This is a genomic window from Legionella sheltonii (genome assembly GCF_026191355.1).
In the GTDB taxonomy this organism is placed as follows: Bacteria; Pseudomonadota; Gammaproteobacteria; order Legionellales; family Legionellaceae; genus Legionella; species Legionella sheltonii.
Genome location: NZ_JAPHOQ010000008.1, coordinates 57,672 through 115,342, shown reverse-complemented (window position 1 = coordinate 115,342; position 57,671 = coordinate 57,672). Strand labels below are relative to the sequence as shown.

The following is a 57,671-nucleotide window of genomic DNA, read 5'->3' as shown; positions in this document are numbered from 1 at the left end:
TAAACCATCAATCAATCCACCAGTTCCTACCGCTAAAAAGGCATAAAAACGATCCTCTGCACTCTGATATTCTATGCGATCTAAATAAGATTTACGCTCTAATGGTGCTAATGAAGTCAACTGCTGGATTTCAAGTAAAAGCTCTTTATTCTCATTCATTTGCTTTTTACGCCGCTCGACCATACTGCGTATCCAGAAGCGATTAGCGGCAGCAAACACACCCAATACCAAACCAACAGGAATGACCATATATTTAAGATCCATCCCGCTGATCATGCTTAACACTTGTACGGTACTTCGCCACCCTTTATACGCATTTTTTAAGCCCTTCATTACATCACGAAAATAGGGCCAAGCAGCTGCTATGAATTTTTTTACGGAATTATTTTCTTCTCCATCAAAAACACTAGCAAGAAAGGAAAAAGACACTAAAAACATTGCCTCTGCAGCAACTGCGGCAATGCCTTCAGGAGAGGTGAGTATCTTACGGATTAATTCTGCGTCACTCTTAGCAATAAATACTTCTAAAAAGTATTTAAACATACTGTAGGAAGAGCTTAGGGAATCCAGAACGGCATATGCATGATAAATGTAACGGTCTTTATCGAGTTTTTGCGCGAGGAGTCTACTTTGCGCGTCAATACGGCCGGCGATTGCCAAGAGGAAAACGAGTTCTTTAGAATTTAAAGATGAACCTTCTTCGCCCTTATTAGACATTCTTACACACAAAAATGACCGTAAGTTAGGATGGCGCGAATTATATGGATAATTGCGCTTGATGTCAATAATCGTTTCATCCTGAATTAAAAACACACAATTCAGTTGGCGGTTTATTAGGATATCATACTCAGTTCGTACAAAAAATATTTCTTTAAACCCAACTACGGGTTGTGACTTAAGAGGCAAAACCTGCTACGATATTGCACTAATATTAAAACAACTCAGGAAAGAGGATTAAATGAGATCAATACTTGCTCTCTTTATTTTTGCAGCACTAATGACTGGACCTGTTATGGCATCAAATGAAACACAAATTTACGGGTATGTTGAGAAAGTTACGTTTCCAGATAAAAATTTAACACTTTCAGCAAAACTGGATACCGGAGCTAAGTCAGCCTCATTAAATGCGACCAATATCACCGAAATTACTAAAAATGGCGTCCCTTATTTGCGTTTTACGGTTCCAACGAAAACCGGAGATTTTCAATTTGAGGCAGAATATAAAGGCCGCGTCAAAATAAAAGTTCGTGATGGAGAGCATGGTTCACAAATACTAGCACACGCCCCCATCAAACGTCCTGTTGTACTGCTTGCCATACAACTCGGAGATAAAGTTAGAACGATTAAAGTGAATTTAACGAATCGCAAACGCTTCCTCTACCCTTTGCTTTTAGGAAGAGATGCAATTATTGCTTTCAATGGTGCGGTAAATCCTGCACTGACATTTACGTTAAGAAATCAGAGTCTTAAGAAATAATGAAAAATAACGCGCGTCATGTTTATGGACTTATTTTGACTTTATTTATCCTAGGGACAGGGATTTTTTTATACCGACACTTTATACTTGATGTGCCACTGACTGACACTGAAACAATAAATAGTTGGACGGTTGAGTCGAATTTGCGTTTTGTTGCAGATCCGAATACACCAATTAAGGCGAGTTTTAATATACCCTATTTACCGACACATTTTGCGATTTTAGATGAGTATTTTGTGTCAAGGAGTTATGGGGTAACAACCAATTTAAATGGTGATAATCGGGAAACAGTATGGTCCATCAGACGCGCACATGGCCCACAATCCTTATATTACAGAGCAATTTTCCGGCAAACTGAGGGAAATGAATCTTCATTAGGAACCCCACCGGCAGTCAAAACACAGCCGCTTGAAGAAAGCCAAAAATCTGCAGTAGAAACGATTACTAACCAAGTAAGACAATCCTCGGCAGACATTAAAACTTTTGCCCAAAGTACAATTAAAGAACTGAATAAAAAGGATGGGAATGCTAAGTTATTGACCGGAAATGATTTTAGTGATGAACGTCTGATTAATGCAGCAATCCTTATTTTGAACCAGTCTAAAATTGCAGCGATTCCAGTAAAAGGAATTTATTTATCGCAAAAGAGCAAGGCGGAGCTCAGTTCATTTTTGGCCGTCTTTAATGGCAAAAATTGGGTGTATATCAATCCTAAAACAGGCAGCGCCGGATTGCCCAAAGATTTTCTTGTCTGGCAATATGGTAATGAACCTGTATTTAATGTAACTGGTGGTAAAAAAGCTCAATTTAGTTTAACGGTGTCTCCTACCCCCATAAATGCTTTAAGTATTGCCAAAACGAGAGGCTTACAATCAGACTCACAATTATTGCGCTTCTCGTTATTGCAACTACCCGTCAACGTACAGGCAACTTATAAAATTTTATTAACAGTACCCATAGGTGCTTTTATTATCTTGATTCTGCGGAACTTTATCGGGATTAAAACATTCGGTACTTTTATGCCCGTTTTGATTGCTTTAGCCTTTAGAGAAACTCATGTAATCTGGGGGATTTCCCTCTTTGTCATTATTGTATCTTTTGGCCTCCTAGCACGCTTTTATCTGGATCAATTAAGGTTGCTTTTGGTACCAAGGCTCGCGGCAATTCTGACTGTTGTCATTTTGCTGATGATCTTTATAAGCGTCATCAGTCAAAATCTTGGGTTAGATATAGGACTATCAGTTGCCTTATTCCCTATGGTCATTTTAACCATGACCATAGAACGTATGTGCATTACCTGGGATGAGCGAGGTGCCTCCGAAGCAATAAAATCGGGGATAGGCAGTCTAGTCGCGGCCGTAATTTCTTATTGGGCAATGAGCTATGAACCACTACAATACCTTGTCTTTGCGTTCCCCGAGCTTCTTTTAGTTCTGCTGGCTTTAATATTGTGGTTCGGACAATATCGAGGATACCGATTATTTGAGTTAAAGCGCTTTAAATCACTTGCGAGACATGTAGAATGATTACGCTGTTTCGTCGCTTAAAAAATCATGGGATATTAAGTATCAACCAGCGTAATACTGATTTTGTATTACGCTACAATCCAAGAAAATTATTCCCTCTTGTTGATGATAAATTAAAAACAAAAAAATTGGCTCTAAAGGCAGGAATCGCTGTTCCCCCTTTATACGATATTATTGAAACAGAACAACAAATTAAAACCATAGAAGAACGCTTAGAGCCTTACAACGATTTTGTGGTTAAACCCGCGCGGGGCTCAGGTGGTGATGGTATTTTAGTGTTTAAAGATAAAGTCTATGGACGTTATCGACAAATTAATGGAAAGTTAACCACTACTCAGGAGCTGAGCTATCATCTATCATGCCTGCTCTCAGGGGCGTACAGTCTTGGCGGCTCCTCAGATTATGCAATTATAGAGAAACGAGTAGTAGTTGATCCTGTATTTGCTGAAGTAAGCTACGAAGGCATTCCTGATATTCGAATTATCAGCTTACTGGGTTATCCTGCTATGGCCATGGTGAGGTTGCCAACACGTTTGTCTGGTGGGAAAGCCAATCTCCATCAAGGCGCAATTGGTGTTGGAGTAGATCTCGCTACGGGAAAAACCCTTGGTGGGGTATTTCATAATGACATCATTGATTATCATCCAGATACACTCAATCCTATTGTGGATATAGAAGTACCTTATTGGAACAAAATACTGGAGATTGCTTCCAGTTGCTATGACCTCACTGGCCTAGGTTATCTTGGGGTAGATATAGTTCTTGATAAAGACCAAGGACCTTTAATGCTCGAACTCAATGCTCGGCCTGGCTTAAATATCCAAATTGCGAATAGGGAGGGTGGTTTGAAACGTTATCGAGCAATCGAAGCGCACCACCAGGAACACCCTAACGAATCAGTAGCCGAAAAAGTAGCCTTTAGTCGTGAACACTTTGCCCGCTTAAAGTAGCACGTGTTGGTAATATGTTCCGCCTCTCGAGAGATAATGAGGGTATCTCTCTTCGAAAAACATGATGCTACAGCATGAGTTCCCTCACTACATTGGGTATGAGGTCGATCAAAAAAATCCTGAAGAACTTTATCAAATTCTGAGGAGTTTACGACGAAGGATCTCCTAATTTATGGCACATTTTCTATAGAGGGTAAATGCCACATTCAAGAGATCCCTGTGTTCGGGTTGAAGAAAATAGTCTTAAATAACCATTGTCTTACTTTCTTCATCTTCGCTGATTTCAGCAATCTTCCTTTTTTTGCTCGAATTATGTTCCCCAAATTGGAAGGTGGGACTCCAAGAAGTTAAGTTCGCTTTATGGCTGCTGTCATTCTCAGCACAATCTTCGACCACAAGTGGAGAAAATTCTTGCTCAAACGCATTGTAATCATAGCCAGGAGTTAGAATTCGCTCATTATCCTCAAACTCAAAATCAGATTGCGCAATCCACTCATTCGTTTGCTCTTCCTTAAATGGATTGCAAATGGGCTCCGCAGTTTCTTGTAAATTATAACCTGGAGTTTTGGGGATCACATACTCCATAGTCAGTTCGTTTTCACTCCAGGTCGCCTTGTAATAATATTGGGACTCATTAAAATCAGCGACAATTTGCGGTAAATAGGTCGGTAAGGCACCATAATCATAATCACTGTAATAGGCAAGAATTTCTTCGCCTGGTTGAATTTGGCCTGTCGTTACATAAGAATCCGATGCAAAATCAAAACGTACATTCATCCCACTTCGGTGTTGTGCCCCTTCTATGCAATAGGCCTCCGACGCTTGATTTTTAGTATAGAGATATCCTCCCCGGCCTGATTGCACTAGGTAATTTATGTCTAGATTACGTTGTTTCGCCCATGATTTCATCCCTTCTTCTGGCACATCATCCATTCTCTGGCCAACCAGTTGGCAGAGTCGTTTTTTTGCAGGGATTGTCTGGCCACTAAATAGAGAGTAACGGATTTCCCCATTCCCTCTTACCGTAGGAGCTATAAATAAATGGTAAGGTGAGTTTCTTTTTAGCTCCATTTTTTGATTTGTTTGAAAACGCGCCACCTCTTCTACTTTATCCAAATCATAAATTTTAGGATCTAAATTGCTGTCTAAATACATCTGCTTTTTATGTTCTCTTTTGCGCAGATCCGCTTTCTGCGTTAATAAATGAAAAAAGTCTCTTATTGCATCGGGTGTATGTATTTCTTCAGGATTAACTTCTTGCTCTTGTGTTTTAGCCAAATCCTGCAGAACTTCAATCAAAGTTTGTGGCTGGCGCCAGATTTGCGGACGATCTTTTGTAAAGTATTCATCTCCATAAGAAATAGTCAGCTCATCAGCAAAAGCAATTTTTTTGGCCGCGACATAATAGGCATGATAATCAAATTGAGTTGTACCAAACTCGTCTTTCCATCGACGACAAATGACCTGTACTTCTAAATTAGGCTTTCCCGCGTGATTAACCCAACGTGTATTAGAGCCTGCTTTCAACATATCAATGACTACGGCATATTCATCATTATCATCTAAATTTAATTTCCACACATAAGTAGAATCACCTTGATAGTCTTTGACTTCTCGATCTATTTTAGCGCTAGGCCTTATACCGAATAAATCTATGCCTTTGATTTCTCCGACGATTTCTCCTTTGACAAACGATTTAGCTGCATAGACTCCCAGTTGTTTGGAACCAAGACTGGGAATAGCCGCTATAATTACCCCTTGATCATAATCGGTGGATAAATAATCAAAGTCGGGTTGGTCGCATTTATCCTTCACGTAATTACATAGTCTTAATTGAGACTCTCCGCTCTCAGGAAAAAATAACAATTGTTCAGCTAACATTTCTTCTTGAGCTTGCAGCTGAACTCCTTTATTCAAAAATTTAACATTTTTTGGGGGCATATTGATTCTACGTCATTTTATTTGCCACGAATTTTAGTGAAAAAAAATAACCTGTCCAGCTATTTCCTGGATGAAAAATTAATCTTTATTCTCACCTGCCTCAATCGGAGGTGTTCTCCTTGATGTATGCCCATGAGCGTCACCCGAAAAGCCCAAGTCATATCGGTACAATTATCGTGAAGAATGCATTTGAACATCCACATGCGAGCGAAAGGCACGACCTAAGCCCATGTTTTTGGGGGCACGCCTACCTGCATGTAAAGTGCGTTAATAACAATTTGTGGACTTTTATTGGTGTGTGCCCTGTGCGTGTTGGATAAATAACCGTTTTATAGGGGACAATCCATTACATACATTTAAACCCAGACCACGCAGGGTAACAAGAGGCATAAAGGAATTACTGAATAAGCGCTTGAAGCCTTCCATTAACAAAATCGTTTGCCATACGGCATTTTTACGCTCGCGTTGATAAGCGCCTAATGCCTTTTTAGATACAAGTTTACCATGAGCAGCATTCAAACAATCCATCCAGGAATATACGTCAGCCAACCCTAAATTGAGGCCTAATCCCGCCAAAGGATGGATTGTATGGGCTGCATCCCCCAGAAGTAACCAACGATTTCCCACATAGTGTTTGACATGTCTCATTTGTAAAGGAAATTGATGACGTGTGCTTATGACTTCGACCTGACCTAGCTTTCTGGCAAAAGCTTCAGTTAAGGATGCATTAAACTCCGACACTGAAAGATTCATTAATCGTTCAACATGTGCGGGTTTAGTAGACCACACGATGGAGCATTGATGTGCATCCGCTAGAGGTAAAAATGCCAAAGGACCATCAGCGCGAAACACTTGATAGGCAGTCTGCTGATGCTCTTTCTCTACAGAAACGGTTGCAACGAGTGCATGTTGATCATAGGACCAGCTGTTTAAAGGCACCTTGAGTTGTTGACGGACTGGAGAATTGGCACCATCAGCCACCATTAACAATTGTCCTTCCCAAGTCTGCTGCTTACTGCATACTCGAACGCCAGCTTCTTCGCAAAAAACCTCTTCCACACGGCATTCAGGAAATAAATGAATTGAAGATTGGGTAGAAACCTGCTGCAGTAAAGCATGTTTTAAGACAGACTCTTCAATGATGCTCCCTAGATTCGATGCACCCACGTGACGTGAATCAAAATCAATATGTGCTTTACTTTCAGCATCCCAAACATACATGCGACGATAAGGAGAAACACGTGCACTCACCAAGTATTGCCAAGCATTTAATTGCTGCAAGAGAGCCTGTGACGCATGATTAATCGCATAGACTCGGGTATCTGATTGTGAATTTTCGACTTTTAATGAACCCGCATCAATGACTGCTACCGTGAAACCACGTTGAGCCATAGCTAAGGCCGCAGTTAAGCCCACGATACCACCACCAATGATTAATACATTAAATTGCAGACTCATTTCATTTCCTTCATAACTATTTTTGCAGCTTTGGCAAAGCAATTTCACAGACTAAATCAGGAATTACTCCCCCGAATCCACGTGCATATCGTGCTAAAAGATTCTTCAAAGCAGGGATATTATCCAGAGCAATCAATCCTAACCCACGCACAATTCCCAATCCAGGTAAACGGCTAGTAAACACTTGGATTAAACCATCGGTTAAATGAGTGATGGCCTTTTGGTCATGAGATCTTAATTGCACATAATGCTGGAGCATTTCTGCATTGAGTCCCCTCTCAGCGATGCATTGTGCAAGCATAGCTACGTCTCTAAGTCCAAGATTAAATCCTTGTCCTGCTACAGGATGCAAGGTGTGCGCCGCATTACCAACAAACACTACGGGCCATTTGGTTTGTATTGGCATTAAAACTTGTTGCAAAGGAAAGGAAAAACGTTTCCCTACTTTGGCAAAACGGCCTAAGCGATAACCAAATGCGCATTGTAACTCTCGTAAAAAATCAACCTCAGATAAAGACAACAAGCGTGCTGCTTCCTTGGGAGGCACAGCCCAAACCAAAGACATTCGATTTTCTTGCATCGGTAAAAGCGCCAAAGGACCATAACTGGTAAAGCGTTCGTAAGCACGATGTTGATGAGGCTTTTGCAAGCCCACGTTCGCTACAATTGCGTGTTGACTATAGAGTTTGGTTTTGGAAGGTAATGAGCAAAAACGACGGACTTCCGAATGCGCACCATCAGCAGCAACAATAAGACGTGCCTTAATTTTTATTTCACCCGAATCAGTGAGAACGGTCGCTGAATGGTTTTCATAATCCAACGCCTGTAAACTCGCTGGAGCAATCAACTGCTCATGAGGCAGCAGTTGATGCAAAGCCTGATTGATGTGCTGCATTTCAGCAACATAGCCCAAAGGAGAATCCAACTCGCCTTGCAGGCGTGATGTTCCAAAGTGATGTTGATCGGAAACATGAATCATGTCTATAGCAGTTACATGCTCTTTAAGAAGATCCCAAACGCCAAGCATCCTTAAAATACGTCGACTCGCGGGCGATAGTGCTAGGGAGCGTGCATCAAAATCAGGACTTATTTTATCACTAAAAGGCTTAGCTTCTACTAATAAAGTACTATACCCTAACCCTTGCAATGCAAGCATTAAAGTGGCACCTGTTAAGCCTCCTCCAATAATCAGTATATCAATCTCTTTATTAATCACGCATTAATGCCTCAATTTCATCTACATCCACAGGTAATGCTGCAGTTAATACTTCATGCCCTGTTTTCGTTACTGCCACATCATCCTCAATACGTACACCAATACCCCACCAACGCTTATCCACTCCCGGACTGTTTGAGCTAATGTATAAACCTGGCTCAACCGTTAAAACCATCCCGGGTTCTAAGGCACGCCATTCACCATTAATTTTATAAAGACCGCTATCATGAACATCCAATCCCAACCAATGTCCAGAATTATGCATGTAAAACGGTTTATATGCTTCTTGGGCAATCAATTCCTCTACATCTCCTTGTAAAATACCTAAGGCGCATAATCCTTCAGTGAGAATGCGGACCATGATTTGTTGTACCCCATTCCACAGCAGACCCGGCTTAATCGCCGCAATCCCCGCTTTTTGCGCTTTGAGCACCAATTCATAAATACTTTTTTGTTCAGGGCTGAATTTGCCATTGATAGGAAAGGTTCTGGTGATATCCGCAGCATAATTTTCAAACTCCCCTCCTGCATCAATAAGGACCAAGCTGCCTCGATGCAAAGGTTTGTTGTTTTCTGTGTAGTGCAAAATACACGCATTTTCACCACTGCCCACAATAGGATCATAAGCGACACTACGGCAACCATGACGACTGAATTCATAAACAAGCTCTGCTTCAAGCTGATATTCATGTTCCAAATGCTTGCAACGACGCATTGCGTGTTCATGTGCTTTCACGGAAATGCTGGCTGCTCGACGCATTAAATCGAGCTCCGCATCGCTTTTAAATAAGCGCATTTCACCTAATATAGGCTCCAAATCACACAACTGGTCTGGCACCTTAACTCCGCGTCGTACTTGACCTTTAAGGGCTTTTAATGACTGCATGATCGTTTTTTCCATCTCTGGATTTCGAGCCAGTGCGTAATAAATGGCTGACTTACCATTTAATAATTTAGGTAGCTCTTCTTCAACACTGTCTATAGGAAAAGCAGCGTGCATGCCCAACTCAGAAAGCGCCCCATCTTGTCCAAGACGTTTTCCTGTCCATTGTTCTTCCGCCGGATTACGTATACGATTAAATAAAATACTCTGAGTATTTGCTCCCGCAATAAGTACCAATAAAGCATCAGGTTCATTAAATCCGGTGAGATAATAAAAATTACTGTCCTGACGAAAGCGATAATGCGCGTCACCGTTACGTAATACTTCATGAGCCGCCGGGATAATGGCAATACTGCCTGCGGGCAATTTTTGCGCTAATTTATTTCTTCTTATTTGGTATTCTTGTTGGGAAATCATTGTAACTTCCTTTTTTAATGAGTTATTCCAGTATGACCACCACGTTCTCTTTCATTCATAATTAGATCACTATGCAAACGCAGAACTGCCATCCGTGCATATTCACTGACTTCCATTAATGCACGTTCATCTTCTTCGTCAACATCCAAGGTATCACAATCAAGTTCAGCAAATTCAATAAGATGTTGAAATGCATCCTGAGCCTCTTCTTCATGCAATTGGTTAAGACCTATACCAGCTAAAGTTAATGCTTGGGTAAACCCTTCGCACCACTCACTAAAGGCTTGTGCCCTTAACAATAATGATTCCTCTTCATCAGGAAGCATCATTTGAAATTTAAAATCCAAACTGTTAATTTGTTGCTGGCTTATAGAAAAAACAGCAAACATGGCTAAAACAGCATTGCGGCTGGCTTCATCCTTTTTATTATTTAATAAAGCACGTAAATAAGCTTCTCCTTGACTGTCAGCACCAGCACATAGGTAGCCGCACATCATCCCATGCAATAAGCTGGCTGATATATGCAGCATTAAAACAGAAATGGATGCAGAAAATTCATCATAATCAGGTAAATGCAAATGTTCTCTTTCTTCAGACATATTTAACTCATTTATAGAAAAAATACCCCATGATACCCGATTTAATGCAAGCGTTCATCCTACTAATTGCTGCTTGCGATCAAAATTGTTACTATTCATAACAGCTCTCTATGGAATTGCAAAGGTCTTATTATGACGCAGATGAAATCGTGTACTGTTAAATTACTCAATAAAACATATGAAATTAAATGCCCGGAAGGTGAAGAACCCAATTTATTGCTTGCGGTGCAAAAATTAAATCATCAAATCATGATGAATAAAAAGAAATCGAAACAGTTGGACAATTTCCAAGCCTTATTGCTCGCTGCACTTGATATTAGTCATGAATTGATACTATGTAAAAACAAACAAGCACAACAGCAACATCAGGTCACTCAATTTATTAACTCCCTGGAAAATAAAATCAATAAAATGGTGGGTGGAGAGATGATAGAACGAATTCCAGAAATGGATTAATTGATTTATTCTGGATTTGCAAAAAATGTTCCCGCCTCTTTCGCGGGAAAGCTAGCACACATGCTTCATCTCTTATCATGTGGGCTTTGTTGATTAGATAGTGTGGAAGAATAGAATAAGAACTAAGCTGTCTCTATCATTCCCCTGAGGAGAGAATCGATACATTAGGCATCATGCCCAATGGAGAATGGATTACCGCCTTCGCTGGAATGACCGGCGATTTGTTCAACAAAGTTTAATAAGAGGGACAATAGATCTTGATTAAAAGGACTTAAAAATGAGACGCCAATGGTATATAGGATTTGGAGTAGCCTTATTATTTACTCTTGCCCTCTTTGCGATGTTCCATAGCATCAAATGGTTTTTCGCTTTTCTCATTCCCCTTATTGTGATTTGGATCTACGATTTGATTCAAAAAGAACATACCATTCTGCGTAACTTTCCCGTCTTGGGGCATGTGCGCTACTTTTTAGAGTTTCTACGTCCAGAGATTCAACAATATTTTATTGCTACTGATGAAAGCGAACTTCCTTTTAATCGTGAAATACGTTCTCTCATTTATGAGCGCGCCAAAAATACTCGTGACACAGTCCCTTTTGGTACCGAGCGCGATATTTTAAGTGTTGGCTATACTTGGGCCCTACATTCTTTAGCTCCAAAACATCATTCAGAGGTCGAACCCCGAATTATGGTAGGTGGGCCAGATTGCCTCCAACCTTACAGTGCCTCTCGATTTAATATTTCCAGCATGAGCTTTGGGGCCCTGTCTGGTAAAGCAATTATGGCCATGAACAAAGGAGCGCAGATTGGTGGTTTTTATCAAGCCACCGGTGAAGGGGGGTTAAGCGCCTATCATTTACAAGGCGGCGATCTGGTATTCCAATTTGGAACTGCCTATTTTGGTTGTCGTGATGCTCAAGGCAATTTTGACGAAAAGGAGTTCGCCGCTGAAGCCAATCGTAAAGAAGTAAAAATGATAGAAATAAAACTCTCGCAAGGAGCCAAACCCTCTCATGGAGGCATCTTGCCTGCTGCCAAGTTAACGGAGGAAATTGCAAAAGTCAGAAAAGTCCCTATGGGTCAGGATGTACTCTCTCCTATAGCTCACTCTGCTTTTAGCACTCCTGTAGAGTTACTTTATTTCATAAAAAGATTACGCGATTTATCTCATGGCAAACCGATTGGCTTTAAATTATGTCTGGGCCGAAGAGATCAATTTCTCGGCATATGTAAAGCCATGTTAAAAACCAATATCCTGCCTGATTTTATTACTGTTGATGGTGCAGAAGGAGGAACTGGGGCTGCGCCAGAAGAATACATTAATTTTATAGGCACACCGTTAGAAGCAGGGTTAGTCTTTGTGCATAATGCCTTGGTAGGAATTAATGTAAGGGATAAAATTCGTGTTATCTGCAGTGGTAAGGTTGCGAATGGATTTGATATCCTGACTAATATCGCTTTGGGTGCTGATATGTGTAATTCTGCACGCGCAATGATGATGGCTACCGGTTGCTTACAGACGAAACAATGTAATGCAAATACTTGCCCCACCGGAGTTGCAACGCAAAATAAACGCTTACAATATGGCCTCGTTGTCGATCAGAAAAAACATTATGTAGCTAATTTCCATAAAAACACCATGAAAAGCTTTTTAGAAATGGTTGGCGCGCTCGGTTTGGACAATCCCAGCGATTTAAAACCCATCCACATCATGAGGCGAGTCAGCGTGCAAGAAGTCAAAACATTTAATGAAATATATGATTATCTTACACCAGGACAACTATTAGGCTCCGATATTCCTCAGAGTTATAAATCTCATTGGGAAATGGCCGATCCTGATAAATTCTAAGTTTAAAAGCCATCACATGGTTTTTCTAGCGCCTGCAACCAGGATACTGTCTACGAGTACTCCTGGACGCAAACACCTCCATCTTCTAAACCCGTCGGTATAAAAAACCTAAAGATAAACAAATTTTTACACTAAGACCATCCAAGTAATGCATTACTTCCACTTAATATTGCATCCCAAACTTGGCTTTTGCTCTGGACTCACTGGTTTTCCAGCAAGGAGATTATCGAGGGCATTTTGTAAATGCGAGCCGGTTACCGGTTTATTATTTCCTGGTGTTGATTCATCCAAACAGCCGCGATAGACACAAAGCATGTCTTTATCAAAAATATAAAAATCAGGGGTACATGCTGCTTTATAGGCTTTGGCCACTTCTTGTGATTCATCATACAAATAAGGGAAAGAATAATGAAAGTTTTCCGCTTCCACTCTCATTTTTTCTGGGCCATCAGCAGGATATTTTTCGGCATCGTTGGAACTGATTGCTACAAATTGAATCCCTTTCTTCTGATAAGTTTCCGCTAATTCAACTATTTTTGTCTGAATATGTTTCACATAAGGACAATGATTACACAAAAACATAATCACTGTTGCAATCGGTGATTTAATCTGCGCAAGGGAAACCAAGTGATCATTGCGTGTATCTACTAAAGTAAAATCAGGTGCTTTACTTCCTAATGGAAGCATGTTTGAAGCAGTTGCTACCATAATTACCCCTTATTAACCCAAAATAGGCACTAGAACACTATCGTATTCGTCTCGATTCCTCGTTGCAGGAGAATATCAACAAATAGATTGAGTGAACATGAATTGAAGTGTTGAGTGATCTTCATTTTGAACAAAATTTCAAAAAAGAATTGCGGTTGCATGGTAAACGAAAAATCCAGGGTAATCAAATGGCACATTCTGAATGGCTGACTGGTATGCCGCTTATTTAATAGAAATCAATTCCCTAGGGCTCATATTTTATCTACCATAGTTTATTTTCTTCACACAATAAGCAATTAAAAGGCAAACAAGCTCTATTTTATCTATACTTTGATACAGGTCGCTTTACAGATTAAGGTAATAGAAATGGCTTATGACGCATTAGATTTCCCACGAGAAAGGATGGATGAAATTCTTCGAGAATTTAATCAATTAATGGAAGAACTAGAAAAATCATTTGATACCCTCTCTGAAGAAGAAAAAACTGTTTTGGATGGTCTAGATGATGATCTGGCTGAATTAAGTGAACTTCAAGAGGGCAAGAAAGACACTCCCCCACTTGCAGTGGAAAAGCTCCTTGAATTAGATCTTCAAACTGCCCTACGCACCGTTATTGCTGAATTCCGACCCACTAAAATTGGTGATTTACAGATGCAATGTCAAAAGTTGATAGACCACCACGGTTTTGCGACCTTTCGAGAAACATTTGATGCACTTTTGATTCAGGCTGAATCGTTAAAAAGCCAGGAATTAAGAGCGATGAAGCATATTAATCGCTACTTGATGAACAGAATGGCGGATACCTTTGCCGCCATCGCCGCAGAAGGCTCAAAAACTTACGCTAAAAGCATTATAGATGTACTTAACTTAAATCAGTATTTTCGAGTAGAGGGTCTTGAAGCAGCGAAAACAGACAGTAATAAAGCAAAGGAAATGGCCATCAAAAAGGTTGAGACTGAAGCGGCTCAAGCCCGAGAGGAAATAAGAGCGGAACTAAAAGAGAAAATAGAGGCAATAAAAAAACAAGGGCAGCCTGAAGAGACACAGAAAGACTTGATTGAAAACGCCAACGAGGAAGCCACACAGAAGCTCACTGCGATTAATAAGGAAACCGCAAAAAAGATCACTGCAATTAAAGAACAAAAGGACTGCCTTCATCTCGTTAAGGAACTAACCATCAATCTAATTCAGGCTAAAGCAGCTCAAGAAATAGAGCACATAAAAAAACAAGAGCCTGAAGGCGAACAGGAGCAGTTGATTGAGCAAGTCAATAAGGCAACTGCTAAAGAGATTGATGCGATTAATGCCCAAGAGGACCGTCTTCAATTAGCCAGGGAGATGGCTAGCAAATTGGCTCAGACTGAAGCATTCGCAAAAATAAGGGATATAAATCAAAAGGTACTTACTGAAGCAGAACGAAATCAATTGATTGAACAAGTTAACCAGGAAACCTCCGCAGAAATCAATGCAATTCAACAGATGGAAGTAATATCACCCGATTATTACGTCCGAGCCGAACGCCGTATTTTTGAAGAACAGGTGTTTCAGGCAGCAGAGAAAGATGGATATCAAAAGGCGAAAAAACTGACCATCAAAGCCATTGAATCGGAACGAGACAAAAAAATAGAGGAACTAAAACAGCAAGAACTTCCTGAAAATGAAACGTTAATTGAGCAAGTCAAAAAAGAAGCCGCTGAACAAATCGCTGCAATCGAACAGATGAAAACCATGCCACTGGATTATTACATCGAAGCGGCACGGCGAAAGATGCTCGTAGACGATACACGTAAAAAAGCTCTTTTTCAGCGCTATGATAAAATAGCGGATTTCGTACTCAAAGACATACTGTCTAGAGAATCGATGGATGAACGAACCTTAGTGATGGAGCGTTATCTGTTAATCACTGAAAAACTGATGGCACAAAAACATTATGATGCGGCACTCCCCATTTTTGGAGCATTACAACAAACTCCTATCTTTCGTTTGGCAAAGACAAAAGAGGGATTATCAACTCATGCACAGCACGTTTTAGAAAAACTCGGTGAATTGCAGAACGATGCAAAGAATTTTGCAGCGATTAGAGGGCGTTGTGAGCGTGAAAATACCTACGTTCCTTTGAATTTTACCGTGACTGATATTACCTTTTCTACGGATGATGTTAATCCATTTATTTTAGATAGCAAAGGAAAAATCGTTAGAGGCTGTGATACATTACCCGGGATGGAACGAATAATCTCGAACTGTGTTAAAGCAGCTGCAAGCAAACCCTCTGAACCTGACAACACCCTATCCCTGGAAATGGAGGCACACCGAGAGGAATTAGCCACAAAAACAAAAAAAGAGATAGAAACAGCTCAAGATAAAGCGTCACAGCAGTGTGAGACTCGAGGTGCGCTTCCTGAAGCCAGTACCTTACTTTCTAAGTCAAAGTTAAAAAAATTAATTCACTTAGGAATAGTAGTGCCTCCCAAAAGAAGCGAACAAACGCGGAAAATAGAGGAGGCATTTCACGACTTAAAAAATCGGATACAAAGCAAGTTAGATCACCTAAAAAATCTGGTAGCCCGTTATGAAGACAAGGCCGAACGTAAACTTTCTTCTATTGTAGAAAAAATGCAAAATGCAGTTACTCCTCTTTTTGAACGGATACACACCTCATTAAAAGATTCCATTCAAAACAGTAGTCAGCGATTTCGTGAGTTCATGCTGTCTTCTAAAAAAGAAAAAGAAAATGAAGATCAGGAAGGTGAACGCCCCCATACTTTTTAAGTCTGCACCAGGCCATTCTTGACTTTCATCGAGATGGCCATGGTATAATCAGCTTAACCCGATAGCGAGAGATTTTAGAACCAATGCTAACAGCATGGGAAGCATCCTGAAATCGGCGTTGTGCAAGCCCACCTTGGAGTGGGAAGCCTGAACCGATTCATTCGCTACCCACTTGAACCTCAGGGTTCATAATCCATGTCTGTCGGGCTCCTTTCTTTTGAGATGCAAAAATCTGAGGGAATGCAGAATTTTCGTCACCCGATCTAATAATCTTGGTAAATAGTCGCGTTTGGTATCGAGTGTCTAATGACGTTACTTCATCAATTGTTCTTTCAATAAAAGATACTCATCTCTAATCTTGGCTGCTGCTTCAAACTCCATGTTTTTGGCATGCAAATACATTTGTTTTTCCAAGGTATTGATGTGTTTTACTAATTCTTGAGTTGACCAGTGCAAATATTCTGGACTGGGTTCTGCAACAGCGATGTTGCGTTTTCCTTGATAAGCACCTTCCATAATGTCTGTTATGGATTTGCTAATCCCTTTGGGGGTGATGCCATGCGCTTCATTATATGCCTTTTGCTTCTCACGTCTTCGGTCGGTTTCATCAAGCGCTCTTTGCATGGAGCCTGTGATTTTATCCGCATAAAGAATGGCACGTCCCTTCACGTTACGCGCAGCCCGCCCTATGGTCTGAATCAAAGAGCGATCAGAACGTAAAAAACCCTCTTTATCTGCATCAAGAATTGCAACTAAAGCCACTTCGGGCATATCCAAACCTTCACGTAATAAATTGATCCCCACCAAAACATCAAATACACCTAAGCGCAAATCACGAATGATCTCCACCCGCTCCACCGTATCGATATCGGAATGCAAATAACGTACTTTAACGCCATGCTCATTTAAATAATCCGTTAAATCTTCTGCCATGCGTTTCGTTAAGGTGGTCACTAAAACGCGTCCATTTTGTTGGATCACTTGACGAATTTCTGACATTAGATCATCAACTTGAGTACGAACAGGTCGAATTTCTACTTCCGGATCGACAAGACCGGTGGGACGCACTACTTGTTCTGCAACATTATCAGAATGTTCTTGTTCATAAGGACCTGGAGTAGCTGAAATATAAATCGTTTGAGGTGAGCGTGCTTCAAACTCTTCAAACCGTAACGGTCGATTATCCAGGGCTGAAGGAAGTCTAAAACCATACTGCACCAACGTCTCCTTACGCGAACGATCCCCGCGGTACATACCGCCAATCTGGGGCACGGTGACATGAGACTCATCAATAATCAGCAATGCCTCTTCAGGCAAATAATCAAATAAGGTTGGGGGTGGTTCGCCCGCCTCACGACCAGATAAATAACGGGAATAATTTTCAATACCCGAGCAATAGCCCAACTCCAACATCATTTCCAGATCGAAATTAGTGCGTTGCTCCAGACGTTGGGCTTCAACTAATTTATTTTGCTCCTTAAATTCAGCCAGACGCTCTTGTAACTCCTCTTTGACCCAATCTACAGTTTGCAAAATACGATCACGAGGGGTCACATAATGGGTTTTAGGGAAAATCGTAATCCGGGGGAACCGTTGCAAAATTTCACCAGTGAGCGGGTCAAACTGAGCAATGTTTTCAACCTCATCATCAAATAATTCAATGCGTACCGCATCGCGTTCTGAATCGGCTGGAAAAATATCAATAATATCACCATGCACGCGAAACTGACCACGTTCCAGGGACAAGTTGCTGCGCGTGTACTGCATTTCAGCAAGTCGTCTTAAAATTTTACGCTGATCGGATTGTTCTCCACGGGAAAGATGTAATACCATACGCAAATAGGAATCCGGATCACCCAAACCATAAATTGCCGATACCGTTGTGACAATAATCGCATCTTTACGTTCAATTAAGGCTTTGGTTGCAGACAAACGCATCTGTTCTATGTGCTCATTGATGGATGAATCTTTTTCAATAAAGGTATCTGAAGCGGGCACATAAGCTTCTGGCTGATAATAATCATAGTAGGAAACAAAATATTCGACCGCGTTGTCGGGGAAATAGGCTTTAAATTCACCATAAAGCTGAGCAGCAAGCGTTTTGTTGGGCGCCATAATTAAGGCAGGCCGGCGCATGGATTGAATAACATGTGCTATAGTAAAGGTCTTGCCCGAGCCAGTAACCCCTAAAAGGGTTTGTTTGGATAAACCGGATTTTAAGCCGTCAATTAATGAGGCTATGGCTGTCGGCTGGTCACCAGCGGGCTTATAATCGGCATATAGTTTAAATAAATCTTTCATATCTTATTAGTATATCGCACAGGAGCAACAAATGGATATCGCATTAGCAAAACGCGTGCAAAAAGTTAAGCCTTCACCTACTTTGGCCGTAGCAGCAAAGGCCACCCAAATGCGTGCTCAAGGGCATGATGTTATTAATTTAGGTACCGGTGAACCCGATTTTGACACACCCGATTACATTAAAGAAGCCGCTATTGCTGCGATTAATAAAGGGTACACAAAGTATACTGCAGTTGACGGTATACCTGAACTCAAAGAAGCAGTTAAAAATAAATTTAAAAAAGATAACGGCCTTGATTACCAGCTCAATCAAATTTTGGTTTCCGTTGGTGGCAAGCAAAGCTGTTACAATCTCTGTCAAGCGCTGCTTAATCCTGGTGATGAAGTCATTATTCCTGCGCCATACTGGGTCTCTTATCCCGATATGGTCTTATTGGCCGAAGCAACCCCGGTGATTATTTCTACAACCCCGGCACAACGTTACAAAATCAACGCCCAGCAACTCGAAGAAGCCATCACCCCTAAAACGAGGCTCATCTTTTTAAATAGCCCATCCAATCCATCCGGAGTAGCATACACATTGGATGAATTGAAAGCTTTAGCCGAGGTCTTGAAAAAACATCCGCAAATTATTATTGCTACCGATGACATGTACGAACACATTCTTTGGAGCCAACCTTTTGCGAACATTCTTAACGCCTGCCCCGAATTATATGAGCGAACAATTGTCTTAAATGGTGTATCCAAAGCGTATGCCATGACAGGATGGCGCATCGGTTATGCAGCAGGCCCGCTGCCATTAATGAATGCGATGAAAACCATCCAGTCCCAATCAACCTCAAATCCTTGCTCTATTGCCCAAAGAGCCGCTGTAGCCGCACTATCAGGCAGCAATGAAAGCGTCGTCGAAATGGTTAAAGCCTTTCGCCAAAGACATGATTTTGTCGCGTCCAGATTGCAAGAAATACCTGGAATAGAAGTGATTCCAGCGGATGGTACTTTTTATATTTTCCCAAGCGTACAAGCAATCATTAAACAACGCGGTTATCAGAATGACCTTGAGTTTTCTGAAGAATTACTCGCTAAAGAAGGCGTGGCGTTAGTACCCGGCTCTGCTTTTGGCAATGAAGGCTGCATCCGTTTATCCTTTGCAACCAGCATGGAAATACTGCAAGACGCCTTAAACCGTCTACAACGTTTTTGCAGTTAGATAAATCCCCTCTCCACAAGGGGAGAAGGTGCCCGCCAGGGCGGATGAGGGAATTAAATTACAAATAATTCCCTCACCCCTACCCCTTTCCCTCAAGTTGGGGAGGGAATTTCTACTAAATGGAACATGTAGAATGTAATCCTGCCACCCAAAAAGCTGCAAATAAAACAAATTTTAAAAAATTATTTATTAAATCTACTTGACCCTCAATCAGAATCGTTTTAAGATTCCGACCCTATTCCCCGGTAGCTCAGTCGGTAGAGCGGATGACTGTTAATCATTAGGTCACAAGTTCGAGTCTTGTCCGGGGAGCCAATCCCAGTCTAGGTTTTGGCGAAATTCAATCAAACCTTAAATTTTACGGCTCTTCCCCATTTCCGGGGGCACTAATCAAGAACGCAAAACTTTAACCCTTAACCTGTAATTTTCAAAATTTCTAAACCCGTAAGCACGTCTTTGAATCAGTTTCATCTTACGATGAAACCCTTCCGCGTCAATGGGGTCAGGCCTTGAATTGTGAATTGTACCGGTTTTTTATTGGCACGTAGTTGTAATTCAAAATTCAAGGCCTGACCCCACAGGTGCTGTCCTTACATACGATGATTTCTTGCGAACCCGCTTACTTTGGCAATGACTACAACGAGCTAATCGGTTATAGGTTACATCTAATAATAATGGTTGATATCCGCTCACTTTTACTATGGAAAATCCAGGTAAATTTAGGATAAGATTGTACTTCGGCACTTTAATCTCCTTTAGATCGCTAAATCAAGGACTTAGTTTAGACTAAGTTGATTAAAATGCCCCCTTATTTGGGGTAGAGCCAATTCTTTCTGATAATGCAAAAATCATTGAAAAAGAATAAGAATTAAGGCTATGAGCATGACCTTTTGATCGGTCGGTTTTATCAATATGTGAGCCCAGTGGGATTTAGAATGATCGTGAGAATTGTTTTGATGGACTGAGTTTGTGAAGTCGACATAGTTCTTTTTGTGTATATAAAATCTCATATTACTCTTACTTTATCTTTTCTTTGAAAAATTAATCTATTTATTGACTCAATTTGCATGGTTTTTTCTGTTGCTGAGTAGGGTGAGATGTTTTAATAATCCACGTTTTATTTACTGATAAAGCTATTTTTATTGATAATGTGCGTCAATTGTACTAACATATAATTAATAGAAATTATTTTGAGAAATATTATGACCAGTGCTAGAAAGGTGGATAATACAAAAACACCTACGGCTAAAGACCCAAGAAGGGTGAAAAGACCGCAATCAAGGACTGTGCGCGCTAAAACTTCCCGATTGGGTTTTCGTGCATCTGAATCGCAAGCCAAAATAATCCGAATGGCCTCTGATATAAGTCATAAGTCATTGACTGAATTTATAACGGATAGTGCGTATCAAGCTGCTGAAAAAATTATTTTAGATCAGAGACTTTTTATGGTTTCTGGCGATGTCTTTAATCAATTTTCTGAAATTCTAGATCGCCCAGAGCAAGACAATGAAGGGCTAAAGGATTTATTTTCTTCATCATCTCCATGGGATTTAAATGACGTTAAAAAAACCTGAACCTTTAAATAAAGATCATAATTTAACTGATTTTAATAGTAATTACCCTGAATTAGATGAATGGTTAAAAAAATATGCTTTTCAAGCAAAAATGTCCGGTTCTGCCAATACCTTTATAGTTGCTGATAATAATCTTGTAGTTGGTTTTTATAGTCTTACAGTGGGGCAGGTAGATGTTGATGAGGCATCTGAACGCATAAAAAAGGGAATGGGCAAATATCCTATTCCTGTTGTCATATTAGCAAGATTAGCTGTTCTTCATACTTATCAAGGAAAGGGTATTGGGAAGGCAATGCTTAAAGATGCAATATTAAAAACCTTACAAATTGCAGAACAAGGTGGTGTAAGAGCTTTATTAGTTCATGCTATAGATGAGAAAGCCGAAACCTTTTACAAACGATTTGGATTTGAACCTTCTCCAATAAGAGAGAATCAATTATTACTTCTTTTAAAAGACGCTAAAAAAGTAATATCTGAACAACATTGAGCTAAATTTCACGTCAAGTCCTCATTAAGTCTGATTAATCTTAAATGGGATTTATAACAGAAATGTTCACATCTAACTTAAATGAACAAAAAAGATAATTTCCTTTGATTTGAAAAATATTTATTCTGTTAATGATAAGGTCAATTGCAATAGATAAAAGAACTGCATACATTGATATTTTTGGATTAATTTAATGGCTCGAAAGCAGATCGCAATTGGTGTAGTGCATAATTTGCCAATGGATTTTCAAAAGGTATTATCTTCTGACACGAAGGAGCTAGCTGTATGGGAGAGCATTACACCACTTGCCCGTAATGAATGGATATGTTGGATTGAGTCTGCCAAAAAGGAAGCTAATGGGGTCAGGCCTTGAATTGTGAGTTTAATTAACTTTTAATGAAAAATTCACAATTCAAGGCCTGACCCTATATGTCCTATACTTCTCAAACGAGTTAAATAGGACAAATTTATACTGTCGATAATCAACTCAGTATCTACGCTGAGTGTCAGGGATACTCCAAAGTCCAATAATTTATCAAATTAGCGATTGGAGGATACGAGAAAACGAAGCAGAAGGCGTTTCGCATGGGGTACATCGACAAATGCATCACGTGCATGGAGGATAACGTGGTTATTGATAATCAGTAAATCCCCTGCTTCCAGAGTGAAGCGTAATTCAAGATCAGGGTGAGTGGCAAGACGATCATATAGGTCAAACAAAATTTTTGCTTCAGGATCAATTGTAACTCCCGGATGACGGTCTGCACTTCGGAAATAATCTGAGAGATAAACCTTTTTCAGTTGACCCTCATGGTGTGCGCAAGGTGTTATCCAGACAACAGGGGGAGTTCCTGGAGCTTGTTCGTTGCGTAAGTCGAGTAATACAGGCTCAAACAATCGGTGTATCAGATGTGGTGACTCGCTGAGTAATGCATTGAATACAGAAACGGAACTCGTCAAGCGACTTTCCCCACCTTGTGCCGCAGGTCGGATGGTAAGGAGTCCGACTAGGTCAGCGCCGTCGCAATGAGGACGAAATTCCTGGTTTGTGAGGTAATTCCGTGCATAGTTGATATTTACCTCGGGGTGATTACATACTTCGCCAATGAGGTCATTTTGTGGGTTTTGGATGCCTAAATGGCCAAATTGACTGCCGAAAATTGCCATGAATAATTTAGCGCGCGCTAGGGACCAACGCTCAATCGGAATACCGCGGATCAGGACAAAGCCTCGACCTTGAAACAATGCAGTGCAACATTCATCAACAAGTAATTGTAAATTGACATTACCCCAGTCTCCTGGCCCGATTTCATCAAGCCTGATATTTAATGCTTCGACTTCATCAACTAAAGTATCTATAGCGTTGATTTCAGCTAAAGACAAATGATGTGCGAATGTTTCAGGACTTCCAATTTCCTTAGCCTTCCAGGCGCATTCGCCTTTAAGCTCTTGCGTAGGAATTGAGGTATGTTTTCTGGTAAGAAAATGAATGCCTTGTTCTAAAGTGGTATATGTTTTCATACGTAGGTTTCTTCAGGTTCGGTACCTAGGATCAATGCGGTCAAGTTTTCGCAGAAAAGTAGGCCAGGCAAACGTACCCAAGGTTCCATCGTACCAAGCGCGACTCATTTTATGAACTTTTTCAGGGATTCCCTGTATCGGTTTATTAAGTTCTCTGCTATGGGTTGTGGCGCGCAACTGCATGGAGCACGCAGATTCTAAGTAGTAAATCAGTAACCAGGCAGCCCCACAGTTAGGTCCCACCGCTAAGGTTCCGTGGTTGCGAAGCAGCATGAGATGTTTGGAGCCTAAATCAGCAACCAGCTTTTCCCCTTCCTGAGAATCAAGCACAATACCTTCATAGTCATGATAGGCAAGCTCGCCACTAATGATCATGGCATTCTGCGTCAGCGGTAATAGCCCTTCTGCGCACACAGAGAGCGCCACACCATCTAGGGTATGAAGATGGATAACGCATTTTGCATCGTCACGTGCCTTATAGATTGCACTGTGGATGGTAAAAGCTGCTGGATTGATCATTTTGCTTTCCGACTCAATAACATGACCTTCTACATCAACCTTCATCAGGCTTGAAGCGGTCACTTCTTCAAACATTAAACCGAATGGGCTTAGCAGGTAATGGTGTTTGCTTCCAGGTACTCGCATTGATATATGAGTGAAGATCAGATCGTCCCAACCTTTCCAGGCAACAAGACGATAAAGTGCAGCTAAATCGACACGTGCAGCCCATTCGTCAATAGTCATACCTCTAGGGCACTCTTTATAGTATACCCCTGCAGTAGTCATTTCTACCTCCCTCTGCCCAGAGCTTTAACCTAAAGTGAAAATGAGCTTATGAATTAAAAGACTTTTTCCAATCTTTCTCTCATAAAATATAGTATATATTTTCAAGCTAAGGGACGTGAGCGAAATAATTTCCCGTTTTTGGAAAATTCGCGATCCAATTTGTATGGGGCAAACTCTATAATTCCAGCGTTTAAAAATATCATCAAATTTGATCCAATGGACTCTTTAGAGCTAATGGGGTCCAGCCTTGAATTGTGAATTGAATTAACTTTTAATAAAAAATTCACAATTCAAGGCCTGAGCCTATATGTGCGTGCGTGGCGTAAAATTCGTCGATGGTATCAGAGAAATCAAACAAAATGGTTCAGTAGAGAAGGGGAAATCTGCCTGATCTTTTTGGACTATACACAACTTTTAACCGTCGCTCTATCATTATCTACATATATCCGTAAAATACACGCCAAATTAGTTTAATAAAGACTCAGTTATAAATAAAATTAAGAGATTTTATATGAAAATAACTTTGAACAATAATCAGAGTATACATTTCTAATAGGATACCAAAAAGAAGATAACTACAGAGCTCAGTTAAATAATTTAGCAAAAAAAACTTTTGGTATTTCATTTGAAGATTGGTATCAAGCAGGGTATTGGAATGAAAAATACATACCTTATACTCTGTTTTATGGAGACAGGGCCGTAGCTAATGTTTCGGTCAACATAATGAATTTTCAGGTATTAGGTCAGCAGCAGCGATATATTCAAATCGGCACAGTCATGACCGATGAGGCGTATAAAAATAAAGGATTCAAACATCAATGAAGTTCTATTCGGATTTACTCCAAAAGATTGTACTTCTTATGAAATAAAAGAAAATATTGGGGATGATGTCCTTTTTATTCAGCAAGATAAGGATAGAATTTTTGTTGAAAATAAAGTGATGTTTCCTGTGTTATCTCATGCCTAAAAAGAACGGCCGAGTTTTCATTGCCAGTTTGGGCTGGATATGCGATCCACACGGCTCCTGCATCAAAAACTATTCTCTAATTAACCAACAAAATTAATTTTTGAGTTTCATTTACAGGTAGTCAGTTTCTCATCTTCCCCATATGGGTAAATACTTTGGAATATCTCAAGATTTAGAGTCAGGAATATTCATTAAATAAAGTTTCTAAGAAACGAGTTCTATTTCCAATTGACTTTGTGCAATTGCTTTAGCTTCTTTTTCGAAAAAAGCATCCATTTTTCTTTCTATTGACCCTATATGTCTCGTGTTAATTTTTTGTTGCTGGAATTAAAGTCATTGTTAGTCTAAGGCTTAAGCACCGAATTCAAACTAACAATGGTTTAAAAAAATTGTGGCTTGTGCAATCGTAGAAGATATTTTCACTCCAGATCCCTTAGACATTTCTGAATTTGATCCAAAATTCGAAACGATTTTTAGTTTATTAGAAAAACTGGGTATTCATTATTTTGAGGGAAAACAATTTGTAAAAAATAATATTTCTCATTTATTTATTACCGCTGTTGATGCTCACTATCATGGATGTGGATTATCCAAAAAAGTAAATAATGAAGCCATGAAGTTATCTGAAAAAAGAGGTTTTGGTTTCATGTATTGTGAATTTACTAACGATAGAAATGAAAAAGGCACTATTGGTCCTATGGAAAATAAAAAAACATTAATAGGTTCATGCACTTATAACGATTTTGTTTTTAAGGAACAATCACCATTTCAAGGGCTTGAAGGTTCCGCTAATTCTTATCTCTGGGTATTAAATCCGGAAGCAAAATTGACCTATTACCAAAAAAAAGAGCAAGAGAATGAATTGGTATCTCAACCCTTTGATTCTGAATTTATGCAATCAAACTATGGGATCAGGAAATAATTTCCCCATTAATGGGGTCAGGGCCTGACCCCATCCGTTCATACCTTCTCTAAATTTTTAATTCAAGACAGTTGCTACTTGCTGATTTGGCTTAATCGATATGACCAACCTAGTTAGGAGATAAAAAGAACTCCTCTCTTAACTAGACACCTATGAGCTTATCAACTGCCTAAATTTAGATTTGGTTATAAGTGAAGCTGTATATTCTAATTTCTGTTATAATAAATCCAATACAAGTTGTTTATTATATTGGCGAGATATTATTATGAAAGCTAAAATTGGGCCTGATAGCAATAAGACTGGTCATACCTATCTGGAAAACGAAGGACGAGTATATGGAAATTATAAAATGGTCAATGATGTACGAATGAGAGCTCTTGAGGGGGTTCCAGCAAAGATGGTGATGCAATTCTCTTTGCCATTTGCTGAAGCTGATCCTGATATATATAGATATAAGACATTTTTAGAGGGATATAAAAGTGAAGTCAAAAATGTAGATTTTTGTGTGATTCAAGAAAGTCCTGAAAAAGTACCTGTGTTTATTTTGCCTGCTACCCAAGATTTGACTGTGGATATGAATGACGAAGAACGCGCTGCTTTCATGGGGGAAGTATTTGACCATTGTTATGAAGTATATAGCAAAAGCTGCGAACATCCTGTGGCTCAAAAATACTGTGCGGCGACCGTAGTTGCCGGTACAAAAACAATGTGGGGTGGTAAACATTTTACGGCGATGATTAAACCACCGGGTGATGAACAATGGTTGCATGTGGATCCAACGGATTTTGGTGGTCCACAAAAATTTAATCGTAAACAATGTGGCGGTTATTCATCCATGATCGAAGCTGAAGCGCTGATGCACTATTCTTCCAAAACTATAGATGAGGCTCAAGAAGATGAAAAACAAAATAGAGTACTTCATGCTTTATTACAATTCATTGATACTTTGGCCTTTAAATTTAACACTTGGTTTGCTGGTGCACGGAATGAGGTAATTCGAAATGCAGCAGATAAAGAGGTTCCCCGGATGACATTCGAAACGTCTTATGCTGAAATGGCCGATTTTAGCGCTGGACGCTTAGCCAGAGCCTTTGATAATCAACAGTTTATTGAGGCTAGAATTTATGGCAAATCGCCACAAAAGGACACTCCAGAGAAACCTAGTGAAGAGGATGATAATAAAGATGAAGAACTTGGGTCTGATTGGACTTTTACTCAATAAATAACTTAAATTTTTCGTAGTCAAAATGAATTAATCCATTTCAATAAACCTGACATTTCGGTAGGTCTGCGTTGCTGTATACTGATCTATTAATCAGTCTATAGCAACAAATAATTTTGCGGCACGAACACGGCACCGTCAGCTGACCCTATATGTCTCGTGCTTTTTATTTACAAAAATTTAAGCCCAATACCTCCAGATTTTGCACTTACTTATTAGTTTTGCTTGATATGGGCAAAAGCGATAGATCTTGTGGCCGTACGGGAGAAATTGCCTCCCTGGATTGATTATTTGGAAGCAATGTTATTGCTGTAATCAAACCTATAATGGTCATAAAAAATAGATAATATGAGGGGGCTGTAGGACTAATATTGTTTACAAGCAAGGTAACAATTAGCGGGGTAGTCCCACCAAATAAGGCATTTCCTAAATTGTATGAAAAGGCTATGACGCTGTAACGTATATTTTCAGGGCAATTTTCAACAATGGCTGTCATGGTATTACCTTGGTCTAGGGAGCTAAGAAGGGTTGCTACACCTAGAGCTAAAGAAGTCATTAATAATGATTTAAATTGCAATAAATAAAAACAAGGGAAAATGGATAATAGAATAGCTAGGCTTGTGATTACTATCATTTTTTTTCGACTAAAATAATCTCCAAGAACTCCTCCAAAGGGAACGATAAATAACATGGTAATTAATATAATCGTTTGAAAAGTTAATGCTGTTTTGAAGGGGAAACCCATGTAATGTTCTAAATAGGTGGCGATATAACCAACAAAAAAATAATAAAATGTGGCACTCATACAAGTAAGTCCCAAAATTTTAAAGAGTTGGTAAGGGGCATATCTAATACCAGTAATAAATGGTCTATTTTCAATAAGATGATTTGTTTTTAAATATGAGTACACTTTGGTTTCAGATAATTGAAAACGATAATATGTAAGTAATGAACCGAATATACCTACTACAAGAAAAGGTAATCGCCAGGCCCACGTATTGATTGTTGCTACAGAAAAAAATAAATTAAGTACTATTAATGTTAATGTTGCAAATAGAAACCCCAAATTTGCTCCACTTGCTGCAAAACTTGTAATAAATCCCCGATGTTTAGGTGCGGCTGATTCAGCCAGATAAATCATTATACCGCTATACTCACCACCTATGGATAATCCTTGAATTAATCGCAGTAAAACAAATAGGGTCGGAGCGAATACTCCTATCTCTTTATAAGTAGGAATAATGCCAACTAAGAAGGTGGATAAGGTAATAATGAGTATTGAAATTCTTAATGTTTTTGCCCGGCCTCGAGTGTCTCCAAAATAACCAAAAAAAATACCGCCAATAGGACGACAAATAAAGCCAATTGCAAATACCATTAAAGCGTCAATAGTTGAAGTGCTTGCTGATTCTTGAGGAAAAAATTTGCCCCCAATGATTGGAGCCATAAAAATAAATAACCCAAAATCAAACCATTCTATAATGTTACCCATACTTGAAATGAGTATTGCTTTATTTTTCAATTAAAATTGCCAAAAGTTCGTTATTATGCAGTACATTACTGTAATGAAGAGCAAACCTCGTATGCTTTGTAATAGATTTGATCTAAATAGTTATAATCATATTAAAGAAAAAGACGTGTAAATCAAGAAAAGTATTTTATGCTTTCATTTTTAGAGCAAAATGTCTAACTTTCAATCGCTTGTGATACCATCTTGCTCTTAAATTCGATTGATCCAACAGCTTCTATTATTAGTTGTTTTACTACAAGCTCGAGCAATTGCTCGACCACCATGAATGAGCATTAATGGGGTCAGGGCCTGACCCCATACGTGCTAGTTAAAGGTAATTTGGACATATCCTATCAATTGAACTAAATTTAATATAAAAATCATATTAATTCAGTGCGGTTACATCTATCGATTAATAACATCTGATTAAAGCACAATAATATCAAAGGAGAGTGGGATGTTGCCTATAAGTTTGAGTCGAGTAGTAATGGTAACTTTGGGGGTTATTGGCACTATGGTGCCCACTCTCGGTTTTTCAGCAAGTGGTCGTGGAGACTTTGAGACGGTATATCATGGGCAATCTGTAGATGATTTGGTCATTCAATTCATGAAAGAGCATAATATCCCTGGTATGTCATTAGCTATTGTACAAGCACCTTATATTACCCGTGTGGTGGGATATGGACTTGCTGATACTCAAACCAAACGTTTGGCAGCGACTAACACGGTGTTTCATATTGGCCAGTTGACCAATGCCTATACCGCTGTTGCGATTATGCAACTCAAAGAAGATGGAAAACTGCAATTAGATCAGGGCTTGGGTACTTACCTTACTAATGATTATATCCCCAAAAAGTGGAGTACTATAACCATTCGGGATTTATTGACGCATAGTTCTGGTTTACCGGACTATACTGAGGCCAGTGATTTTGATTTTAGTAAGGAATACACCCCTGCACAAATTGTGGCATTGATAAAAGATAAAGAACTGTTATTCACTCCTGGAACCCAAACGTCTAATAGTGCGACTGATTTTTTTCTTCTGGGATTAGGGCGTGTCCTCAATTTAAAGCCATTAATTGAACAGATTTATCGATTTGTAAATTCTTTTTGTTCATCATTCCACCAACCATTTATTTTGTCTTAATTTAAATCAAAAAAACAATTAAAATCCTGTAGACTTTTACTCCTGATGTGCGACTATTTTGCAAAAAATTAGGGGCACATATGCCAAGACAAATACTCACTGATGAGATATGGATACAACTTGAAAAGACAATGCGATTTCACGGCTGCCATAAATGGAATAATGATCGTAGTGTTATGGAGGCCATTTTATGGAAACTACGCACAGGAGCGCCATGGCGCGATATTCCGAAAGAATTATGTCCATGGAAAACAGCTTATAATCGCTTCAATCGGTGGGCTGCAAAAGGATTATGGGCAGATTTTTTTTTGATGTACGAGGCGAAATTGATACGGAATGGGTATTCACCGATGGAAGTTACGTCCGCGCTCACCAGCATGCGAGTGGATCTCGGCTTGGAGAAGAGCGAGCCATTGGTAAGTCTAGAGGTGGAGCTACTACAAAGATTCATATTGCAGCCGATGCGCATGGAAATCCGATCGATTTTGAAATCACTGGGGGTCAAGTCCACGACTCCCAAGTTGCATGTAAAATAATAGAAAAAGTGGGCTCAGCAGATCATTTCATAGGCGATAAAGGTTATGACTCGGAGGATATTCGAGAAGAGGCCAGAAGTGCGGGAATGAACCCTGTTATTCCTCGGAAAACAAACAGTAAAAAACCTAACCCAGAGTTTGATTCATCTTTGTATAAATTACGCCATTTGGTGGAGAATCTTTTTGCTCGATTGAAACACTTTCGAAGTATTGCTACGCGCTTTGAAAAATTGGCACGAAACTTCAAATCGATGCTTTTTTTAGCATGTTCGATAATTTGGCTTAAATTGAAATGAGAAATTGGTGTAATGATGAACAAAAAGAATTTACAAATCGACAAATCTGTTCAATTAATAGCTTTAAATTGAGGACACGCCCTAATTATTGAAAAAACAAGTGGTATGTCCTACCAAGAATATGTAACTAAAAATCAAATTGAAAGGGTCGGTCTGCATCATACTTTTTTTATTTCAAATATAAATACCGTGAAAAATGAAGTGAATAATGGGACAAATCCCTTCAAGCATAGCCAATTTTTAAAAGATCCTGTGATGATTAATCCTACCGAACCGGCCTCAGGCTATTCAGACGAAAAGGGAGCGAATGTTCCAGCTAAACCACTTAGTTGGACTGCAACATTTTCCAATAGTGGGCTTATTGCTTCTGCTGAGGATATTAGTACCTGGGATATTGCTTTAGCCGGTACTATTTTGGTAAAAGATCCTAAGGACAGAGAATTTTTATATCATCCTGTCACATTAAAAAATGGTAAAGTGATACCAGGAAATAGCGGTTGGTTTTTCCCTGGGCATCCAGGTATGATGGAAATTAAAGGAAATGTACCGGGTTACTCTGCATTTTTAAGTCGCTTTACTGCACCCACAGAATTAGTATGTGTCACCTTGTTAGCCAACAAAGGCGATATTACTGATTTGGATATTTTGGGTCGTAAAGTAGCAGGAGCTTTTGATACTAAACTTGCTGCACCTATGGGAGCCTCCTGGTCCGACACCATTCAAAGTCCTTATTCAGTTCAAGAAACTTTAGATAGGGTTGAAGCGCTCATTAAATCTCAAGGCGGTACAGTGTTTGCTCGTATCGATCACAGCGGCGAAGCGGCGAAGGCTGGGCAAAAGTTACAAGCCACCCAAGTACTGATCATAGGAAATCCTGCTAAGGGTACGAGTATTATGAACGCCAAGCCTGCAATGGCATTGGATCTGCCTTTACGTATTATGGCGACTACCGATCCTGATGGCCAAACCTGGTTAAGTTTTACTAATCCTGTAGCACTTGCTCATGCTTATGATCTCCATGATCCACAAGCAATGGATATCTTGAAACACATGGAGGCCGCTTTGAATAAAGTGTGTCACAAAGCGGTTTCTTCTAATTGAGAGTGCGTTGAAGAGGAATGACCATTCACTGACCAAAACGCGATGATATGAAAGGGGTATTATTATGAAAATCCGAAAAAAAATAGGAATCTTGTTTGCAGGAGTCACTTTACTATTACTCAATGTTCAAGCTTGGGCAGATTTTGCAACTCAGAGTTTTGGTGCCAATGGTTACGATGTCGTGGCGTACCATACTCAAAATAAACCGGTACAAGGAAGTCGAGATTTTTATAGCTTGGTTCATGGAATCACTTATTTATTTGCTAGTGAAGGAAACAAGAAGTTATTTGATGCTAATCCAGAACAATACCTCCCTGCTTATGGAGGTTATTGCGCCATGGCTATGACGCGTGGCAAAAAACATCTTACCAATCCAGAAGCTTTTTTAGTTTATAAGGGTAAACTTTATCTGAATAAGGCCGACGCACGACCTCTGTGGTTGAAAGATGTACCAGGTAATATTGAAAAAGCGGATAAAGTATGGAAAGAGATAAAAGATATTGATCCTGCAAAACTCCAATGAGTGTTAATTGGCATCTCATTCTTAATACTAGTATCGGATTTCGGGCTTGATATTCCTCTTCAAAAAAGTGCAGCCAATTCTGTAAAAGTTCTTGGGGTCAGGCCCGTCAAATTTTTTAAAAAAGAGCAAAAAAACAATAGGTTGTAATTGTGAAGAAATAGACATGCATGATTGTTGATGATCTAATTTGTTTCGCCAGAAATAAATAGAGAAAGGAAATATCATGCATGCAGTAAAATTATTGCAAAAGAATGTAGTAAAGTGATGTCCAAATATTCATAAAAATCGAGTTCAATGTACATTTGATATAGTCTCTTCACTGATAGATTGCGGCAAGCTCTGGATAAGTGCGCTAGGAAGAGGGATTAAAAACAAAAGTACTGCCAAACATAATATCAAGAAAGTAGATACTTTAGTTGGCAGTACCAAACTATATAAAGAACGAGAGTATATCTATAAGTATGTGTCTGATGCATGGTTAAGTAATAAAAAACGCCCTGTAATCATCGTAGACTGGTCCCCAATAGCAGCTGATTGTAAGCATTATTTTCTAAGAGCCTCCGTTACGGGAATCGGCAGAGCACTGACGATTTATGAGTGAATTGATGGGGTCAGGCCTTGAATTGTGAATTGTACCGGTTTTTTATTGGCACGTAGTTGTAATTCAAAATTCAAGGCCTGACCCCACGGGTGCTCATTATTTAAAATGATTTTCGCAAAACACCTTCTAACGGTACAACACTAGAGGCATCCCTGATTAGAATTTGCTCTTGCTTTTCAATCTTTTCCGCAGATTTAATCACATTCTTTATACTTTCTTCCAATACTTTGAAGTAAGCACCAATACCGGGATTCGCTTTGAGCACATCGAGAATATTATTTGCCGCCTTCCTCTTTTCCGTTAAAGAAGCATTAACAAGAAGTAAAGCGTCCAGATCCTTTCTTAATGGTTCAATCAGCTTTCTCTCTGCTTCACTAGTCATTCCAGCAAGCCATAACCGTTTACCCTGTAAATTTTTATCCATTTTTTTCTGCTCACTGGCGATAATCTCGTTTGGAGAAGCCATCTTGTGGGTCACACTAAGATTGGTGGCGGCCGCACTAAAGTCCTGGAACATTGCATTGATGGTGTCTAACTCTTGCTTCTGATTAGCTGTAGGATTAGTTTCATATAGGTTTTTAAGTATTTTTATTGTCTTTTCCAAAAATTCGTTTTGCTTGGCAATGTCGACGAGCGGATGCTTTTCTGATTCCTCTATAGCGCTCATTAATTCCTTCATTAATTTTTTTTGTTGTTGCGTATACTCTCTTGAATATAAATCCTGGGAGGATGCGCCAAAAGAATTAAAATTATCGCTATTAATTTGATTTTTCATGGAAGAATTAAAAAATCCATAAAGCGGTTCATTGATTTCTTTATCAACAAAGTTTTTTAAGTAGTTTCTAAGGTCATGAAGGCGAGTGGATTGATAGAGTTGTGTATTTTGAGAGTGAATGCACATGACTTGAATATGATAAATACCCTGTGTTTCAATTATCTCGATAGGAATCATGGCCACGTCATCAGGTATTCTTGACATAAACTCAGCTTCGTTCGGAAGAGCCGATACATTGGCCACCGCATAATAATCAGCAAGTTGTTCGGGATTACAGACATGCAAAACAACTCCTCCATTACCAGCAAAACCCTTGGCTATATCTATGTTAGAAGTCATGCTTACATTCTTTTTTGCGATAATATCTACAATATTAATTTCAACCAGTTGCTCAGGGGCTAAGGAAGCAAGTTGTCCCTTTTTTTGTAAATCCTGCACACGTGCAAATTTTTGTTTAAATATAGGGCTCCCAAAGCTTTGACCGCGGTACAACAAATCCGGCGTTTTATGGACTTCAAATTCCCTTTTCATAAGACCTGCCTTATGAATGGCAATATTAAGTAAAAAAGCCATTTTTCTTTCTTCGTCGGAAGTGCTCGATGGATCATTATAGGCACCGACAATAGCGTTCAATTTCTTATAGAAGGGAGACTCCTTGGAATACATCCTAAGTAGTACATCCTCAAAATTTGGCTCTTTTCCATTTTTAGTTAATTCTGTTTTGCATTGATTGTATAAATCAGATAAAGCAATGGTTTCTCCATTGGCTGTCATTTCAAAATCCGAATTTTTTAATATTTTTTCAATGCCAATGAGAAAATTTTCATCCAGTTGTTTCGCGATAACTGTTAGATGGCCTCTTTTAGTCATATTTTCAATTGAGTCCATTGGAATTTCAGCTAAAAGGGATCTTTGATTTGGGGGTTGACTGAGTACCAGAACTAGTTTTTCAATGGCTTGCTTTACAGCAATTTCCTCTTCAGCAAACTTTTGGGGAGACAAAGTATATCGAGCTGCAATCAATCCTTCTATATCTTTACGTAACTTATCTCTTGCTTCTTCTCGACGTAATTTATCTTCTACCTCTTTCTGGATTTTATCTTTTATAGCTTTGAGTATTTTATTTATATCAGGATTTTTATCTTTGGATGAGGGCATCATATAACTCCAACAACACAGGCAAATTAATCACCTATCCAATTGTATAAAATTATAACACAAAGCACTCATTTAGATCAATTAATTGAGCATCAAGCACAAATAGCTATCAATCAGACGAAATTTAACGCGATGAATCATCCGAAAAAAATGCAAAGTTTAATTATTCAAATTCAATTTTTAATGAAACAGGTTCATCAATGTATTTATTTACAATCTACAAACAATTCGCTCATTATTGTTTTTGCATTGATGAGTGAAGTGAATTGATGGGGTCAGGCCTTGAATTGTGAGTTGCACCGGTTTTTTATTGGTACGTGGTTGTAATTCAAAACTCAAGGCCTGCCCCCACAGGTGCATCAACAGTTTTTAAGGAAACTAAAGCGCATTTTGCCCGTAGTGTGTCGGCCTATAGTAGTTACAGATGCAGGTTTTAGGAACACTTGGTTTAGCCAAATAGCCCAGTTAGGTTGGGATTTTGTTCGGAGAGTCAGGCATCAGACATTAATAAAATTAAATGATACTCATTGGGTCGATATAAGAATGCTCCATTCTAAAGCAATAGCAACCCCTAAATATCTTGGCCAAGCTACTGTCGCAAAGGCGAATCCAATGAATGTTGAGTTATATATTTATCATGGAAAAAACAAAGGTCGAATAAAGAAAACGATTCAAGGAGAAAAGTGTCGTTCTAGTAATAGTAAAAAATATGCCAAAGGTGCTAACGAACCCTAGGTGCTCATTACTTCTCTGCCTCCAAGTCACACCATGGCTAAAATAGTAATGAGGCTGTACAAGTTGCGAATGCAAATAGAAAGTGCTTTCAAGGATATAAAAAATAAACGTTATGGGTTTAGACTACCAGAGTCCGGTACAAAAAATATTATGCGATTAGAAAATTTGATCTTGATTGCATTGCTAGCTATGGTCGCTGTATGGTTAGCGGGGCAAGTAGGACTCAATAACAAATGGCAGTATCAGCTGCAAGCAAATACGGTACGCCATACAACAGTGCTGAGTATCACGTTCTTGGGAATTTATATTTTAAGAAACTTGAACTACTACAAAATTAGAAAAAAAGAACTCCTTAATGCCTTCGACTCTATCAGAGATAGTGTTATAGACTGGGAAAATTATGATTGTACAAATATTTGACGGGATCGCTCAGGGTCAGGCCTTAAATTTCAATTCAAGGCCTGACCCCATTAACATAATGCAATTCGCCCCGCGCGGCCACATTTGACATTTTTTTAATTTAACCGTGCAATTTGCGATCAATATTGATGGTCAAGGTGAAAAATGTCAGGTCAATCGATTCAATATTGGCGCACTGTATGGAAGAGATTAGAAAAAGAAAATGACGCGTTTGAAATAGCCAAAAAATTGCTATTTAAATACTCTGGAGCATATTCATCAATATTTTGCCGACCCTATGTCTGGGGCGGCTCCATAGGACGTTTTTTTTCATTCAGATGGGCAACTAACCATGGCGATGAAGTACAAAATGCGCTGGCTAGTGTGCACAACCAAAGCTTTGATGAATGCTATGGATCTATACTTCAAGCAGACTTTGAACCCTCACCTAAGGCAAAGGTAATCGATTTACTGCAGAAACTTAAAAAAAATTTGGGTAAGAAACGTCTTGCCGAAGACGGCGATCTATATCGTATCTTGTTCGTAATCCAAGAAAAATTAGAGCTGGACTATTCTGAAATTAAAGTAAACTATGATAGTGACGAACAGCCGATTAATTATATTAAACAGGATATCGAGGTGCAAAGAGAAGCATTCGAGGCCCAAAAAGCAACTGAGGCCTCCAGAGCACCGTTTAGTCAAACGCTAATACTGCCTAAACATCTCGCGTCAATGGGGTTTTAAATGAGTACACCAAGCTTATATCGCTCAACATGGATTACAACAATACGCTGGTTGCGCAGAGTGGGCATTACTGAATCTGTCGACTTAGGAAAGAAATTTAAAGACTTAGAGGGTCAGGCCTTGAATTGTGAGTTGCACCGGTTTTTTATTGGTACGTGGTTGTAATTCAAAATTCAAGGCCTGACCCCACAGGTGCACAGGTGAGTGTTTCCTGTAAACCAATTTGGCTATCAAGCTCCTTAGCATGAACCGATTGTGAGAAAATATCGGCTAAAAATTTGAGATTAGTGATTGATGAAATATAAAATAGCATCAGAATGGCTCATATGAATACAATATGATTTGAGCATGACTATCCGTTCTGGTATGATGCGCATTATTTTTCAAAAAAGTGAAGAATGCGCGTTATTACTGTGCTTGATAGTTATCCCCCTGATTTAAATGGGGGCGCATATTTCACACATCGTCTCGCCCTGCAGCTTCAGCAACGGGGCCATGAAGTGTTGGTAATTTGCCCTTCGCGAAGTGTGCGACAAGAGTATACAACATATCAGGGTGTTCATTTATATCGCGTTCGTTCTTGGCCTGTGTGGATATATCGACAATTTCGCGTGTGTTGGCCCCTGTTCATTCGCAAAGGAATTGAACAGGCGATAAGGACCTTTCAGCCGGATGTTATTCACCTCCAGGGAAGATTTTTTTTAGGTGGCATCTGTTTTCGTCTTGGAAAAAAGCTCCAGATCCCTATGGTTGCGACGAATCACTTTATGCCCGAAAATTTTTTCCACTATACGCATTTGCCCTCATACCTTAAACCTTGGTTCGCACGCCGATGCTGGCGCCCCATTTTAGACATGCTGCGCCAGGTTGATGCAGTAACAACGCCAACAAAAACCGCCGCAGCGTTACTCGAAGCGTTGGATAACCGATTCCCCGTGCATGCGATTTCATGCGGTGTCAATCTTAATGTATTTCGCCCCCATCAAGAAGCACGTCCCCTACGTCTTCGCTTAGGCCTGCCCAACAAACCCACCCTGTTGTATTGTGGGCGTTTAGATCAGGAAAAAAATTTACCCATGGTCATAACCGCATTTGCACAGGCACGAAACCACGTCGATGCTCATTTTGTATTGACAGGAACTGGTGCTTACGAGTCCCACCTAAAGCAACACGTCGCACAGTTAGGTATGACACAGCATGTGACCTTTGCAGGTTATCTATCCGATGCAGAGTATCCTTTCATTTATGGGTTAGCTGATTGCTTTGTGATTGCGAGCACGGCAGAATTGCAAAGCATTGTCACACTCGAGGCAATTGCCTCTGGACTCCCTATTCTGGCAGCCAATGCCATGGCGTTACCAGAGCTGGTACAACCAGGAATCAACGGCTATCTTTTTGCAGAAAATGATGTGGAAGGTCTTTCGCAATTGCTGATGAACATGTTATCGAATCAAGCACAATGCCAGGCCATGGGACGGGCAAGCCGTCAACTCGCACTCCAACATGACATAGAGCATAGCCTCGAGCAGTATGAAGCCTTGTATCGTAAAGTGAGCCGCTCATGAGAAACGTCTTTCTGCAATACCGCACCTTATGCCAAGACCGTCATTATTTGTATTACTTAATGACCGGTGGGATATTATTAATTACCAGTTTTGTTGTCATACATTATGCGGGGTTATATGCCACACGAATGGCAGGATCCTCGGTATCTGATTTATTCCTGGATCACTTACCTCTATGGGATGTGAATGTTTTGCATATCCATGCTGCACTTATTTTTTGGCTTGTTTTCATTATCTATTTATTAATGCAACCCCAATGGTTGCCGTTCGTGACCAAAACAGCCGCGGTGTTCATCTTTGTTCGCAGTGTCTTCATCTGCATGACGCATTTAGGACCGCCTGAGAATTTATTAAGTATTCCGCCGCATTTGGCTTCTTATATATTATTTGATGGGGATTTATTTTTTTCCGGACACGTAGGCGGGCCTTGCCTGATGCTCATGATCTTTTGGCGACACATGCTACTACGTATCATTTGTTTATGCGCCACCGTATTCTTTTCATTAACCGTAATGCTTGGACATATCCATTATAGCATTGACGTATTTTCCGCCCCTTTTATTACGTTCGGTTTATATCAGTTTTGCTATCATCAATTCACAACAGAACGATCATATTGTCAACAAGGAATACTTTAACTCTCCGTCCTTGACTGCACTGAAGGCGGTGCAACTGATTTAGATAAAGATTCGAGGTGAAACTTATAGTTTTTTTCCTTCTTTATTTTCCTCATCAGGATTGAGTTTATCTATTTCTTGAATCTTTCCTTGTAGGTTGGACCGCCACATGCTGTTTTTTATCAAGCGGTTGTGTCTTAGCTGGGTTTCTTCTTTTCGTTGCTCCCAATCGTTCTGCCAGTCCTTGCTTTCCCAAAAAGGGGAAACAGGCTTTAATTTGGTTGGATTAGACTGAGTATCAAGGCTTACAAATTTAACTGTATCCCGAGCAACTTGAGAAAATTCAGTGCCAAATTCCGTTGTGAGTTTATAGACCCTACGTAACTCGGTTAGAGTAACCCATTTTTCATCAGGGCCTTCATCTCTTTTCGCAATTTGCTGTGGATCACAACGTTCATCACTCTTACCAACAACAAAAATTAAAGGAACTATGGGTTTTCCTTCTTTTTTTCTTTTATAATTGTCCAGAATTAAATCATTAAGAATCATCTTAAAGTGACGGTACATCGAATAGGGAATATCTTTGCCTAGCTCGTTGTGCTTGAAATCGTAATCGTCAGAATGACAGGCTTTGATTCCATTATTTGCATTGATTCCATTACAGACCTCTTCATAGTCATATTTGCCAAAGCCAAATACCACTACTTCGCCACTCTCACCACACAGAGCATTTACGGACTCTTGATCAATTTTCATGAGTGATGACACAAGACCAACATAGTATAATTATAGACCAATAATTCATGCTTATTTTGTTAAGACAACACGCATAGGCGGTTCTGTGCTTGCTTGCAGAGGCATCGAAGAACGTTGATTCCTTGTTATAAGAAAAGTGGTGCCAGATTTACTTTCGTTGAAAAAAAACGAGAATTGCTATTGCTCTTAGATTTTTTTAATCACAAACTGAATGCATCAATAGGAAGTAAGTACTCCCCCAAATATTCTTTGAGTAAATCATTCATGATCAAAGTCTTAAAGTGGATAAAGGAAGTCTATACGAATTGGCGAGAAGATCGAGTTGCAAGTCTTGCAGCTGCCCTTGCCTACTATACCCTATTTTCCCTCGCCCCAATTTTATTAATCAGTATTACGATAGTAGGCGCATTATTTGGGGAAGAGGTGGCTCGAAGCCAAATATTATCCCAAATAACTATTTTAGTAGGGGAAGATGTTGCTTTAGAAGTTCAAGCAATCATTAAAAATATGACCCTACCAACAACTTTCTTAAATGTACAAATCGTTAGTATTCTTATCTTATTATTCAGCGCTTCAGGTATTTTTAGTGAAGTGCAGGCAGGATTAAATATTATTTGGGGAGTTAAATCGAATCCCCATAAAAAACGATTTGCTTTCATCAAAAGTAGATTTCTATCCTTTTCTATGGTCTTGATTTCAGCTCTGTTACTGTTAATTTCTTTGGTAATAACTACCTTACTCGCTGCCTTAAGCAGTCGAATTCACTATTTTATAGGTATTAATATTTTTTCTGAATTAATAATGAGTTACTTTTTTTCTTTTATCATCGCCACCCTACTCTTTGCACTGATGTTTAAACATTTACCCGACGTCAAACTTAAATGGAATAATGTGTGGGTAGGCGCCTTAAGTACCTCCTTACTCTTTATTTTAGGAAAAGTATTAATTGGGTTTTATTTACATCACGCTCACATTGTTTCAATATTTGGTGCGGCAGGTTCTTTAATAATCCTTCTAATTTGGGTTTACTATGCAGCACAAATTTTCTTTATTGGCGCAGAAATAACAAAAATTTATTCTACTAAAAACAAAATTAAGATTACTCCCACGCGCAACGCTTTCCCTATAAAATCAACTGAGGGATAGGCAGATAAAATATTCAGTAAATAAGTGTTTGATTTAACAAGAACTCTAAAAATTCCTAGTTGCAGAAACGGTGAAATCTAGCTTTTGGCGGCTACCGCAGCTGATTAAATAAACTTCTGTCTAGGGTAAAAAAACACAGTTGACTTTTTTTGAGCATTCTGGTTTACTCATTTTGACTCAACTTACTCAATGTTGAATCAAGAAGTAAAAGGGAAGGATGCAATTGCTTAGAATAATGCTATTGGAGAGTTACCCATCTTGTTGCATGTTCAAAAAATTTATCAATAAAAACAAAAATCAAGAGTGCTATTTGGATTATGGAAATTCAATCGGATACCACTCAAAGCTGTTGTGTGCTTATGGAATTTGACCTTACTTTTATTCTATCTCGAAGTGAACTCTTAATAAAAACTGCGCCAGCGTGTTTTAAAAGCAGAACACCAAAATAGAATGTAAGTACTAGAAATTAAGGATAGAAAAATGATGGCGAGGTTTGCTCTATTTAGACCCACATCTTCGAAAGCTCCCTCTGCAATTCGAGATGTATATGCCGCTCATAAACCCCATATCCTCACCGGCTCTTATACCGGTAGTAGATGGCGTCATAGAAGCATGGGAAAAACATTAGACAGCATCGAGGATTCCAATAAACTCCAGGAACTCCACAAACAGGCTCAATCTAATTTAGCTCAATGGGCACAAAAAAAATTAGTTCCACCAAAATCGGTTGAAGTAATCCCTAAAGATTGGGGGCTGGCAACACTTGAAGCAACCAGGAAGCATGGTAAACCGTATTCTGTACTCAATATGGCCAATCCAGTATTCCCAGGGGGTGCATCCTTGGAGGGCGGAAGTGCCCAAGAAGAAAATATGTGGCATCGAAGCACCTGTGCTCAATCCTTACTGGATAAAATAATATACGTCGATAAAGACACGATGACCTTTCGCTACCATGATACCGCAAGCAAATTGCTAGAAGCCAAGATTAAAATGACTGATGAAGAACGTGAGGTCTTAAAAAAACAGGTAGGAGAAACGGATTCCTCAGGACATAAAGTACTCTTTAGCCGAGTCCCTAGAATATGTTTCAGGGGACCAGAAGTAACTCTGCCCATTGATTCTAGTGATTTTACATCAGCAACTCGTGTTGCAGACAGCGACTTGAGTTATTCATTTCTTCAGCCATCAGAGATTTTCCCATTTTTCGAATTAAGATCAGCAGCCCCTGAATTTGCCATCCAACCCCACGCGCTAACGCAACAAGCTCGAGCACAATATACAGCGGATTTGCGAAGGCGTATCGCAGCCCAATTAGATACACTAATTCTTGAAGGACAACCCAATGCAATTTTGGGTGCTTGGGGTTGTGGCGCATTTAAAAATGACCCCTCTATAGTGGCAAAGATTTATGGGGAGGAAATTGAAAAACGTGCCCATTTCTTCAACCATATTGTATTCCCTATAATTAACACGGATTCGCATAATAATTTTGCCATATTTGAACAATATCTTAATGGTATGAAACTTGGAGATACTCATTCTGCTGCATCGACTTTGAAATTAGTCTAAATGCTAGGTGCATCGATTGATAACAATCGATCGATGCATTGCGCCAACTGAGCCCCAAAAACTTGGGGCTGAACATGCTAAGCGTTCATACTGACTTGTCGAATCAATGCCCAACCGACAGCAATGACTTACCATAAACAAACGAAACGAAAAATAAAATAAATAGCCAAGATGAGCAGAATAACCCATAAGCGTCAAAATTTGGTGATTTTGAAAAAAAGAATTGCATTTTACTCAAGATTTATATTAATCTGAGAGGGACTCATAGGAAAAGGAGATCACCATGGGTAAAAAACACACAAATGTTGCTTTTGTAAATGGAAATAATAAAAGAAAACAACCTGATACTCATCAAAAATCACAACTTTTCTTTCATCAAAAACAAAGATCCCCATCATCTTTACAGAAAACTCAAAACCCACAGGAAGGACAACAACCCATTCAAGAAATAAGTTTACAGACTACCTCTGACTTTTTATTAGCTGCAATTTTACAGGAATTAAAATTGCAAAATATGATTGAACTTAGCAAATTAAAAGCGCAACAACAACAAGAGGAAGCGGAGAAACAAGCAGCCGAAAAAATGCAAGAACAAGAGAGCAACCGCTTCGAAGAAATCCGAAATTCAATGTATGTTTGATTTAAATTGCTTTTCTAATTCCCTTCAAATGTAGGCCAGTTTTAATCCTGGTCTACGTTTATTCATAAAAAAAATCTGTTCATTTCTTGAGCAATTAAAAAAAACGACTACACTCATAAAATATGAGCAAACTAAGATACCGATAATTTGTAATGTAATTTGTATTTGAAAACTATTTGGCCACTCTGATGAACTCAAAGAAAAAAATCGAAAGCATGGTTGAGCTGTTCACAGACCGTTGTCTTATGAACCCATCAGCTCCATTGTATTACTTCTCTTCAACGGGATTGTTTGAACAAAGTGAGTTACTAACCTACGGCGAACTACAACAAAAAATCCATTCCTTAGCTGCATTAATTCAACAATACGTAAAACCTGGAGACCGAGCCTTGTTGATTTTTTCACCAGGAATGGATTACATAGTGACTTTTTGGGCGTGCTTTTTTGCGGGAGTACTTGCTGTACCTGCTTATCCCCCATTTGATAAAAGTACTGTTGAAAAATTACAGGCAATTATTAATAACTCGCAGCCCTCAATTATTTTATCAAATACAGAGATCATACAAAAAATAAAAAAACTGGGATTCATAAAAAATCTTGCCTCCATCCCTTTAATTCAAAAATTTGTTACTAAATTCTCAACCCAGGTGAATCATTTAATGGAATGGGATTTTCACCATTTTCGCTGGCTGGATATCAATAAAGCATCAGTGGATATGGCAAATTTATATAAGCCTGTATTACTTAAAAGCTCAGATATGTGCTATTTGCAATATACATCAGGCTCAACTGCCATGCCTAAGGGCGTCATCGTACGACATGGAAATCTGTTGGATAATTTGAGCTTAGTCTATGAAACAATCGGTAAAACCAGCAATGAACATATGGTTTCCTGGTTGCCTCCCTATCATGATATGGGGCTGATAGGTAATTTGTTATTCCCTGTATATGCAGGCTTCCGCATTTTTATGATGTCTCCCATTACATTCCTAAGGCATCCCTATTTATGGCTAAAAGCAATTTCTGATTTTGGAGCACATATCAGTGGCGGACCAAATTTCGCGTATGAACTTTGTGAAAAAAGAATTGATGAACAGATAATTGGCAACAACTTGCAATTAGATTCATGGCGGGTGGCATACAATGGGGCGGAATATATTCATCATAGAACTTTAACGAATTTCCATAACAAATTTAGTAAATACGGCTTCCAAAAAAAATCTTTTTATCCAATTTACGGTTTGGCAGAATCCACTGTATTTGTCAGTGGTCACAAAAATGGGAATGACCATCCGCAACTTTTAAAAGTTGATGTGGAGTCTTTGCGTCAAAATAAAGTAGTCCTGGCGGACCATGTTGAAAATACTAAGCATACTGTTCTAGTTGGATGTGGTAAGCCCATGGTCCCCATAATTATTGCCTCTAAAGCCCCTTTTAAAAAATGTGCCGAGGGCGAAATCGGAGAAATTTGGTTGCGAGGGCCTAGTGTTACCACTGGCTATTGGGAAAATGATGAGGTAACAAAAGAAACATTTCATGCTGATTTAACAAATTCGGAGTCCATGAAATATCTTAGAACTGGAGACTTGGGATTTTTATATAATGATAATTTATACATCACCGGAAGAATAAAAGAGCTCATTATAATCAATGGAAAAAATCACTATCCCTATGATATTGAAATATTTCTTGCCACATCAGATTCTCGCTTAAGAACAGGCTGTATCGCAGCATTTTCAATAAATGTCAGTGATTCCGAACAATTAGCCATTGTTGCCGAAGTGAAGCAACTTTTTTCCGAGCAAGAGCTTGAAGACATTGTAAATAAAATAAAAGCAAATATTAGTTCTAGTTTTGGCCTAACCCCTCATTTCATTGCGTTGTTACCACCCAAGAAAATTCCTAAGACTACGAGTGGCAAGCTAAGAAGAAACATCATTAAAAAATTAGTGGCTGACAATGAACTCAATGCTTTTTATGTTTGGCAATCTGAAAGTGGGAACGATGATGAGTAAAGAGCAGTTAAGTATCCGTGAGATTGAGGATTATTTACAAAGAAATGTAGCAACCATTCTAAACCAGCCTCAGGAGAATATTGATATAAGCGCTCCATTAACACGTTTTGGTTTTGATTCTTTGCATATTCAACACTTCATTGCCAATATTGAAGATGACTTCCACATGCCAATTGATAATGAGCTAATCATTAATTTCGAGAATATCCAAGAGCTTGCGAGCTATCTATTCGAGTGTATTAGGGAACAGCAATTAAAGCCTGATCTCAGTAAGCGGGATGGATTTTCAGAAACGCAACAAAAGAAAATAGAAACAACTGAAGCAAATTATACTGAATTTAAAACCTATCCTCCTTACCTTCATCTGAAGAACATGCAAGCGCAGTTAGGGGATAATATTTTTTTTGATGCCCAACAAGGAATATCTGAAAATACCTGCATCATTAATGGAAAAGAATATATTAATTTTACCTCCTATAATTATCTGGGTTTAGCTTCTCATCCAGAGATTATCTCCGCAAGTTGTGATGCAATTAGAAAATATGGAACCTCTGTTTCTGCAAGTCGACTCGTATCAGGACAAAAGATAATTCATCAAGAGCTAGAGAATGAGTTAGCAAAACTGTTAGGTGTTGAAGATGCCCTGGTTTTTACGAGTGGCCATGCTACAAACGTTATGACTATTGCCCATCTCTATGGACCTGATGACTTGATTTTACATGATGAGCTTGCCCATAACAGTCTGGTACTCGGTGCGGTTTATTCTAAAGCCACCCGCATTGCGTTCCCTCACAACGATTGGCAGGCGGTTGATACTATTTTAACTAAAGATCGAGGTTTTTATAAAAGAGTATTAATTGTTATTGAAGGTATTTATAGTATGGATGGTGATATCGCCCCTCTTAATCATTTTATTCAGGTAAAAAACCGCCATGCTGCCTGGCTTATGATAGACGAGGCTCATTCCATGGGCGTTCTTGGGAAAAACGGTAGAGGTATTGCTGAACACTATGGCATTAATCCTATGGATGTAGAAATATGGATGGGAACTTTAAGTAAAGCTTTTGCAAGCTGCGGTGGATATATCGCCGGTACCAAGGAACTGATTGAATACTTAAAATATACCTGTCCAGGATTTGTATTTTCAGTAGGGCTTCCCCCCGCTAATACAGCCGCTGCATTATCATCGATAAGAACCATGGCAAAAGAGCCTGAACGAATTAGTCGGTTAAACGATTTAAGCCAATTAGCGAGAAAGACCGCCATTAACTATGGATTTAACATAGGATTAAATGAGCACACCCCCATTTTACCCATTATTTTGGGTGACTCACAAAAATGCATTCATACATCAAGGCAATGTTTTAGCCGTGGCTTAAATGTTAAGCCGATTATTTATCCCGCAGTTCCTGAAAATTCCGCTCGCTTACGCTTTTTTATTACTGCGATGCATACACCAGAGCAAATTCTCAAATCGTTTGAAATTTTATCTGAGTCAATTCGTACTTAACGATGGGTAACCACTTTTGGCAGCAATTTCGGGATTAGGGATGATGAAAGTGGCCCTAAGCTTCCCGGTGTTTCAAGCGCTGTTCTCGATCAGTCAAACCAAGTAGAGAAAGTTTAGCAGACTTACTTTATTTTGAACGTTTCTCTCAAAGCATGAGAATTCAAGCAATCCGATCGCCTTGCTGTATTCTATACTTAAAAAAAAATCCCATAGTAAAAACCATCTGCATTGAAGTTTTTTAAAAGAGAACCAACCAGGCAGAAAAATGAGGACCCGAAATTAAGGATTGTGACATGCTATCAAGAACACTGTTTAGACGAGTACCCAAAGCCCCGGCTCTAATCAAAGAAGTACATGCGGCACATAAACCCAGCTTTGTCCGAGGCAGCCTTACTGGGGAAAGATGGCGGCATAAAAGTATGGGCAAAACATTAGATTACATCATTGATACGAACAAACTCAAAGAACTTCATACACAAGCACAATTTAACTTAAGTCAATGGGAACAACAAAAAGTATCCCCTCCCAAATCAGTTGAAGTCGTTCCTAAAGATTGGGGCCTTGCAACACTTGAAGCAACCAAAAGACATGGCGTCACTTATTCTGTACTTAATATGGCTAATCCTGAATTCCCCGGAGGGGCTGCTTTGGAAGGTGGGAGTGCTCAAGAAGAAAATATGTGGCATCGAAGCACCTGTGCTCAATCCTTACTGGACAAAATAATTTATCTAGATAAAGCCACCATGACGTTTCGCTACACTAATATGGCAAAAAAATTATTAGAAGCCAAGATCAAAATGACGGATAAAGAATATGAAGCCTTAAAGCAACACAACAGCCAGGCCGATGCCATAGCCTATAAAGTATTATTTAACCGCCACCCCAGAATATGTTTCAGAGGGCCAGAAGTAGTACCTGTGACCTCTGGTTTTGATGACGAAGGGTCCAGCAAACTCGCTGCAGACAGTGGCCTGAGTTATTCCTTTCTTCATCCCTCCACTATTTTCCCCTTTTATGAATTAAGATCAGCAGCCCCAGAATTTTCCATTGAACCCCACGAGTTGGCTCCAAAGGCTTTGCAACAATACACCACTGACTTGAGGAGAAGGATCGCGGCCCAATTAGATACATTAATCATTGAAAACAAAACACACGTGATTTTAGGGGCCTGGGGTTGTGGGGCATTTAAAAATGATCCATCAGTAGTGGCCCAGATATATGCTGAGGAAATTGAAAAACGCGCCCATCTTTTCGACCATATAGTGTTTCCTATCATTAACACAGGCCCACATGATAATTACACCGTATTTGATCAATGCCTCACTGGTATGAAACTTGGAGAGATGCATTCGACTCTACTGAAACTTTGAGATTGCAAAAATCAGTTTTTTGCATCTCCACAAACTCTATCGATTAGCCCCACAAATCGAATGGTTAATAATTTGCTCAAATGAACAAAAAAGATTGAAGAAGATTGGTAAAGGCATTATATTGAGCAACTCAAGGAACAAGCTGCCGCTATTTTAATCATGCCGTATTCTGAATTAAACGAAATTTGTTTGGAATCAAAAACCATCATTCTTGGTAATCATAAAGCACATATTGGCGGCACCACCATGCCCTGGAGTGCACTCAATGAACGCGATGCAACAGGAGCGGTCATTCTCCCCAAAAAAATCGCCGATTCGATCCTCTTTGCACATTTTGTATCCGATTTTGGTCGTAGTGAAGGGTATGAAGAATCCCATTGGAAGATTCATCTAAGCATCCATCCTTATGACCTTGGGAAGGCATGGGATATTATTTGCCCTCTATTTCTCGCGCAACAAGTTCCCTGTTTTAAAACAACTCGATTAGCACCCGCGCAAGTGATGCTAGAAGAGATGAAAAAAGTCAGCGAAGCCTTTTTAAGTCAGCGTAACCTGACGCTACACGATAAAAATCAAGCGATTCAGGATATTTTACGTGTATTCAACGGCATGCAAATTACCATTTACATCGAAGCAGGCAAGGAAAAAGACTACAACAATCTTTTGGAGCAGATTGAACCATTGCTTTATAACGCGGGAATTCGTCCTGGTGTCATTGATAGGAGTGACCGCGCGATAGGAATATACAGCTCTATTCGTCATGTTGGCCCGGGCTACACCACTCACGAAAAAGCTGCTGGATATAAATCCGTTGAAGTAACAGATCCCTTCAAACCCATCAAAACTAAATGGAATGATGTCCAAATAAAGTGGCACGGTTTAGATTACCCAAGACACCTTGCTAAAGTCAAAAGTACATTGCAACAGGTTTTGGATGGAAAAAGCAAATATGAGCAAGGTATCGTTACTAAACGTGAATTTTTGCAAATTTGTGCGGTCGCAACTGAATTTTTCACACGTTGGCATCATTTAGTTTCGAAAGTTCCTGAAAAAACCACTTTATCGAGTAAGAATTGGAACTCCTTTAATAACTTCAAAAAATGGATTGATGACAGTTATAAGTTGATGCCTATACTTCGCGAGAATAACATCAAAAAAATTAAAGAAGCAGAAAATATTCTCTTGCAGACATCGCCAATTAATGAGGTAAAGGAGGAGCCATTAAGAAAACTTAAAAGACAAAATGCACGAATTGGTTTAATTCAACCTAAAGTATCCCGAGCAAATCCCGATCCTGGAGGCATGACGCCCCCACCAGGAGAAAGCAAACACCATGAAAGTACGACAGGAATTTTCACCGAGTTGTATCAATATCGAAAGGAAACTTTTAGAAAACTGAAAACACAATCTGAGACAGAGATCGGGAAATTAAGCACCAAATCAGCGAGGCAAGCTGAGATCGTCTATCAATCGCGTGCTTTAAAATTCACTGACAAAACAAAATCAGCGCTAAGGAATTCTCCAGGTTTTTGGGAGCCTCTTATGAGGAGATTGAACGATGGACACAGCAGTACTCTTGCAGGTATTTTGCTCGGCATCATTATCACCATTTTACTTTCAAAACTTACCCTGGGATTAGCTCTAATCATCCCCCCTTTAGTTGGTGCAATCATCGGCGGCATATGCGATTGTCACATCGATACACCCACTGACCCCACGCCAACAGTTGTCAAGAAAACCGCAGGGGTTACCTCAAGAAGTGTGGCTTCTTTACAAAAGGAACGTACTCTCGCAAGTTCAATGCCCAATTTAAATACGGTGCACCAAAAATCTTCATCAGGGATAAGAATGTATGGGCCTCAAGAGCCCAAAATCGATCAACGTCATCCTCATAAAATGCCTACTCCGCTCATGTAATTCGCTTGATACGTTTATCTAGCTAAACCATATCGAAAGCGTTTTTTGCTGCTATGAAGCGGGTGCCCCTTTTATTATATCTTTCTTAATTCAAGCTACACTTGTTATATAAGCCTTATTTAAGGAAGTCATGGGAATGAGTAACAAAGCACCCGTAATTATTGGTGATGTAAAAATCAAACCTGGAGAAAGGAAAACCATTTTATTACCCATGCCCAAGTTATATGACTGGACACCCATCAGTTTACCAATACATGTTATTAATGGTGTGGAGGAAGGTCCTTCATTATGCATTACTGCCGCAATACATGGTGATGAAATCAACGGTGTTGAGATCATCAGGCGCTTCTTGAAAAAAAAGGGACTCAAAAGGATCAAGGGGAACATCATTGCAATCCCTATTGTAAATGTATATGGTTTCTTATATCAGAAACGCTACCTCATGGATCGAAGAGACTTAAATCGATCGTTTCCTGGTAATTCCAATGGCTCACTTGCAGCCATTCTTGCAGAAATAATTAGTAAACAAATTTTATCCCAATCAACCCATGCGATTGACCTGCATACTGGCTCGAACCATCGTTTTAATTTGCCCCAGATTAGAGCAAACCTGGATATGCCAGGAATTGAAGAATTGGCCCTGGCATTTAATGTTCCTGTAATCCTGCATTCGACTTTTAGAGATGGTTCAATGCGCGAATATGCCAATGAACAAGGTATCCCCATCTTTGTTTATGAAGGGGGAGAGTCTTTGCGGTTTGATGAGCTTTCCATCAGAACTGGCATTAATGGGATTTTGAGTGTTATGGGCGCCTTAGGGATGATTCAACCAGGAAAATTCAGGGTAAAAAAATGCACACCTACGGTATCCAGAAACAGTTATTGGATTAGAGCCCCCATAAGCGGCATTTTAAGACACATTAAAAAATCTGGAAATCGGGTAGCTAAAGGACAAACGATAGCAGTTATTGCCAATCCAACCAGTACGGAAGAGTACCAGTTAAAGTCACCTATTTCCGGGATTATTATTGGTGAAAATATGTTACCTCTGGTGCATTCAGGACAAGCCTTATTCCATATCGCAAGTTTTGAAAAATTAACCATCGTTGAAGAACAACTGGAAAACCTACAAGAAGCATTTGATTTGAACGACTATGAAGATTAACTTCATCAAAAGTAATCAAGCCAAAAACGTAATAAAGTGGTTACCGCTTGGGGGGATTCCATAGGCGACATATGTCCTGAGTCCTCAATAATCGCCAATTTAGCATTGGGAAGGTGATAGCATAGTTCCTCATGTGTCGCCAAAGAAAAATTTTTATCTTGGCGAGCATGAATCACTAAGGTCGGCATGGTCAAAGAAGAGAGAAAGGAGCGACACTCCTGGCGCGCTAAAAGGATCTTTTGTTGCGCAATAAAAGTTTGTTGGCCAACACTTAAAAACATCGAGTAGACTTCTGTTTTGACTCGCTCATCAACAACATAATCATCTGCAAGTGCTGCAGCGACCTCTGCAAATTCTCCTTGTTCAGACTGTTTGATCATCGAAATTCTTTTTTGATGTTTTTCCTTGGAGTCGGGTTGTGCCGATGTATTTAATAGACATAGTTTTAAAATGCGTTCGGGGACTCTCCTGGCAAGCTCCAATGCCAGCCATCCCCCCATGGAATGTCCCACCAAGAAAAAATCACCTTCAACTTGATTTAAAATCTCTTGGATTAATTCTTCAGTGGTACTTCTCACCAAGGGGATGCTTTGGCAGCGCACCAGATCCTGCAAATGATTGGTTTGATATGACCAAACTCGCTGATCTGATAGAACCCCAGGTAAAAAAATTAATGTTTTTTGCGACACAATTCCTCCTCTCAATTAAGAAGAACGTTTTCAGATAATAGCAACAAAAAAAAAAGAAAAACAGTGATATTCTTTATCTTCTTCCTATGCTTTGACTCAATGTAATAGAAAATAAAAAAAATCGTTACCTTCGAGAATAGGCGAAACAAAATTAAAAGTATAAAATTTAACAACGCACTTTTTCTGCTTTGCAAGGTTTATTGTCTATGCCGAATCAATCATTGGATACTTATTTAAGCTTATGCACCCAAGTCTATGATTTGAGCAAGCCTCTCCCACCAAAGGATGCTTGGGATTTTTATCTAAGTTATGCACAAGAAGCGGATGGTCCTATTTTGGAGCCTATGTGTGGCACAGGTCGCTTTCTGCTGCCGATGTTAGGCCAAGGATTTGATGTCGAAGGGTTTGATGCAAGCCAATCGATGCTGGATGCGTTACATGCTAAAGCAAGAGCGCAACATTTAAATCCCAATATCTGGCATGGATACCTTGAAAAACTCCAGCAAGCAAAACAATACAGTTTAATCTTTATTCCTAGTGGTTCGTTTGGTCTTATTATTGATTTGGCTACGGTTAAGCACGCGTTAAAGGTGATGTACGATCATTTAAAAGAAAATGGTCGCTTGATCTTTGAAACAGAAACCTTAAATGCCGTTCCTAAAGAATTGGGCATTTGGCGTGGTTCACGTTGGTATCGAGCCGATGGACAAATCATTTTGCTCAGTCAACTGGCCATACTCGAAGAATCAATTTGTTATTCAATTGGCAAATATGAATTAGTTGAAGCCAATCAACTGATAACAACTGAAATCGAGGAATATAAAATTCGGCTTTATGATGATCCATCCCTGTTACTGGATTTATTGCATGAAACGGGTTTTAAAGAAATTCGCCTACTTAAGGCATTTGATAGATCTGCATCCCCAGCTAAAAATGACGAGACGGTAATCTATGAATGCAGAAAGTAATCCGGCGTTTCTTTGGGCACAAAACTACCTGAATCAACATGGCTATTCCATACAAGGAACGTTTAAACAAATGCACCATGCTTCCTGGGCCAAGGTGCATCAAATTGCTACTACAAAAGGATTTTTTTATTTAAAACAAATACCGGAAGTCTTTGCTATTGAGCCTAATTTAATATTGTACCTTCGCAGTTTTTTTCCAGCTTTAGTACCTGAAGTACTGACTACTAATTTCGGTTTAGGTTGCTTTTTGATGAGCGATAGAGGGACGCCCCTTAGAGAAAGTATGGCGATGAACTATCAACTTGAATTGGCCAAAGAAGCACTTAAATCTTATGTAACCATCCAGATAGGTCTTATTAGTCAAATGGGTTCCTTGCTGGCGCTCGGGGTGCCTGATTGGCGTTTGACTAATTTACCGGATTTATATTTAAAATTGTTGGAGGAATCTACTTTTTTAAAAGAGGATGGTTTGCGTACAAATGAGTGGCAGCAACTTATCTCTTTGCACCCCAAAGTGGTGGAGCTTTGCCAGCAACTAAGCCAATATGCAATTCCTGAAACAATAGAGCACAGTGATTTTCACGAGAATAATATTCTGCATCAAGCGCGGCATCTCACAATTATTGATTGGGGTGAAAGCGTTATCACCCACCCATTTTTTTCTCTCATTTCATTTTTGATGGACATGATGCACCAGCATCAGATCGGAGAACACAGTGAACGCTATGACATATTACGTGATAGCTATTTGAGTCATTGGCAGGCTTTTGAACCTCAAGAGCGATTATTGAACGCCTTCGCATTAGCAAACCGTTTAAGTCCAGTTAAATATTGCTTAAGTTTTTATCGCTTAACCCAATGCCCAGGATGGTATCCCATGGCGCGTCATCAAGGACGAATAGCGAGAGTACTGCGCAAATTCATCCAGTCAGAAATAAAAGATTAGCTCCCTTCTCCCCATGGGGAGAAGGTGCTCTTAGGGCGGATGAGGGTATTGATTGCAGGCAATAAGTTTCCTCGCCCCCCTCCCATCGCTGGGAGAGGAATTTGCTTCATTTTTCTTTCTGTATTTTACAACGCAATAATTTCCAGTAACCAAAGAGATTGGTCTTTCGAGAATCCAACAGGATTAATGGCTTGTAATTAAGAAGAGATTGGACTGAAAAATCGGATCTAAAACCAACGAGCTCATTAACTCGTGCAAATACTCTCTCAAAAAAACGAATTACAGAATGTTCCGAAGCAAAATGATTGACAAAGATTATCTCTGCCGTAGGCTTGGCAACGCGTGTTAATTCGCGCAAAAAAGCATTCACATCAGGGACGACAGAGGCCACATACATGGCCACTATGAAATCAAAACTGTTATCAGGAAACTCTAAATGGGCCGCATCCATAATCTTTAATTGCACACGCTCTTCGAGGTTATTTTTTACCACCTGCTCTTCTGCTTTTTCCAACATTTTTTCAGAAATATCAATTCCCGTAATGTGTAAATCTTCACGATACAGCGGTAAAGACAAACCCGTCCCAATACCAATTTCAAGGACTGTAGCGTGTTGCTTTGCTGCTTTGTTGACTACATCGGTACACAAAGAACGACCTGGGTTAAAAATAGAACCAAACAAAAAATCGTAGAATGAAGCGTAAACATTATAAACTTTTCTTATTGAGGCGACAGACATAACAAACTCCATAAAATGCGAATAATTTAATAATTAAATTATGGGTTCCTACCTATCTAATATAGACCTTAAAAGCAAAAAAAAATACTTTTAACTCCTTGTTTTAGAGTTCTATTTCCAATAATTAAATAATAATCCATGTTCACCAAACAGGGGATCACTTTGGGGTAATCCAACGCGCTTTATCTGCTCGTCAACCTGGGGATGTTCCTCTGCTATACCATACTTCATATCAAAATCGATATTGCCGGGATAAGCGCCAATACATTTAAAGCCTGGGGATAAATGCAAACTTTTATGTGCTACTCCCGCAGGAATAATCACGACATCCCCCTGACTCACTGCATAAATCCTGCCTTCATCCCCTCCAAATTGAACGGTACCGACTCCTTCAATCATAACTAATACTTCATGCGTTGTACTGTGGTAATGATGGTAGTCGTAAATTGAATCAACCCATAATTGTCCCCAGTGATTTCGCTGTAACACTTGTTGTATGGCGTGCACTGACTGATTGGCCATTGCAAAGGTCTGTTTATAGACTAACAACGGAAAACGAGGATTATTTGGAAAAAAACCATTCGGTAGAATAAGCTCCTGGAATAATTTGTGTGGGGATTTTGGCATTAGCCCATCCATTTTTTATCCTTAGGCCCGCTAGGCTATTTCGACTCAAAATTATCGCTTAGATACCTCTCTGGGAGAGGTATTGAGCGATAAATTTTTATGGAGGGGTCGGAACAGTATATTCTACCTGTTCCTCTTCCTTTTTCTGGGAAAAAAAACGCCCCCTTTGTTTTTCTCTTCTTGCTTTAATTCCATCAGCATAACCTGTTTCAGGTCGTTGCCTTATTAAGGCGTCCTGATATTCCAAGCGTTCTTGTCCTTGATAAGAATCGGGATCATCTGAGGTAAGTCGACCGTTTGGAGCAATATAGGCTACTGATAATTGGCGTTTAAGACGTGGAGGGGTGAGTCTTTTTTCCTCTTGCTTACCTGAATTATTTTTTTGCTTCAACATGATAAACTCCTTTATTCTGAAATTAAAAATCCATACGCTTTTTTTAAACTTTATATCAAATATAAAGAAATGAAACAATGCAATTCAATTTGATCAATAATAAAATTACTGACAAAATACCTTTCAGCTTGTCTAATTAATTCAGGTTGCTTTATATAAAATGTCATTAAAAATTGACTTAAACCATCCCATTTTTTTGCTAAAAAATAAAATTCAGGAAGTCAGCAAAAATTTATTGGACACATTTGGATTTAATTATTTTCAATATTTACGATGTTTTGCGGATGGCTCAATTAATTGTTTGACCAACAATACCGGTCTCTTTGAATACTTCCAACACATTGAGAATGAACCTGTGGTGTTCTCATCATTTGAAAACGATCATGAAAAAACGCACTCATACTGGTTTCTTTGGGATGAAGAATTGCCCAGTACACCAGTGCAAATTGCCCGCGAAAAATTTAATATGCACAATGGGCTGACCTTAGTCCGCCGCAGTAAAAATTATTACGATATGATTGCGGTTGCCTTACCCTATGAACAAGAACATGCGGGATCTTTTTATCTCAATAAGCTCAAAGCAATTGAGCAGTTTATTTTTGATTTTGATCTTCAAAACAAAGAGTTAATCCAAGAACTGAATAAAAACCCCATCGCTTTACCTGAAGCCTATCGTGATGTGAATTACAAAGATATTTGCCTGACTCAAGGCCAAATCCCTGTGATTGGAAAAAGTGGAGCGACCTACCTCACGGGACAAGAATTAACCTGTCTCAGATTATTGCTGCAAGGAGCAACCCACAAACAAATCGCTCAATTTCTTGAGCTTTCACCTCGAACAGTAGATACCTATTTGCTGCGTATCAAACAACGTACAGGATATTCTTCCAAATTAGAAATGGAGCGGATGTTGTATCTATGTTCGGCAGTATAGGGTTTTACTGGTGTCCGTGTTTGTAACGGACAGACAACTTCTTTTTCGTTTTCTATACTCCGTCAAAAATTGGCTCAGGAGAATAACTTATGAAACGTCCAGAAATAAAACCAGCAGAGCAACTCTTTAAACAATTTTGTGATGGGTATGAACAACGTAATTTACCTTTGTTACTCAGTCTTTTTACTCAACATACGAATGTTTGGGGATCTGCACTTGATGAATATCGTATCGGCGTAAAAGAAATAGAAGAACAATTTAGAAGGGATTGGAGCCAATCAGAGCAGGGTAAAATAGAAATAATTCGTTTTGTTCCAACTCCTGAAGATGCCATGTGGGCTGCCGCAGTATGTAATGCACGCATTACCATCGAGGGCAAGGAGCATCTATTCGAACATTTGCGTGGTACCCTAACCATCGAAAAAGAAGAGGGAGCCTGGAAGATTGCACACATGCACTGTTCTTTCCCTGATTATCGAAATGCTGAACATGGATCGTTTCCAGTAGGAAATGAATAATGAAGATTTAGCTAAGATCTTAGCTTGGGTGTAAGTCCGAAAAACCGAAAGCGGTTTCTCCCCTACGCTCAGGCTGCACGTTATTGTATCAATGAGATCCCATCCCCTTTTTTACCGAATCAATAATCACCACTCGTTTGAGTTTTTTAGCTTTTTTATTAAGAAAAAACAAAAATCTCCAAATTGTCTATACTTATTTTGTCCTGTTAATAAAAGTGACAGCCTTGGCTTCATATTATTCATAAGAGAAAAAAAAAGAAATTGTGTTTAAACTTCAACCATGAGGACAGAAAAAATGGATCTGAGTAAGCGTATAGAACCAAAAACCTGGGCTTTCGTTGAAAAAATCAAGAAAGCTGGTGGTAAACCGATTTATGATCTTCCAGTACAAGAAGGAAGAGCCATTTTTGATAAATTGCAAGAAGCCCCTTCAATAAAAGAACCTGCGGTAGATATTGAAGATCGTTTTATTCAACATGCCAAAGGGAAAGTAGGCATTCGTATTATTCGTCCCAAAGGCTCAAAAGAAAAACTACCCGTAGTCATGTTCTATCATGGTGCAGGTTGGGTTTTTGGAGATTGGCAAACTCATGGGCGTCTTGTGCGTGAGCTTGCAGTGGGTGCTCATGCTGCAGTTGTATTTGTCAATTATTCTTTAGCTCCGGAAGCACAATACCCAACTCAAATTGAAGAAGATTATTCGGCGTTGAAATACATTGCAGAGCATGGCAAAGAACTCAACCTGGATACTTCTCGTTTAGCCGTTGCGGGTGATAGTGTCGGAGGAAACATGGCCGCAGTGATGACCATTCTTGCCAAACA

Annotated in this window: 54 protein-coding genes, 1 tRNA gene, 1 other RNA gene and 2 pseudogenes (2 of these 58 cut by a window edge); 39 read left to right on the top strand and 19 right to left on the bottom strand. The window is 39.4% G+C overall.

Annotated features, from left to right (window positions below; all coding sequences use genetic code 11):
* Window positions 1-717, bottom strand: the start of a protein-coding gene (locus tag OQJ26_RS10305; protein WP_265703749.1) for a hypothetical protein. The gene continues 1,206 nt to the left of window position 1, outside the view; the window shows 717 of its 1,923 coding nt (coding positions 1-717); its start codon is at window positions 715-717; the stop codon falls past the left edge of the window.
* A 241-nt stretch (window positions 718-958) separates the two neighbouring features.
* Between OQJ26_RS10305 and OQJ26_RS10300 the strand changes: the two genes are divergently transcribed.
* The 3 genes from OQJ26_RS10300 to OQJ26_RS10290 are packed head-to-tail and all read left to right on the top strand — an operon-like array spanning window position 959 to window position 3,953.
* Window positions 959-1,477 carry an ATP-dependent zinc protease family protein gene (locus OQJ26_RS10300; protein ID WP_265703748.1) on the top strand — a complete coding sequence of 173 codons (519 nt, stop codon included), beginning with the start codon at window positions 959-961 and terminating at the stop codon, window positions 1,475-1,477.
* A complete protein-coding gene (locus OQJ26_RS10295; RefSeq protein WP_265703747.1) occupies window positions 1,477-3,003 on the top strand; it encodes an inactive transglutaminase family protein in 1,527 nt (508 codons plus the stop codon). The genes OQJ26_RS10300 and OQJ26_RS10295 overlap by 1 nt, the downstream gene beginning before the upstream one ends.
* Window positions 3,000-3,953 (top strand): alpha-L-glutamate ligase-like protein, encoded by a 954-nt coding sequence (locus OQJ26_RS10290; RefSeq protein WP_265703746.1) that lies wholly within the window; start codon window positions 3,000-3,002, stop codon window positions 3,951-3,953. Before OQJ26_RS10295 ends, OQJ26_RS10290 begins: the two co-directional genes overlap by 4 nt.
* 243 nt (window positions 3,954-4,196) lie before the next feature.
* Here the strand turns inward: OQJ26_RS10290 and OQJ26_RS10285 are convergent, their stop codons facing one another.
* The 5 genes from OQJ26_RS10285 to OQJ26_RS10265 all read right to left on the bottom strand — a co-directional run bounded on the left by OQJ26_RS10285 (window position 4,197) and on the right by OQJ26_RS10265 (window position 10,467).
* Complete coding sequence (locus OQJ26_RS10285; protein WP_265703745.1) at window positions 4,197-5,870, bottom strand: SET domain-containing protein; 1,674 nt, start codon at window positions 5,868-5,870, stop codon at window positions 4,197-4,199.
* A 312-nt stretch (window positions 5,871-6,182) separates the two neighbouring features.
* A complete protein-coding gene (locus OQJ26_RS10280) occupies window positions 6,183-7,352 on the bottom strand; it encodes an FAD-dependent oxidoreductase (protein ID WP_265703744.1) in 1,170 nt (389 codons plus the stop codon).
* Window positions 7,353-7,368: 16 nt separating this feature from the next.
* The gene (ubiH, locus tag OQJ26_RS10275) at window positions 7,369-8,568 is read right to left on the bottom strand and encodes a 2-octaprenyl-6-methoxyphenyl hydroxylase (RefSeq protein WP_265703743.1); all 1,200 of its coding nucleotides are present in this window, start codon (window positions 8,566-8,568) and stop codon (window positions 7,369-7,371) included.
* Entirely contained in the window at window positions 8,561-9,868 is a 1,308-nt protein-coding gene (pepP, locus tag OQJ26_RS10270; RefSeq protein WP_265703742.1) for a Xaa-Pro aminopeptidase, read from the bottom strand. Before pepP ends, ubiH begins: the two co-directional genes overlap by 8 nt.
* A gap of 14 nt (window positions 9,869-9,882) precedes the next feature.
* Complete coding sequence (locus OQJ26_RS10265) at window positions 9,883-10,467, bottom strand: YecA family protein (protein WP_265703741.1); 585 nt, start codon at window positions 10,465-10,467, stop codon at window positions 9,883-9,885.
* 132 nt (window positions 10,468-10,599) lie between these two features.
* On the opposite strand from OQJ26_RS10265, the gene OQJ26_RS10260 reads away from it, so the two are divergent.
* Both OQJ26_RS10260 and OQJ26_RS10255 read left to right on the top strand, forming a co-directional pair.
* Complete coding sequence (locus OQJ26_RS10260) at window positions 10,600-10,923, top strand: cell division protein ZapA (protein WP_265703740.1); 324 nt, start codon at window positions 10,600-10,602, stop codon at window positions 10,921-10,923.
* A 277-nt stretch (window positions 10,924-11,200) separates the two neighbouring features.
* Complete coding sequence (locus tag OQJ26_RS10255) at window positions 11,201-12,772, top strand: FMN-binding glutamate synthase family protein (protein WP_265703739.1); 1,572 nt, start codon at window positions 11,201-11,203, stop codon at window positions 12,770-12,772.
* A gap of 153 nt (window positions 12,773-12,925) precedes the next feature.
* Here the strand turns inward: OQJ26_RS10255 and OQJ26_RS10250 are convergent, their stop codons facing one another.
* Entirely contained in the window at window positions 12,926-13,480 is a 555-nt protein-coding gene (locus OQJ26_RS10250; protein WP_265703738.1) for a thioredoxin family protein, read from the bottom strand.
* 366 nt (window positions 13,481-13,846) lie between these two features.
* Here OQJ26_RS10250 and OQJ26_RS10245 point away from each other — a divergent pair, with 366 nt between their 5' ends.
* Both OQJ26_RS10245 and ssrS read left to right on the top strand, forming a co-directional pair.
* On the top strand, window positions 13,847-16,249 hold the full coding sequence (locus OQJ26_RS10245; RefSeq protein WP_265703737.1) for a RasGEF domain-containing protein: 2,403 nt from the start codon (window positions 13,847-13,849) through the stop codon (window positions 16,247-16,249).
* Between the two features lie 52 nt (window positions 16,250-16,301).
* A non-coding RNA gene (gene ssrS, locus OQJ26_RS10240) (6S RNA) lies at window positions 16,302-16,462 on the top strand.
* A gap of 99 nt (window positions 16,463-16,561) precedes the next feature.
* Here ssrS and uvrB read toward each other — a convergent pair.
* A complete protein-coding gene (gene uvrB / locus OQJ26_RS10235; protein ID WP_265703736.1) occupies window positions 16,562-18,550 on the bottom strand; it encodes an excinuclease ABC subunit UvrB in 1,989 nt (662 codons plus the stop codon).
* Between the two features lie 31 nt (window positions 18,551-18,581).
* Between uvrB and OQJ26_RS10230 the strand changes: the two genes are divergently transcribed.
* Both OQJ26_RS10230 and OQJ26_RS10225 read left to right on the top strand, forming a co-directional pair.
* The gene (locus OQJ26_RS10230) at window positions 18,582-19,760 is read left to right on the top strand and encodes a pyridoxal phosphate-dependent aminotransferase (protein ID WP_265703735.1); all 1,179 of its coding nucleotides are present in this window, start codon (window positions 18,582-18,584) and stop codon (window positions 19,758-19,760) included.
* A 239-nt stretch (window positions 19,761-19,999) separates the two neighbouring features.
* Window positions 20,000-20,075: transfer RNA gene (locus OQJ26_RS10225), tRNA-Asn, on the top strand.
* A 75-nt stretch (window positions 20,076-20,150) separates the two neighbouring features.
* Here OQJ26_RS10225 and OQJ26_RS19465 read toward each other — a convergent pair.
* Window positions 20,151-20,249 (bottom strand): annotated as a pseudogene (locus tag OQJ26_RS19465) (transposase); the annotation flags it as partial.
* 99 nt (window positions 20,250-20,348) lie between these two features.
* Window positions 20,349-20,504: pseudogene (locus OQJ26_RS19535) on the bottom strand (ISL3 family transposase); the annotation flags it as partial.
* Window positions 20,505-20,962: 458 nt separating this feature from the next.
* On the opposite strand from OQJ26_RS19535, the gene OQJ26_RS10220 reads away from it, so the two are divergent.
* The 3 genes from OQJ26_RS10220 (at window position 20,963) to OQJ26_RS10210 (ending at window position 22,194) form a co-directional block, all read left to right on the top strand.
* Window positions 20,963-21,334, top strand: coding sequence for a type II toxin-antitoxin system TacA family antitoxin (locus OQJ26_RS10220; RefSeq protein WP_265703734.1), 372 nt, complete (start codon window positions 20,963-20,965; stop codon window positions 21,332-21,334).
* Window positions 21,315-21,821, top strand: a complete 507-nt coding sequence (locus OQJ26_RS10215) for a GNAT family N-acetyltransferase (protein ID WP_265703733.1) — start codon at window positions 21,315-21,317, stop codon at window positions 21,819-21,821. Before OQJ26_RS10220 ends, OQJ26_RS10215 begins: the two co-directional genes overlap by 20 nt.
* 193 nt (window positions 21,822-22,014) lie before the next feature.
* Window positions 22,015-22,194 carry a YdeI/OmpD-associated family protein gene (locus tag OQJ26_RS10210; protein WP_265703732.1) on the top strand — a complete coding sequence of 60 codons (180 nt, stop codon included), beginning with the start codon at window positions 22,015-22,017 and terminating at the stop codon, window positions 22,192-22,194.
* A gap of 167 nt (window positions 22,195-22,361) precedes the next feature.
* Here OQJ26_RS10210 and OQJ26_RS10205 read toward each other — a convergent pair whose 3' ends face one another.
* Together OQJ26_RS10205 and OQJ26_RS10200 are read right to left on the bottom strand one after the other, a co-directional pair.
* A complete protein-coding gene (locus OQJ26_RS10205) occupies window positions 22,362-23,342 on the bottom strand; it encodes a TauD/TfdA family dioxygenase (RefSeq protein ID WP_265703731.1) in 981 nt (326 codons plus the stop codon).
* Between the two features lie 12 nt (window positions 23,343-23,354).
* Entirely contained in the window at window positions 23,355-24,128 is a 774-nt protein-coding gene (locus OQJ26_RS10200; RefSeq protein ID WP_265703730.1) for a class II aldolase/adducin family protein, read from the bottom strand.
* A 784-nt stretch (window positions 24,129-24,912) separates the two neighbouring features.
* Here OQJ26_RS10200 and OQJ26_RS10195 point away from each other — a divergent pair.
* The 3 genes from OQJ26_RS10195 to OQJ26_RS10185 all read left to right on the top strand — a co-directional run bounded on the left by OQJ26_RS10195 (window position 24,913) and on the right by OQJ26_RS10185 (window position 27,239).
* Entirely contained in the window at window positions 24,913-25,095 is a 183-nt protein-coding gene (locus OQJ26_RS10195) for a hypothetical protein (protein WP_265703729.1), read from the top strand.
* Between the two features lie 391 nt (window positions 25,096-25,486).
* The gene (locus tag OQJ26_RS10190; RefSeq protein ID WP_265703728.1) at window positions 25,487-26,017 is read left to right on the top strand and encodes a hypothetical protein; all 531 of its coding nucleotides are present in this window, start codon (window positions 25,487-25,489) and stop codon (window positions 26,015-26,017) included.
* Window positions 26,018-26,282: 265 nt separating this feature from the next.
* On the top strand, window positions 26,283-27,239 hold the full coding sequence (locus OQJ26_RS10185) for a hypothetical protein (protein ID WP_265703727.1): 957 nt from the start codon (window positions 26,283-26,285) through the stop codon (window positions 27,237-27,239).
* Between the two features lie 208 nt (window positions 27,240-27,447).
* Here the strand turns inward: OQJ26_RS10185 and OQJ26_RS10180 are convergent, their stop codons facing one another.
* Window positions 27,448-28,761 carry an MFS transporter gene (locus OQJ26_RS10180; protein WP_265703726.1) on the bottom strand — a complete coding sequence of 438 codons (1,314 nt, stop codon included), beginning with the start codon at window positions 28,759-28,761 and terminating at the stop codon, window positions 27,448-27,450.
* A gap of 445 nt (window positions 28,762-29,206) precedes the next feature.
* Here OQJ26_RS10180 and OQJ26_RS10175 point away from each other — a divergent pair, with 445 nt between their 5' ends.
* The 4 genes from OQJ26_RS10175 to OQJ26_RS10160 all read left to right on the top strand — a co-directional run bounded on the left by OQJ26_RS10175 (window position 29,207) and on the right by OQJ26_RS10160 (window position 32,352).
* A complete protein-coding gene (locus tag OQJ26_RS10175) occupies window positions 29,207-29,896 on the top strand; it encodes a serine hydrolase domain-containing protein (protein WP_265703725.1) in 690 nt (229 codons plus the stop codon).
* Window positions 29,897-29,976: 80 nt separating this feature from the next.
* A protein-coding gene (locus OQJ26_RS10170) for an IS5 family transposase (protein WP_416209942.1) occupies window positions 29,977-30,728 on the top strand; the annotation gives its coding sequence in 2 pieces (ribosomal slippage) (window positions 29,977-30,178 and window positions 30,178-30,728; 753 coding nt in all).
* 105 nt (window positions 30,729-30,833) lie between these two features.
* Window positions 30,834-31,829: a DUF302 domain-containing protein gene (locus OQJ26_RS10165; protein WP_265703724.1), complete on the top strand. Its 996-nt coding sequence runs from the start codon at window positions 30,834-30,836 to the stop codon at window positions 31,827-31,829.
* 64 nt (window positions 31,830-31,893) lie between these two features.
* Entirely contained in the window at window positions 31,894-32,352 is a 459-nt protein-coding gene (locus tag OQJ26_RS10160) for a YHS domain-containing (seleno)protein (RefSeq protein ID WP_265703723.1), read from the top strand.
* Between the two features lie 701 nt (window positions 32,353-33,053).
* On the opposite strand, the gene OQJ26_RS10155 is transcribed toward OQJ26_RS10160, so the two are convergent.
* On the bottom strand, window positions 33,054-34,889 hold the full coding sequence (locus OQJ26_RS10155; RefSeq protein WP_265703722.1) for a hypothetical protein: 1,836 nt from the start codon (window positions 34,887-34,889) through the stop codon (window positions 33,054-33,056).
* 39 nt (window positions 34,890-34,928) lie between these two features.
* Between OQJ26_RS10155 and OQJ26_RS10150 the strand changes: the two genes are divergently transcribed.
* The 7 genes from OQJ26_RS10150 to OQJ26_RS10120 all read left to right on the top strand — a co-directional run bounded on the left by OQJ26_RS10150 (window position 34,929) and on the right by OQJ26_RS10120 (window position 38,967).
* Window positions 34,929-35,156 (top strand): hypothetical protein, encoded by a 228-nt coding sequence (locus tag OQJ26_RS10150; protein WP_265703721.1) that lies wholly within the window; start codon window positions 34,929-34,931, stop codon window positions 35,154-35,156.
* Between the two features lie 273 nt (window positions 35,157-35,429).
* Window positions 35,430-35,621: a hypothetical protein gene (locus OQJ26_RS10145; protein ID WP_265703720.1), complete on the top strand. Its 192-nt coding sequence runs from the start codon at window positions 35,430-35,432 to the stop codon at window positions 35,619-35,621.
* Window positions 35,622-36,041, top strand: a complete 420-nt coding sequence (locus OQJ26_RS10140) for a transposase (RefSeq protein WP_265703719.1) — start codon at window positions 35,622-35,624, stop codon at window positions 36,039-36,041. It abuts the gene before it with no gap.
* Between the two features lie 144 nt (window positions 36,042-36,185).
* Entirely contained in the window at window positions 36,186-36,764 is a 579-nt protein-coding gene (locus OQJ26_RS10135; protein ID WP_265703718.1) for a hypothetical protein, read from the top strand.
* Window positions 36,765-36,929 carry a hypothetical protein gene (locus tag OQJ26_RS10130; protein WP_265703717.1) on the top strand — a complete coding sequence of 55 codons (165 nt, stop codon included), beginning with the start codon at window positions 36,765-36,767 and terminating at the stop codon, window positions 36,927-36,929.
* Window positions 36,930-37,162: 233 nt separating this feature from the next.
* Window positions 37,163-38,329 carry a glycosyltransferase gene (locus OQJ26_RS10125; RefSeq protein WP_265703716.1) on the top strand — a complete coding sequence of 389 codons (1,167 nt, stop codon included), beginning with the start codon at window positions 37,163-37,165 and terminating at the stop codon, window positions 38,327-38,329.
* Window positions 38,326-38,967, top strand: a complete 642-nt coding sequence (locus tag OQJ26_RS10120; RefSeq protein WP_265703715.1) for a phosphatase PAP2-related protein — start codon at window positions 38,326-38,328, stop codon at window positions 38,965-38,967. The genes OQJ26_RS10125 and OQJ26_RS10120 overlap by 4 nt, the downstream gene beginning before the upstream one ends.
* Before the next feature lie 63 nt (window positions 38,968-39,030).
* On the opposite strand, the gene OQJ26_RS10115 is transcribed toward OQJ26_RS10120, so the two are convergent.
* The gene (locus OQJ26_RS10115; RefSeq protein WP_265703714.1) at window positions 39,031-39,702 is read right to left on the bottom strand and encodes a hypothetical protein; all 672 of its coding nucleotides are present in this window, start codon (window positions 39,700-39,702) and stop codon (window positions 39,031-39,033) included.
* A gap of 264 nt (window positions 39,703-39,966) precedes the next feature.
* Between OQJ26_RS10115 and OQJ26_RS10110 the strand changes: the two genes are divergently transcribed.
* The 8 genes from OQJ26_RS10110 (at window position 39,967) to OQJ26_RS10075 (ending at window position 51,034) form a co-directional block, all read left to right on the top strand.
* Window positions 39,967-40,848, top strand: coding sequence for a YihY/virulence factor BrkB family protein (locus tag OQJ26_RS10110; protein ID WP_265703713.1), 882 nt, complete (start codon window positions 39,967-39,969; stop codon window positions 40,846-40,848).
* A 480-nt stretch (window positions 40,849-41,328) separates the two neighbouring features.
* Window positions 41,329-42,417, top strand: a complete 1,089-nt coding sequence (locus tag OQJ26_RS10105) for a poly(ADP-ribose) glycohydrolase domain-containing protein (protein WP_265703712.1) — start codon at window positions 41,329-41,331, stop codon at window positions 42,415-42,417.
* A gap of 283 nt (window positions 42,418-42,700) precedes the next feature.
* Window positions 42,701-43,057 (top strand): hypothetical protein, encoded by a 357-nt coding sequence (locus tag OQJ26_RS10100; protein ID WP_265703711.1) that lies wholly within the window; start codon window positions 42,701-42,703, stop codon window positions 43,055-43,057.
* Between the two features lie 188 nt (window positions 43,058-43,245).
* On the top strand, window positions 43,246-45,072 hold the full coding sequence (locus OQJ26_RS10095) for a fatty acyl-AMP ligase (protein WP_265703710.1): 1,827 nt from the start codon (window positions 43,246-43,248) through the stop codon (window positions 45,070-45,072).
* Window positions 45,062-46,582, top strand: a complete 1,521-nt coding sequence (locus OQJ26_RS10090) for an aminotransferase class I/II-fold pyridoxal phosphate-dependent enzyme (protein ID WP_265703709.1) — start codon at window positions 45,062-45,064, stop codon at window positions 46,580-46,582. The genes OQJ26_RS10095 and OQJ26_RS10090 overlap by 11 nt, the downstream gene beginning before the upstream one ends.
* A gap of 293 nt (window positions 46,583-46,875) precedes the next feature.
* Entirely contained in the window at window positions 46,876-47,952 is a 1,077-nt protein-coding gene (locus OQJ26_RS10085) for a poly(ADP-ribose) glycohydrolase domain-containing protein (protein ID WP_265703708.1), read from the top strand.
* 159 nt (window positions 47,953-48,111) lie between these two features.
* Window positions 48,112-49,869, top strand: a complete 1,758-nt coding sequence (locus tag OQJ26_RS10080) for a hypothetical protein (RefSeq protein WP_265703707.1) — start codon at window positions 48,112-48,114, stop codon at window positions 49,867-49,869.
* Between the two features lie 136 nt (window positions 49,870-50,005).
* Window positions 50,006-51,034 (top strand): succinylglutamate desuccinylase/aspartoacylase family protein, encoded by a 1,029-nt coding sequence (locus OQJ26_RS10075; protein WP_265703706.1) that lies wholly within the window; start codon window positions 50,006-50,008, stop codon window positions 51,032-51,034.
* Window positions 51,035-51,039: 5 nt separating this feature from the next.
* On the opposite strand, the gene OQJ26_RS10070 is transcribed toward OQJ26_RS10075, so the two are convergent.
* Entirely contained in the window at window positions 51,040-51,723 is a 684-nt protein-coding gene (locus tag OQJ26_RS10070; RefSeq protein ID WP_265703705.1) for an alpha/beta fold hydrolase, read from the bottom strand.
* A 206-nt stretch (window positions 51,724-51,929) separates the two neighbouring features.
* Between OQJ26_RS10070 and OQJ26_RS10065 the strand changes: the two genes are divergently transcribed.
* A complete protein-coding gene (locus tag OQJ26_RS10065) occupies window positions 51,930-52,691 on the top strand; it encodes a class I SAM-dependent methyltransferase (RefSeq protein WP_265703704.1) in 762 nt (253 codons plus the stop codon).
* On the top strand, window positions 52,675-53,637 hold the full coding sequence (locus tag OQJ26_RS10060; RefSeq protein ID WP_265703703.1) for a phosphotransferase: 963 nt from the start codon (window positions 52,675-52,677) through the stop codon (window positions 53,635-53,637). The genes OQJ26_RS10065 and OQJ26_RS10060 overlap by 17 nt, the downstream gene beginning before the upstream one ends.
* A 106-nt stretch (window positions 53,638-53,743) precedes the next feature.
* On the opposite strand, the gene OQJ26_RS10055 is transcribed toward OQJ26_RS10060, so the two are convergent.
* From OQJ26_RS10055 to OQJ26_RS10045, 3 genes are all read right to left on the bottom strand, one after another.
* On the bottom strand, window positions 53,744-54,376 hold the full coding sequence (locus OQJ26_RS10055; RefSeq protein ID WP_265703702.1) for a class I SAM-dependent methyltransferase: 633 nt from the start codon (window positions 54,374-54,376) through the stop codon (window positions 53,744-53,746).
* A 111-nt stretch (window positions 54,377-54,487) separates the two neighbouring features.
* Entirely contained in the window at window positions 54,488-55,003 is a 516-nt protein-coding gene (locus tag OQJ26_RS10050) for a cupin domain-containing protein (protein WP_265703701.1), read from the bottom strand.
* Window positions 55,004-55,100: 97 nt separating this feature from the next.
* A complete protein-coding gene (locus OQJ26_RS10045) occupies window positions 55,101-55,397 on the bottom strand; it encodes a hypothetical protein (RefSeq protein ID WP_265703700.1) in 297 nt (98 codons plus the stop codon).
* A gap of 160 nt (window positions 55,398-55,557) precedes the next feature.
* Here OQJ26_RS10045 and OQJ26_RS10040 point away from each other — a divergent pair, with 160 nt between their 5' ends.
* The 3 genes from OQJ26_RS10040 to OQJ26_RS10030 all read left to right on the top strand — a co-directional run.
* Entirely contained in the window at window positions 55,558-56,331 is a 774-nt protein-coding gene (locus tag OQJ26_RS10040) for a helix-turn-helix domain-containing protein (RefSeq protein WP_265703699.1), read from the top strand.
* A gap of 89 nt (window positions 56,332-56,420) precedes the next feature.
* Window positions 56,421-56,849: a nuclear transport factor 2 family protein gene (locus OQJ26_RS10035; RefSeq protein WP_265703698.1), complete on the top strand. Its 429-nt coding sequence runs from the start codon at window positions 56,421-56,423 to the stop codon at window positions 56,847-56,849.
* Between the two features lie 295 nt (window positions 56,850-57,144).
* Window positions 57,145-57,671 carry the 5' portion of an alpha/beta hydrolase gene (locus tag OQJ26_RS10030; protein WP_265703697.1) on the top strand. 439 nt of this gene lie beyond the right edge of the window, so 527 of the gene's 966 nt are visible here — the first part of the coding sequence; the start codon lies at window positions 57,145-57,147; its stop codon lies beyond the right edge, outside the window.

Coding starts and splice junctions, on each gene's coding strand:
- OQJ26_RS10250 (WP_265703738.1), bottom strand. CDS start 13,480: ATGGTAGCAACTGCTTCAAACATGCTTCCATTAGGAAGTAAAGCACCT.
- OQJ26_RS10055 (WP_265703702.1), bottom strand. CDS start 54,376: ATGTCTGTCGCCTCAATAAGAAAAGTTTATAATGTTTACGCTTCATTC.
- OQJ26_RS10145 (WP_265703720.1), top strand. CDS start 35,430: ATGCTCCATTCTAAAGCAATAGCAACCCCTAAATATCTTGGCCAAGCT.
- OQJ26_RS10085 (WP_265703708.1), top strand. CDS start 46,876: ATGCTATCAAGAACACTGTTTAGACGAGTACCCAAAGCCCCGGCTCTA.
- OQJ26_RS10035 (WP_265703698.1), top strand. CDS start 56,421: ATGAAACGTCCAGAAATAAAACCAGCAGAGCAACTCTTTAAACAATTT.
- OQJ26_RS10215 (WP_265703733.1), top strand. CDS start 21,315: ATGACGTTAAAAAAACCTGAACCTTTAAATAAAGATCATAATTTAACT.
- OQJ26_RS10165 (WP_265703724.1), top strand. CDS start 30,834: ATGTCCTACCAAGAATATGTAACTAAAAATCAAATTGAAAGGGTCGGT.
- OQJ26_RS10135 (WP_265703718.1), top strand. CDS start 36,186: ATGTCAGGTCAATCGATTCAATATTGGCGCACTGTATGGAAGAGATTA.
- OQJ26_RS10230 (WP_265703735.1), top strand. CDS start 18,582: ATGGATATCGCATTAGCAAAACGCGTGCAAAAAGTTAAGCCTTCACCT.
- OQJ26_RS10115 (WP_265703714.1), bottom strand. CDS start 39,702: ATGAAAATTGATCAAGAGTCCGTAAATGCTCTGTGTGGTGAGAGTGGC.
- OQJ26_RS10065 (WP_265703704.1), top strand. CDS start 51,930: ATGCCGAATCAATCATTGGATACTTATTTAAGCTTATGCACCCAAGTC.
- OQJ26_RS10060 (WP_265703703.1), top strand. CDS start 52,675: ATGAATGCAGAAAGTAATCCGGCGTTTCTTTGGGCACAAAACTACCTG.
- OQJ26_RS10120 (WP_265703715.1), top strand. CDS start 38,326: ATGAGAAACGTCTTTCTGCAATACCGCACCTTATGCCAAGACCGTCAT.
- OQJ26_RS10200 (WP_265703730.1), bottom strand. CDS start 24,128: ATGACTACTGCAGGGGTATACTATAAAGAGTGCCCTAGAGGTATGACT.
- OQJ26_RS10050 (WP_265703701.1), bottom strand. CDS start 55,003: ATGCCAAAATCCCCACACAAATTATTCCAGGAGCTTATTCTACCGAAT.
- OQJ26_RS10210 (WP_265703732.1), top strand. CDS start 22,015: ATGGCTCGAAAGCAGATCGCAATTGGTGTAGTGCATAATTTGCCAATG.
- OQJ26_RS10175 (WP_265703725.1), top strand. CDS start 29,207: ATGTTGCCTATAAGTTTGAGTCGAGTAGTAATGGTAACTTTGGGGGTT.
- OQJ26_RS10280 (WP_265703744.1), bottom strand. CDS start 7,352: ATGAGTCTGCAATTTAATGTATTAATCATTGGTGGTGGTATCGTGGGC.
- OQJ26_RS10125 (WP_265703716.1), top strand. CDS start 37,163: ATGCGCGTTATTACTGTGCTTGATAGTTATCCCCCTGATTTAAATGGG.
- OQJ26_RS10095 (WP_265703710.1), top strand. CDS start 43,246: ATGAACTCAAAGAAAAAAATCGAAAGCATGGTTGAGCTGTTCACAGAC.
- OQJ26_RS10220 (WP_265703734.1), top strand. CDS start 20,963: ATGACCAGTGCTAGAAAGGTGGATAATACAAAAACACCTACGGCTAAA.
- OQJ26_RS10300 (WP_265703748.1), top strand. CDS start 959: ATGAGATCAATACTTGCTCTCTTTATTTTTGCAGCACTAATGACTGGA.
- OQJ26_RS10040 (WP_265703699.1), top strand. CDS start 55,558: ATGTCATTAAAAATTGACTTAAACCATCCCATTTTTTTGCTAAAAAAT.
- OQJ26_RS10260 (WP_265703740.1), top strand. CDS start 10,600: ATGACGCAGATGAAATCGTGTACTGTTAAATTACTCAATAAAACATAT.
- OQJ26_RS10295 (WP_265703747.1), top strand. CDS start 1,477: ATGAAAAATAACGCGCGTCATGTTTATGGACTTATTTTGACTTTATTT.
- OQJ26_RS10160 (WP_265703723.1), top strand. CDS start 31,894: ATGAAAATCCGAAAAAAAATAGGAATCTTGTTTGCAGGAGTCACTTTA.
- OQJ26_RS10255 (WP_265703739.1), top strand. CDS start 11,201: ATGAGACGCCAATGGTATATAGGATTTGGAGTAGCCTTATTATTTACT.
- uvrB (WP_265703736.1), bottom strand. CDS start 18,550: ATGAAAGATTTATTTAAACTATATGCCGATTATAAGCCCGCTGGTGAC.
- OQJ26_RS10205 (WP_265703731.1), bottom strand. CDS start 23,342: ATGAAAACATATACCACTTTAGAACAAGGCATTCATTTTCTTACCAGA.
- OQJ26_RS10075 (WP_265703706.1), top strand. CDS start 50,006: ATGAGTAACAAAGCACCCGTAATTATTGGTGATGTAAAAATCAAACCT.
- OQJ26_RS10265 (WP_265703741.1), bottom strand. CDS start 10,467: ATGTCTGAAGAAAGAGAACATTTGCATTTACCTGATTATGATGAATTT.
- OQJ26_RS10185 (WP_265703727.1), top strand. CDS start 26,283: ATGAAAGCTAAAATTGGGCCTGATAGCAATAAGACTGGTCATACCTAT.
- pepP (WP_265703742.1), bottom strand. CDS start 9,868: ATGATTTCCCAACAAGAATACCAAATAAGAAGAAATAAATTAGCGCAA.
- OQJ26_RS10100 (WP_265703711.1), top strand. CDS start 42,701: ATGGGTAAAAAACACACAAATGTTGCTTTTGTAAATGGAAATAATAAA.
- OQJ26_RS10155 (WP_265703722.1), bottom strand. CDS start 34,889: ATGATGCCCTCATCCAAAGATAAAAATCCTGATATAAATAAAATACTC.
- OQJ26_RS10130 (WP_265703717.1), top strand. CDS start 36,765: ATGAGTACACCAAGCTTATATCGCTCAACATGGATTACAACAATACGC.
- OQJ26_RS10045 (WP_265703700.1), bottom strand. CDS start 55,397: ATGTTGAAGCAAAAAAATAATTCAGGTAAGCAAGAGGAAAAAAGACTC.
- OQJ26_RS10105 (WP_265703712.1), top strand. CDS start 41,329: ATGATGGCGAGGTTTGCTCTATTTAGACCCACATCTTCGAAAGCTCCC.
- OQJ26_RS10110 (WP_265703713.1), top strand. CDS start 39,967: ATGATCAAAGTCTTAAAGTGGATAAAGGAAGTCTATACGAATTGGCGA.
- OQJ26_RS10080 (WP_265703707.1), top strand. CDS start 48,112: ATGCCGTATTCTGAATTAAACGAAATTTGTTTGGAATCAAAAACCATC.
- OQJ26_RS10195 (WP_265703729.1), top strand. CDS start 24,913: ATGAGGCGTATAAAAATAAAGGATTCAAACATCAATGAAGTTCTATTC.
- OQJ26_RS10245 (WP_265703737.1), top strand. CDS start 13,847: ATGGCTTATGACGCATTAGATTTCCCACGAGAAAGGATGGATGAAATT.
- OQJ26_RS10090 (WP_265703709.1), top strand. CDS start 45,062: ATGATGAGTAAAGAGCAGTTAAGTATCCGTGAGATTGAGGATTATTTA.
- OQJ26_RS10290 (WP_265703746.1), top strand. CDS start 3,000: ATGATTACGCTGTTTCGTCGCTTAAAAAATCATGGGATATTAAGTATC.